Origin of the sequence: Microcoleus sp. PH2017_12_PCY_D_A, from assembly GCF_020738565.1 — a bacterium.
Classification (GTDB): Bacteria; Cyanobacteriota; Cyanobacteriia; order Cyanobacteriales; family Microcoleaceae; genus Microcoleus.
The window spans coordinates 1-41,782 of the sequence record NZ_JAEQCI010000043.1 but is presented as its reverse complement, the minus strand read 5'-3'; the positions used below and the strand labels follow the sequence as shown (position 1 = coordinate 41,782).

Annotated in this window: 39 protein-coding genes; 20 read left to right on the top strand and 19 right to left on the bottom strand. The window is 44.7% G+C overall.

Features of this window, described 5'->3' with window-relative positions; translation table 11 throughout:
* Positions 1 to 222 precede the first annotated feature (222 nt).
* From JGK39_RS13945 to JGK39_RS13935, 3 genes are all read right to left on the bottom strand, one after another.
* Positions 223 to 579: a hypothetical protein gene (locus JGK39_RS13945; RefSeq protein ID WP_293252606.1), complete on the bottom strand. Its 357-nt coding sequence runs from the start codon at positions 577 to 579 to the stop codon at positions 223 to 225.
* Positions 580 to 731: 152 nt separating this feature from the next.
* Positions 732 to 1,208 (bottom strand): hypothetical protein, encoded by a 477-nt coding sequence (locus tag JGK39_RS13940; RefSeq protein ID WP_293252609.1) that lies wholly within the window; start codon positions 1,206 to 1,208, stop codon positions 732 to 734.
* A 106-nt stretch (positions 1,209 to 1,314) separates the two neighbouring features.
* A complete protein-coding gene (locus JGK39_RS13935; protein ID WP_293296639.1) occupies positions 1,315 to 3,417 on the bottom strand; it encodes a hypothetical protein in 2,103 nt (700 codons plus the stop codon).
* A gap of 85 nt (positions 3,418 to 3,502) precedes the next feature.
* Between JGK39_RS13935 and JGK39_RS13930 the strand changes: the two genes are divergently transcribed.
* The 3 genes from JGK39_RS13930 (at position 3,503) to JGK39_RS13920 (ending at position 7,736) form a co-directional block, all read left to right on the top strand.
* Positions 3,503 to 6,106: a dynamin family protein gene (locus JGK39_RS13930; RefSeq protein WP_293296637.1), complete on the top strand. Its 2,604-nt coding sequence runs from the start codon at positions 3,503 to 3,505 to the stop codon at positions 6,104 to 6,106.
* A gap of 342 nt (positions 6,107 to 6,448) precedes the next feature.
* Positions 6,449 to 6,793, top strand: coding sequence for an anthrone oxygenase family protein (locus JGK39_RS13925; RefSeq protein ID WP_366515970.1), 345 nt, complete (start codon positions 6,449 to 6,451; stop codon positions 6,791 to 6,793).
* 34 nt (positions 6,794 to 6,827) lie between these two features.
* Positions 6,828 to 7,736 (top strand): aminoglycoside phosphotransferase family protein, encoded by a 909-nt coding sequence (locus JGK39_RS13920; RefSeq protein WP_293296633.1) that lies wholly within the window; start codon positions 6,828 to 6,830, stop codon positions 7,734 to 7,736.
* 178 nt (positions 7,737 to 7,914) lie between these two features.
* Here JGK39_RS13920 and JGK39_RS13915 read toward each other — a convergent pair whose 3' ends face one another.
* Both JGK39_RS13915 and JGK39_RS13910 read right to left on the bottom strand, forming a co-directional pair.
* Entirely contained in the window at positions 7,915 to 8,652 is a 738-nt protein-coding gene (locus tag JGK39_RS13915; RefSeq protein WP_293252627.1) for a class I SAM-dependent methyltransferase, read from the bottom strand.
* A gap of 22 nt (positions 8,653 to 8,674) precedes the next feature.
* A complete protein-coding gene (locus JGK39_RS13910) occupies positions 8,675 to 8,851 on the bottom strand; it encodes a hypothetical protein (RefSeq protein WP_293252630.1) in 177 nt (58 codons plus the stop codon).
* Positions 8,852 to 9,047: 196 nt separating this feature from the next.
* On the opposite strand from JGK39_RS13910, the gene JGK39_RS13905 reads away from it, so the two are divergent.
* The 5 genes from JGK39_RS13905 (at position 9,048) to JGK39_RS13885 (ending at position 14,261) form a co-directional block, all read left to right on the top strand.
* A complete protein-coding gene (locus JGK39_RS13905) occupies positions 9,048 to 10,619 on the top strand; it encodes an NAD(P)H-quinone oxidoreductase subunit N (protein WP_293252633.1) in 1,572 nt (523 codons plus the stop codon).
* A 184-nt stretch (positions 10,620 to 10,803) separates the two neighbouring features.
* Complete coding sequence (locus tag JGK39_RS13900; protein ID WP_293252636.1) at positions 10,804 to 11,292, top strand: OsmC family protein; 489 nt, start codon at positions 10,804 to 10,806, stop codon at positions 11,290 to 11,292.
* A gap of 27 nt (positions 11,293 to 11,319) precedes the next feature.
* Positions 11,320 to 11,919 (top strand): Uma2 family endonuclease, encoded by a 600-nt coding sequence (locus JGK39_RS13895; protein ID WP_293252639.1) that lies wholly within the window; start codon positions 11,320 to 11,322, stop codon positions 11,917 to 11,919.
* Between the two features lie 295 nt (positions 11,920 to 12,214).
* Positions 12,215 to 13,834 (top strand): cyclic peptide export ABC transporter, encoded by a 1,620-nt coding sequence (locus tag JGK39_RS13890; RefSeq protein WP_293296631.1) that lies wholly within the window; start codon positions 12,215 to 12,217, stop codon positions 13,832 to 13,834.
* Positions 13,815 to 14,261 (top strand): GNAT family N-acetyltransferase, encoded by a 447-nt coding sequence (locus JGK39_RS13885; RefSeq protein ID WP_293252645.1) that lies wholly within the window; start codon positions 13,815 to 13,817, stop codon positions 14,259 to 14,261. The genes JGK39_RS13890 and JGK39_RS13885 overlap by 20 nt, the downstream gene beginning before the upstream one ends.
* Positions 14,262 to 14,372: 111 nt before the next feature.
* Here the strand turns inward: JGK39_RS13885 and JGK39_RS13880 are convergent, their stop codons facing one another.
* On the bottom strand, positions 14,373 to 14,723 hold the full coding sequence (locus JGK39_RS13880; RefSeq protein ID WP_293252648.1) for a Spx/MgsR family RNA polymerase-binding regulatory protein: 351 nt from the start codon (positions 14,721 to 14,723) through the stop codon (positions 14,373 to 14,375).
* 11 nt (positions 14,724 to 14,734) lie between these two features.
* Here JGK39_RS13880 and JGK39_RS13875 point away from each other — a divergent pair, with 11 nt between their 5' ends.
* On the top strand, positions 14,735 to 14,887 hold the full coding sequence (locus JGK39_RS13875) for a hypothetical protein (protein WP_293252651.1): 153 nt from the start codon (positions 14,735 to 14,737) through the stop codon (positions 14,885 to 14,887).
* Between the two features lie 31 nt (positions 14,888 to 14,918).
* On the opposite strand, the gene JGK39_RS13870 is transcribed toward JGK39_RS13875, so the two are convergent.
* A complete protein-coding gene (locus tag JGK39_RS13870) occupies positions 14,919 to 15,362 on the bottom strand; it encodes a DUF4332 domain-containing protein (RefSeq protein ID WP_293252654.1) in 444 nt (147 codons plus the stop codon).
* Between the two features lie 396 nt (positions 15,363 to 15,758).
* Between JGK39_RS13870 and JGK39_RS13865 the strand changes: the two genes are divergently transcribed.
* The 7 genes from JGK39_RS13865 to JGK39_RS13835 all read left to right on the top strand — a co-directional run bounded on the left by JGK39_RS13865 (position 15,759) and on the right by JGK39_RS13835 (position 24,772).
* Entirely contained in the window at positions 15,759 to 17,138 is a 1,380-nt protein-coding gene (locus JGK39_RS13865; RefSeq protein WP_293252657.1) for an aminopeptidase P family protein, read from the top strand.
* 199 nt (positions 17,139 to 17,337) lie between these two features.
* Positions 17,338 to 19,026 (top strand): adenylate/guanylate cyclase domain-containing protein, encoded by a 1,689-nt coding sequence (locus tag JGK39_RS13860; protein WP_293252660.1) that lies wholly within the window; start codon positions 17,338 to 17,340, stop codon positions 19,024 to 19,026.
* A 441-nt stretch (positions 19,027 to 19,467) separates the two neighbouring features.
* Positions 19,468 to 20,451: a GntR family transcriptional regulator gene (locus JGK39_RS13855; protein ID WP_293252663.1), complete on the top strand. Its 984-nt coding sequence runs from the start codon at positions 19,468 to 19,470 to the stop codon at positions 20,449 to 20,451.
* Between the two features lie 134 nt (positions 20,452 to 20,585).
* Complete coding sequence (locus tag JGK39_RS13850; protein WP_293252666.1) at positions 20,586 to 21,260, top strand: nitroreductase family protein; 675 nt, start codon at positions 20,586 to 20,588, stop codon at positions 21,258 to 21,260.
* Between the two features lie 243 nt (positions 21,261 to 21,503).
* Positions 21,504 to 23,393, top strand: a complete 1,890-nt coding sequence (locus JGK39_RS13845; protein ID WP_293252671.1) for a hypothetical protein — start codon at positions 21,504 to 21,506, stop codon at positions 23,391 to 23,393.
* Between the two features lie 245 nt (positions 23,394 to 23,638).
* Positions 23,639 to 24,211, top strand: coding sequence for an ATP-binding protein (locus tag JGK39_RS13840; protein ID WP_293252674.1), 573 nt, complete (start codon positions 23,639 to 23,641; stop codon positions 24,209 to 24,211).
* Entirely contained in the window at positions 24,212 to 24,772 is a 561-nt protein-coding gene (locus JGK39_RS13835; RefSeq protein WP_293252677.1) for an ATP-binding protein, read from the top strand. It begins immediately after the preceding gene.
* 86 nt (positions 24,773 to 24,858) lie between these two features.
* Here JGK39_RS13835 and JGK39_RS13830 read toward each other — a convergent pair whose 3' ends face one another.
* Both JGK39_RS13830 and fetB read right to left on the bottom strand, forming a co-directional pair.
* Complete coding sequence (locus tag JGK39_RS13830; protein WP_293252680.1) at positions 24,859 to 25,479, bottom strand: Uma2 family endonuclease; 621 nt, start codon at positions 25,477 to 25,479, stop codon at positions 24,859 to 24,861.
* Between the two features lie 191 nt (positions 25,480 to 25,670).
* A complete protein-coding gene (fetB, locus tag JGK39_RS13825) occupies positions 25,671 to 26,450 on the bottom strand; it encodes an iron export ABC transporter permease subunit FetB (RefSeq protein WP_293252683.1) in 780 nt (259 codons plus the stop codon).
* Between the two features lie 127 nt (positions 26,451 to 26,577).
* On the opposite strand from fetB, the gene JGK39_RS13820 reads away from it, so the two are divergent.
* The 4 genes from JGK39_RS13820 (at position 26,578) to JGK39_RS13805 (ending at position 30,490) form a co-directional block, all read left to right on the top strand.
* The gene (locus tag JGK39_RS13820) at positions 26,578 to 27,732 is read left to right on the top strand and encodes a DegT/DnrJ/EryC1/StrS family aminotransferase (RefSeq protein WP_293252685.1); all 1,155 of its coding nucleotides are present in this window, start codon (positions 26,578 to 26,580) and stop codon (positions 27,730 to 27,732) included.
* A gap of 210 nt (positions 27,733 to 27,942) precedes the next feature.
* Positions 27,943 to 28,077, top strand: coding sequence for a hypothetical protein (locus tag JGK39_RS13815; protein ID WP_293252687.1), 135 nt, complete (start codon positions 27,943 to 27,945; stop codon positions 28,075 to 28,077).
* Positions 28,078 to 28,192: 115 nt separating this feature from the next.
* A complete protein-coding gene (locus tag JGK39_RS13810) occupies positions 28,193 to 29,869 on the top strand; it encodes an AarF/ABC1/UbiB kinase family protein (RefSeq protein ID WP_293252690.1) in 1,677 nt (558 codons plus the stop codon).
* Positions 29,870 to 30,109: 240 nt separating this feature from the next.
* Complete coding sequence (locus JGK39_RS13805) at positions 30,110 to 30,490, top strand: hypothetical protein (RefSeq protein ID WP_293252693.1); 381 nt, start codon at positions 30,110 to 30,112, stop codon at positions 30,488 to 30,490.
* Between the two features lie 122 nt (positions 30,491 to 30,612).
* Here JGK39_RS13805 and JGK39_RS13800 read toward each other — a convergent pair whose 3' ends face one another.
* The 10 genes from JGK39_RS13800 to JGK39_RS13755 all read right to left on the bottom strand — a co-directional run bounded on the left by JGK39_RS13800 (position 30,613) and on the right by JGK39_RS13755 (position 41,668).
* Positions 30,613 to 31,638, bottom strand: coding sequence for an Npun_R2821/Npun_R2822 family protein (locus JGK39_RS13800; RefSeq protein ID WP_293252696.1), 1,026 nt, complete (start codon positions 31,636 to 31,638; stop codon positions 30,613 to 30,615).
* Positions 31,639 to 31,808: 170 nt separating this feature from the next.
* A complete protein-coding gene (locus JGK39_RS13795; protein WP_293252699.1) occupies positions 31,809 to 32,675 on the bottom strand; it encodes an Npun_R2821/Npun_R2822 family protein in 867 nt (288 codons plus the stop codon).
* Positions 32,672 to 33,646: an Npun_R2821/Npun_R2822 family protein gene (locus tag JGK39_RS13790; protein WP_293252702.1), complete on the bottom strand. Its 975-nt coding sequence runs from the start codon at positions 33,644 to 33,646 to the stop codon at positions 32,672 to 32,674. Before JGK39_RS13790 ends, JGK39_RS13795 begins: the two co-directional genes overlap by 4 nt.
* Before the next feature lie 87 nt (positions 33,647 to 33,733).
* Positions 33,734 to 34,849 carry a formylglycine-generating enzyme family protein gene (locus tag JGK39_RS13785; protein ID WP_366048885.1) on the bottom strand — a complete coding sequence of 372 codons (1,116 nt, stop codon included), beginning with the start codon at positions 34,847 to 34,849 and terminating at the stop codon, positions 33,734 to 33,736.
* An 11-nt stretch (positions 34,850 to 34,860) separates the two neighbouring features.
* Positions 34,861 to 35,811, bottom strand: coding sequence for a glycosyltransferase family 10 (locus JGK39_RS13780; protein WP_293296630.1), 951 nt, complete (start codon positions 35,809 to 35,811; stop codon positions 34,861 to 34,863).
* Positions 35,812 to 36,118: 307 nt separating this feature from the next.
* On the bottom strand, positions 36,119 to 37,318 hold the full coding sequence (locus JGK39_RS13775; protein WP_293252711.1) for a glycosyltransferase family 4 protein: 1,200 nt from the start codon (positions 37,316 to 37,318) through the stop codon (positions 36,119 to 36,121).
* The gene (locus JGK39_RS13770) at positions 37,311 to 37,526 is read right to left on the bottom strand and encodes a hypothetical protein (RefSeq protein ID WP_293252726.1); all 216 of its coding nucleotides are present in this window, start codon (positions 37,524 to 37,526) and stop codon (positions 37,311 to 37,313) included. The genes JGK39_RS13775 and JGK39_RS13770 overlap by 8 nt, the downstream gene beginning before the upstream one ends.
* A complete protein-coding gene (locus JGK39_RS13765) occupies positions 37,495 to 39,498 on the bottom strand; it encodes an ABC transporter ATP-binding protein (RefSeq protein ID WP_293296628.1) in 2,004 nt (667 codons plus the stop codon). Before JGK39_RS13765 ends, JGK39_RS13770 begins: the two co-directional genes overlap by 32 nt.
* 200 nt (positions 39,499 to 39,698) lie before the next feature.
* Positions 39,699 to 40,856: a glycosyltransferase family 4 protein gene (locus tag JGK39_RS13760; RefSeq protein ID WP_293252717.1), complete on the bottom strand. Its 1,158-nt coding sequence runs from the start codon at positions 40,854 to 40,856 to the stop codon at positions 39,699 to 39,701.
* Between the two features lie 14 nt (positions 40,857 to 40,870).
* Entirely contained in the window at positions 40,871 to 41,668 is a 798-nt protein-coding gene (locus tag JGK39_RS13755) for a class I SAM-dependent methyltransferase (protein WP_293252720.1), read from the bottom strand.
* Positions 41,669 to 41,782 lie beyond the last annotated feature (114 nt).

The following is a 41,782-nucleotide window of genomic DNA, read 5'->3' as shown; positions in this document are numbered from 1 at the left end:
CACCACTCCGATTCCATCCCGAACTCGGTTGTTAAACGCTGCGGTGGCGAAGATATTTGGCGGGTCACTGCCTGAGAAAATAGCTCGATGCCTGGGATTCTATTATAAGATAAAGCCTCTTTCTGATCTCAAGAAAGGGGCTTTGTTGTTTGAGAAGATTAAGCAAAAAATAGAGAAAGGATACCGATCGGGGTTGTTGTTATGTTGAGCTCTTTGCTGAGACTAATCTAGATTGTTCACATCTTCATGTTTGTTTGCTTCTCTCAATTTACGACCCAAATATTTAGCTCCTCTACGGCCGACAAACTTAGCTCCTGCTGATAAAATGCTTTGGTCTTGTTCCTGAGAATTGTTTGGGTTTTGGAGTTTTTGTTTGTCTCTCCCAAAACTAGCAATAAATTCAAAAGCTGGTATCAAGCCTACTAGCAATATTAGCACAACCAAAAATATCGGCATCAGCAATAATCCCAGCAATAGTACAGCACCCTTACCCTTCAGACTAACCAAGATGATGGTGATAATGTTCTCCCACCAAGAACAGCCCCAGCGTCCACAAAATTCTGCCAAAATTAGTTGCATGCTTATTTTTACTCCTTAAACTGTATGTCCCTAACTTTTTTGTTGCAACCGCGCTTCGTGCTTTCCTAAATAAAAGTAGCGATCGCACTTTTGTATCTAAATAAAATAAGTGCGATCGCACGTTGGTAGAAATAGCGATCGACCTGGTAAATTTAGCTAATTGTCGATCGCTTTGGCAAAGAAGGTGGTGGGGGTGCAGGCTGAGAAGGTCGGGGCATATAGCTCTGTTTGGGACGACAAGCTTCTATAATTTCATTGCGAAACAGGTTGAGTTTATCATTGTTGTTTCCAAACAGAATCAGATTAATTGTACTCGTGTAAATGACAATATAACGCTGTTTGACAACAAAAGCTAAGACAATGAAGATAATACCAATGAAGAATATGGTGAGGGTTAAAATTCCTAGTCCGAGCAGCCACCAAGTACAGCCTTCGCCAATTTCAACTGCTTGGACATTTTGAATGGGAATGACAATTTCTTTGATTTCTAAGCCAAAAAATGAAGTAAAATTTCCTTGTAAGGTGTCCCCAACTATTTTAATAGTTCCTGTACCACTGGTTCGGAGTGGAACTACACCGACTAATTGACCGGGAAGACCGCTGATTTGCGTAACTGATTTAGACTTCATTTTCTTTGATTATTATTGAGATAAGAAGGACATAACTCGTACAATTCCTGGTAGGGACACGGGCTTTAGCCCGTGTCCTTACACCGATCGCTCTTCTCAGTAGGTATTACATTAAAGCTTGAAGTCTTTCTAGTGCTTTATTCAAATACTCAATGGCTTTTTTGAGATTTTCGATTTTTTTCCGATCTTTTTCTTCTTCACGAAGTAGAGCGTCGCGTTGGTCTTCAAGGGAGCGAATACCTAGCCTTAGTTGTTTTATAATTTCTTGAAACTTGATATTTGTTTGAACTTTGCTAGTATTTTTTTGAAGGTAAATAATCTCTTCGATCACAAATTCCAGTCCGACTGTACCAACTAACCAAGGATTTATGCCGCCGTTAATTCCTCTGATAATTTCTTTGTAGTTCGACTTAAACCGGATAATACAATTTGGATCGAGGTCTAGTTTTGTAGCAAAATACCTGAGCTTTCCGGCGAGTCTTTCTTCATTGTTAATTTTCAAATCTTTGAATGATCGATCGCGACTATCACCCAATGGGTAATAGGGTTGAAACAGTGTTACTTCTAATAAAATTAGATACCGGGTCAATTGATTTCCAGCAGCGATTAGGCTGGATTTTACCGAATTTTGGAGACCTTCAAAATTAGTAATTAATTTCAATGAACTGTTATGTGGAGTGTCAGGTGTAATTTGGCTGTTCAAAAAAAGCGTGGCTGAATTTTCCCACTTGCGTAACCACTCTTGCTTAAGAGATTTTTTACTGTAATCCGATTCTTGGTCAATATCATCTTGCACCAAGTGGTACTGATAGCTGAACATAATTCTAGTTTTTTCTAGAGTCAACCCCAATTCTTTCATAGCTTGCGAGTCCTTTTGGATCGCAGAAGATTCCGTCGCAATGCTATCAGGATCAGTTGTAGTTTCGTCGGAATATAATTCTGATTCCTCTTCCGATTCATCCCGGACTCTGAAGTAGTAAAAAAGATTAGCAACAGCCAAATTAGATGCTTTTTCCAAGTTCGACGCTACTAAACTTTTATGACCCCCTATTTCCCCTTGCTCGATGATATAATCTTCGTAATATTCACGTCGCTCCGGTTCCAGCATCAATTCCAATTGAGTGCGAAGCGCATAAAAATGAGACTTCGGCCTCAAATTCTCATAAACTAACTGTTCCTCTGGTATTGCTAAAGCTGTTGCGGCTGATTTTTTATCCTCAACAACAGTCAAGTTTGATTTGCTGAAATCAGCACTCTGCAACTGCTTTAACTGTGTTGGTGGCAAAGCTTGAGTCCATTCAATCTGATTTAGCCAAATGTCTAATGTGGCTAAATCGTGATTGTGAATTCGCGCGATCTCAGGAAATAGAAAATCAAGCTCTTCGTCAGAGTCACAGCATTGTATGATACTGATGCCATCTTGACGGATTTGTTGTTGAAGTTGAGAAAGCCGATCGCCCGCAGCACCAAATTCATTCTGCACCTGATACGTGCCAATAATACTTTGCTCGATCGCCCAACTGCACTCTAATCGGCGCAACTGTCCCGCCGCACAAGTTTCTGCCAACAACTGCGGATTTTTGTAATCTGCTAAAGCTTCAAACAACATCCCCCGCGCTGCATCAATTTCAGCATTCCGGCGGTTGATATCTTCCACTTGCAAAGCCGATCGCATTCGTTGAATTGCTTGATTAAATAACCCGTAAGCCCGCACTAAAACTAAACGGTGGTTCTCAAATTTTAGATCGGCAACAACTTCGGCAATTAATTGCTTAATTTCCGCGCCTTGGCCTTTCACAAGTTGTTCTAAATTGATGAAACCATTTTCAACTTTAACATCCAGCCTTTCTACTGCTTTTTTTAGTTTCAATGTTTGGTGCAAATTTACCGCCGACAAAGCTACCCCAGCCGCAACTCCCACACCAATGACGGCTGTTGTCGCTTGCAGCACCCCCAAACTCGCTTGCACGGCTTGAAAGCCCATGTGGTTTTGATACATCTGCAAGCCGCCCATAGCAAGCTGCACGGGAGACACTAACGGCGATAGCGGGCTGTTGTTGACAACCGCGCCAACGGCATGGGCAGCAAACTGTCCCGTCGCTGCATCTCTCGCCATGCCGATCGGCACTCCGGCAGATGTAAAAACTTGTACGTACTTGCCAGCCTCGATCGCAGCCTGTACCGCAGGGGGAAATACAAAGTTCACCATCGATTTTTACCCCGTAACATACCCAAAGAATTACTAATCAATTATGATACATTAAATAAAAAAAAGTTATCTAAAGGCGCGGCAAATGGACACTTCGCTAATTAGTTCGCAAACTGTTGAGGTTGTTTTGCGGCTGACAGGGCAAAACCTCCGCAAAGAGGATATTAATCCTCCGATTCTGTTTCTGGCGGCGCTGATAACTGTGTTGCTGGGAGTCATTAATGCCGACGGTACTTTTGGCGCTGAAGAAAAGCAGCAACTGGTGACAACTTTGAGGGAACTTATTCCTGCTAATAACAGCTTGCAAAAATTGGTAATGCCAATGGTTAAAAGCGTGACGCAACATCAAGTTTACAATAAATTTCCGGTGTTGTTGGCGCTGACAGCGTGTTTTTCTGAGGAGGAAAAACTGCTGCTAATTAGTTTTGGCTATCAGATGTCGGTCGCAGATGGATCGATGGACGAGATCGAAAAACAGTATTTGAAGAACGTTGCCGATCGACTCGGAATCGATGGGCGATATTTGACTGTTTTGGAGGCGAGTTTTAGCAGTAGGGCTATCGAAGATACAGCAGCTTTAGAAAAAGTGCGATCGTTACTAGATCCGGCACAATTTCAATCTCTCGATTCTATGTTTGTCCGTGCTGCAAGTCACATTCTCCAGCATTTGCCAGCAAAACCGAAACAGCAAAAAAATCAAAAGCATTCAGTCTCGTCATATCAGGAGTTGAAAAAATTTCAGGAGTACCGGCAACAACTAAATGCTGTCTGTCAGCCGCTGTATTTAACCCTGCAAGATGGGAGCGATCGCAACGTCATATCTCCTAATTTAACAGAAGAAGTAACAAAAATATCTCGTAAATTAGAATCTCAATGTTTCCGCGTTGCTGTTGTCGGTGACTTTAGTAAGGGCAAATCAACCTTACTAAATGCTTTGGTGGGCGAGAAAATCCAACCAGTGAGGGCTACTCCCTGTAGCGGTACGGTGACTATTTTGAAATATGGGTCGAAGCGGCGGGTTATTTGTCACTATAAAAATGGATGTAAGGAAGAGATTTCGCCGGAAGAATATAAAGAGAAAGCTGCTATTTCTAAAAAGGCGGCTTCTGGTTCTATTGCAGATAAAATAGCCAAATCGGAAATTGCAGAAATCGTTTTTGAGCATCCCGAATTAGAGTTGTGCAGCAAGGGCGTAGAAATTATTGATACTCCCGGATTGAACGAACAAGCGGAACGCACATTGGCGACTCAGCAAGTTCTGAAAACGGCTGATGCTGTTATTTTTTTGACTAATGCTAACAATGTTTTACCACAGACAGAAGAAGAACTGCTTTTCTACTTGAAAAAAGAATTGAATTATGGTAAAGAAGATGAAGGTGCAAGAAACATTTTTATTGCAGTGAATTTTTTCGATGGGCTGGAGACTGAAGAGGATCGCCAGGATGTAAAAGAAAGGGTAGAAACAATTGTTAATGGGGCAAAACCAATTATTGCTGGTGAAAACCGGATTCATTTTATTTCTGCTAAATCTGCACTTGAGGCGATTTTGGATGAAACGGAAAATGAGTATGTGAAATCTTTTCAGGATTTTACCAAATCTCTGGAACAGTTTTTGACAGTTGAACGGGGGGCGATCGAACTTCAGCAATCAGCCGCCGGAATTCAGCAAATTATTGACACTGGTTGTCAGGAATTGAATCAATGGCAGAAAATGTCAGAGGGAAAATTGACAGTTTCTGAAGGAGATAAGCAGAAAATATTTGAACAAATGGCGGAAGTGAGCGGTCGCGAGGTTAAAATCAAACTTTTAGCGAATGAATTGATGGAGCAATCTTTAGAAGAAGCTCTTGAATCTTGGCATGAATGGGTGGAAGGATTGGGAGAACGCCTGAGGGCAAAAAGTCATCGCTGGACTTCCGAACACGGACACATCATGAGTCAAGACAAGTTGACTAAAGATTATGCAGATCAATTTGTACGAGACATTACCAAAGAAATTGATGACTGGGGAAATCAAAAAGTACAGTCAATTTTAAAACAAAATATGGGAGTGCTAGACAGCCAAATCGGTGAAGATATTTATGCAATACGGCAAGAATTTCAACAGTTTGACCAGCAACTCAGCACTAGCCTTGTCGCTCAATTCAATAACTTAGGAACAGCAGGTAGCTTAGGCGGAATTAACAGCAGTGGAAGCAGAATAGCTTCATCAATTGGCGAGATTGAGGATGGTGGATTTTTGGGGGGTTTAGGAATTGGTGCAGCAGTTGGTGCTGCGTTGCTATTTTTTACAGGACTTGGTTTTATAGGAGTTGTTTTGGGTGGCTTAGCCGCTGGTGCTGGTGGCGGTTTGGGCTGGAGTTTTTTAGATGGCGATGCTGTTAAAGCTCAGATTAAGGAAAAAGTTTGTGAGTTAGGCTTTGAGAAATTTGGCGAATCGGCAGAGTCTATTTTTGAGAAGGTACAACAAAGAATTATTGCAGTATTTGCCGATCGCGCTGATGCGAATAGCGATGCGATGTCAAAAGCCATCGCGCTGTGGGAAAATTTACTAGAACAGCAGGAAAAGCGCGATCGACAAAATCAAGCAGAATGCGAAGCCGAAAAAGCTTGGCTGGCTGACAAACGCCGGGAATTGGAACAAGTACAAAATCAAATTGAAACAATCCTAAACCGAAGCGATCGCTAATATCATGTCCGGTCGATTACTCGTAATAAAAACGGTTCGTTCGTAGTGCGGACACCAGGACGCTCCCTTTTGCGGACACCAGGACGCACTACCAAAAGCGATCGCGCTGTGGGAGAATTTGTTAGAACAGGAAGAAAGGCGCGATCGCCAATGCTCGCGTCCAAGTCGCTCAACAGGTAGGAAGGTAAGATGATACCGCAACATCTGATTGTGCAACAATACTTCGCATTGAAACTTTTGTCTGCGCTGGGCTGCGGGCTGATAGCCGGAGTCTTCTTTGCCTTCTCAACCTTCGTGATGAACGCCCTTAGCCGACTCCCGCCGGCGCAGGGCATTGCGGCCATGCAGTCGATCAATATTACAGTCATCAATCCGTTGTTTATGACGGTGTTTCTGGGAACGGCTGCGGCTTGCATCTTTCTGATTTTCTCCTCATTAAAGTGGCATCAACCGGGCATCCCCTATTTGCTGATTGGTAGCTTGTTGTATCTAGTTGGCACGGTGGGAGTGACGATCGCACTCAATGTACCGCTAAACGATGCGCTGGCGAAAGTCGAGCCTGGTAGCGCTGAGGGCGCGAAACTATGGGCTAGCTACCTTGTTAACTGGACTTTTTGGAATCATGTGCGGGCGTTAGCAGCGTTTGTGGCAGCGGCATTTCTGACTATCGCCCTCCGTTACCCTTGAAAAGGCGACAGTCAAGATAAGGAGGCAAATATATATGGAGTTGGAGGCAAAACCGAGTTCGATAGGAACGCCGATATCCGAAGTCGAAATAGATGCGGCCCTCGTCTACAGATTGTTAGAAAACCAGCACCCAGATTTGAAACACTTGTCGGTGCATCTCGTTGATTCTGGTTGGGATAATGCAATGTTTCGGCTGGGCGACGAGTTGTCTGTACGACTCCCGCGCCGCAAAATAGCAGCCTCCCTTCTCGAAAACGAGCAAACTTGGCTGCCGCTTTTGGCCGATCGACTTTCTATCCCTGTTCCAACGCCTTGCAGGGTGGGCAAGCCGGCAGGGGGTTATCCTTGGCGGTGGAGTGTATTGCCCTGGCTGCCCGGTGTAACTGCCGATCGACAAGAACCCCATGCCAATCAGGCAAAACGCTTTGCTTCATTCTTGCGATCGCTGCACGTACCTGCGCCATTCAATGCGCCATCAAATGCCTTTCGCGGCGTACCGTTGCCTTCTCGGGCGGCTTCTGTTGAGGAACGGATGCAGCGACTGAAGGCGAAAAATAACCCGATCTATCTCTCGATCGAGAATGCTTGGAATGTGGCTTTAAACGCGCCTGTTGACGTTGAAGCAACATGGCTGCACGGCGACCTTCACCCGCGAAACGTGCTGGTTAAAAACGGTGCGATCGCCGGGATTATTGATTGGGGCGACATGACATCAGGCGATATTGCCACAGATCTTGCTGCTATTTGGATGCTTTTTGGCGATCGAAATGCACGCCAACTGGCGATCGCAGAATATGCAAATATTTCGGAAGCAACACTGCAACGCGCCAAGGGATGGGCGGTACTTTTTGGTGTTGTGTTACTCGATACAGGATTAGTTGATAATCCAAGGAACGTGCTAATTGGGGAGAAAATATTGCGCCGTGTTTCTGAGGATGGATAATATTATGTCCTGTCACCAACCAGCAATCAACACTGTTCGTAGTGAGGACTTTAGTCCGCTCAATTAGAGGACTAAAGTCCTCACTACGAACCTGTTCTACAGTTGATCCTGATGATTTTTCTGTTCCGAACTATGCGGACTTTAGTCCTCACTACGAACCTGCGGACTAAAGTCCTCACTACGAACCTGCAAAATAGTCTTGTTTGCACTGTTTCCATTGTTGGTCAGACCGTGGCACTCCCTGAAGTCCGAATGCGCTGTTTGCGTTGCCATTCCAAGCAGCTTCGGCATCTTGCAAGTAAGATCCAAATTGCTCGTTGGTAATTTCAATATTCTCAAACCCGATCGATCGCAAAATTTGGCAACATTTTTCGTGCGTCCCCAGTAACTCGTTGGGATTCGGGATGGTAATGCCGTATCGCTGCACGACTTCCCGAAACAATATAGATGTGGTTGGAGATGTTTCTGCGAGACAGGAAAAGGCGACAACTCCGCCCGGTTTCAGAGCATTGTACCATTTACGGAGGGCTTGGGGAATATCTGTCAGATAGACGATCGCACTGGAACACAAAATTGCATCAAATTGGCTTTCGGGAAATTCTTGTTCGTCGGCCTCTGCTGCCGCAAACTCGATATTCGTCAGCCCTAAATCTGCAACTTTTTTCCTCGCTTGCTGCAACATTCCCGCAGCAAAATCCGTTCCCAAAACACTGCCCCCGGGCCCAACAACCTGGGCCGCCGCAATCGCCGCTAAACCGGTTCCGGTAGCAATATCTAGAACTTGCTGGTGCGATCGCAATTGGGCCAATTCTACTAACCGAGTTGCCGCCCGTTTGTGAAACTCAGTTTCGTAATCCGGGCGGTTGTTAAAATCATTGAGAATCTGCTGCTTGTAGGCGGTTAGCGAGTCAGTCATTCCGAGTGATTGGTGGGATTTTCTATATTGTGGCAGATTGAGGTTCGATCGTTCGGAATGCGAGTCCGCATCCATAACGGTTGAGTAAAGTCCAAACGATCGAACCCATCTGATTGCCGTAGTTCTCTTGGGGCACGATATTACCTCTAAATTCTTCAGTCTGCGGAGGCAGACATTGTTTGTATAGAAGCGGTTTCAACCGCCGACTCCCCGCCGACTCCCCGCCGCATCCCGCCGACTCCCCGCCGACTCCCCGCCGACTCCCAGGCAACAAACACCGCAAAACTGGGATCGCGAAGCTGTAATCAGCTACAATCCAGTTTGGTAAAGAATTTTTACGAGCTCACAGCCCATTACAGCCTTTTGGGCCTGTATTACCCAACCTGACTGAAAATATGGATTTTGCTACTCTTGCAGCCCAGCTAAATGCTGGAACTATCTTACCCGAGGGAATTGTCATCATCACCCTCTTGGTGGTTCTCGTCGGCGATTTAATCGTAGGGCGCAGTTCTTCTAATTGGACTCCCTACGTTGCCGTTGCGGGTTTGCTGGCCGCCGTCGCTGCTTTGTGTTTGCAGTGGGATAACGCTAACACTATCTCGTTTCTGGGCGGTTTTAACAGCGATGCCTTGAGTTTGGTGTTTCGCGGAATAATCGCTTTGACGGCGGCTGTCACTATTTTGATATCCGTCCGCTACGTACTGCAAACGGGTACTGCTTTAGCGGAATTTATCGGCATTTTGCTCAGCGCTACTTTGGGGGGAATGTTCCTCAGCGGCGCTGATGAATTGGTGATGATTTTTATTTCGTTGGAAACTCTGAGTATCTCGTCTTATTTGCTGACGGGTTATACAAAACGCGATCCGCGTTCCAATGAAGCTGCTTTGAAATATTTGTTAATTGGTGCATCTTCTTCGGCGGTGTTTCTCTACGGTATTTCGCTGCTGTACGGATTGTCTGGCGGCCAAACTACGCTAAGCGCGATCGCAGCTAACCTTTCTACAGTTAATAACGGTGAATCTCTCGGTTTGGTGATTGCATTGGTTTTTGCGATCGCCGGAATCGCCTTCAAAATCTCCGCAGTTCCCTTTCACCAGTGGACTCCAGACGTTTACGAAGGTTCGCCGACACCAGTTGTCGCCTTCCTTTCAGTCGGTTCCAAAGCCGCCGGTTTTGCCCTAGCAATCCGGTTGTTAACAAGTGCATTCCCCGCACTCACAGAACAGTGGCACTTCGTATTTACAGCCTTAGCCATACTCAGCATGGTATTGGGCAATGTAGTGGCCCTCGCCCAGACTAGCATGAAGCGGCTTTTAGCTTATTCGTCGATCGCCCAAGCCGGATTTGTAATGATTGGTTTAGTCGCAGGAACCGAAGCCGGTTACTCCAGCATGATATTTTATATGTTGGTTTACCTGTTGATGAACATGGGCGCATTCGCCTGCATCATCCTCTTCTCCCTGCGGACAGGAACCGATCAAATCAGCGAATACTCCGGTTTGTATCAAAAAGACCCGCTGCTAACATTAGCCTTAAGTATTTGCCTGCTTTCCCTCGGCGGAATTCCGCCATTGGCTGGATTCTTCGGCAAAATTTATCTATTCTGGGCAGGCTGGCAAGCAGGACTTTACGGCTTAGTTATCCTGGGATTAATTACCAGCGTAGTTTCAATTTACTACTACATCCGCGTCGTCAAAATGATGGTAGTAAAAGAACCTCAAGAAATGTCGGACGCAGTGAAAAACTATCCGCCAGTTCGCTGGAACCTTCAGGGAATGCGGCCCTTGCAGGTCAGCGTTGTAGTCACCTTAGTAGCAACAACACTGGCAGGAATTTTATCGAATCCTTTGTTTAACTTAGCAAACGATTCTGTCACCAAAACTCCCATGCTGCAATCGGCATTGACTCAACTTGTACCAGTTGCAACTGCGAAAGTTGAATCAAATCTTGTGTCTCGCAACGATTAATTTCAGCAAATTTTGAAAGATGATATAGCGCCTAACTGTAACAAGTGAGGCGCTTTTTTTCTGTAAAAAATACGTTCGTAGTGAGGACTTCAGTCCTCATAATTTGATGCGGACTAAAGTCCTCACTACGAACCGATCCTGTGATATAATATTAATCATAATTTTTATGAGTAAATTAATATAAATGAGCAAAGAACACACCTACCGCATCCATACAGTTTGGACAGGTGCCAGTCAAGGTTCTACTGCATCTTATGATGCTTATTCTCGCGAGTATACAATAAATATCGAGGGTAAGCCACCATTCCTAGGTTCAGCAGACCCAACTTTTAGAGGCGATGCTGCGCTGTACAATCCTGAAGATTTATTGGTAATGTCGCTGTCAGCTTGCCATATGTTGAGCTATCTTGCTTTGTGTGCTCGTGCGGGGATTCGGGTAATTTCTTACTCGGATGAAGCTACGGGAAAGATGGCACAAAAAGATGGCAAAATTCGGTTTACGGAGGTAATTTTGCATCCGCACGCAACCATCGAAGCTGGTAATGATTTGGAAAAAGCACGCAGTTTGCACGACAATGCACATCATGTTTGTTATATTGCTAATTCAGTGAATTTTCCAGTGCTACATGAGGCAACAGTTATTGAATTCAAGGCTTCTCAAGTCAATAATTAAAAAATAGTCGCAACCGTTGAGGTCACAATGTTAGTAAAAACCAAGCCAAAGTTTTATACTCCCGATGAGTACCGGCAATTAGAAGAAACTGCCGAGTTTAGAAATGAATATCGCGATGGAGAAATTGTACAGATGACAGGTGGCACAATTAATCACAGCCAGATAATAGGTAATATTTATGCCTTTTTGAAAGCTACTTTGCGGGGAAAGAATGCAAGACCATTTATGAGTGATTTGCGGTTGTGGATTCCTCGACACCGACGGGGAACTTACCCGGATGTGATGGTAGTTGAAGGAGAATTAGTTTGCACAGAGGGACGCAAGGATGAGATACTCAATCCGGTACTGATTGTGGAAGTGCTTTCTAAGTCTACGAAGGATTTCGATCGAGAGGATAAGTTTCGGTTTTATCGATCGCTCCCTAAATTCCGCGAGTACGTATTAGTCAGCCAACAAGAATTTTTAGTGCAACAATATATTAAAAATGAATCAAATCAATGGTTGTTTCAGGAATATGAGGGAGAGTCTGCAACTGTTTCTTTCGCTTCGGTGGGAGTGGAAATGTTGATGAGTGATATCTATGAGCTAGTTATATTTGAAACCGAGGAAACAGAAGTGCATCAGTAATTAGGTTCGTAGTGAGGACTTCAGTCCGCATCAAATAGGTTCGTAGTGAGGACTTCAGTCCGCATCAAATAGGTTCGTAGTGAGGACTTCAGTCCGCATCAAATAGGTTCGTAGTGAGGACTTTAGTCCGCATCAAATAAGTTCGTAGTGAGGACTTCAGTCCGCATCAAATAAGTTCGTAGTGAAGACTTCAGTCCGCATCAATTAGGTTCGTAGTGAGGACTTTAGTCCTCTTCAAATAAGAGAGGGCTAAAGCCCTCACTACGAACACTTATTCAACTAAAAATAAAATCGCATGAATGTAATCTGGCTACTCTTAAAAGCTTCTTGGTTGAATGTTTCCATCGCCATACTCACAGGCTTAATTAGCGGCGGTTGCAGCGCGCAGTTAATTGCTTTCATCAACCGCGCCATCAGCGACAATTCCAATCAGAATTTAGTCTGGTATTTTGCTGGATTGGCAGTTTTAGCCCTCGTCACCGGAGTTATTTCCCAATTTTTGTTAATCTACCTTTCTCAAGAAGCTGTTTACAATCTGCGACTGAATTTGAGCCGAGGGATTTTGTCTTCTCCTTTGCGGCACTTGGAAGAATTGGGCGCTAATCGGTTGCTGGCTACTCTCACCGATGATGTGGGAACTCTTTCTAATACTATATTTTTGATTCCTTTTCTCTGCGTTGATATCGCTATTGTTGTAGGATGTTTGACTTATTTAAGCACGCTTTCTGGAGCAGTTTTTGCAGTTGTATTTGCTTTTTTAGCGCTGACTATCGCCACTGTACAGCTCTTGCTAAACAGAATGAGAAAATTCTTCAATTTAGCCAGAGAAGAACAGGATAGATTGTTTAAACATTTTCGCAGCATTACTGAAGGAATTAAGGAAATCAAACTGCATTCGTTGCGCCGCAAAGAGTTTTTTGATGAAGAGTTGCAGGTAAGCGCTGCTGATTCTCGCAATTACAATTTGCAGGCGCTGAATACCGCAGCAGTGGCGACGGGAGTCGGACAATTGCTATTTTTTATGCTGATTGGTTTGCTGCTGTTTGCTTTGCCGAAATTTGTGCCAGTTTCTACGCCTGTTTTGTCAGCGTATATTCTGACAAGTACCTATTTGATGTCTCCGTTTCAGAATATTTTGCAAAGGCTACCGCTGATTTTTCGGGCTAATACTTCTGTGGAGAAGATTGAGAGAATGGGATTGGCTTTGGCGAGTCAATCTGAGATAACTGCTGCGGTTAAATTACCTGAGAATTCTCGGTGGGAGACCTTGGAGTTAAAAGGAGCTACTCACAGCTATCCTGGAGATAAGGAAGATAGCAATTTTGTTTTGGGCGAACTGAATTTGAAGTTTCATTCCGGTCAATTGGTGTTTATAATTGGGGGTAACGGTAGCGGTAAGTCTACTTTGGCTAAGTTGCTCGCTGGTTTGTACATTCCTGAATCGGGAGAGATTCTCCTAGATGGACAGACGATTAATGATGAAAACCGTGAGTGGTACAGGCAGCATTTTTCGGTGATTTTTTCTGATTTCTATTTGTTCGATCGCCTTTTGGGAATGACCGATCGCGATTTGGACAATCAGGCTGCTGAATATCTGCGAGAGTTTCATTTGGATAATAAAGTTAAGGTGAAAGATGGCGTTTTGTCAACCACGGCTTTGTCTCAGGGACAGCGAAAGCGGCTGGCTTTGCTGACGGCTTATTTGGAAGACAGGCCGATTTATTTGTTTGATGAATGGGCTTCGGATCAAGATCCGTTTTTTCGGGATATTTTTTACAAGCAGTTGTTACCGGAGTTGAAGCAGCGGGGGAAAACTGTGTTTGTCATCAGTCACGACGATCGCTATTTCGATTTAGCCGATCGCGCAATTAAACTAGATTACGGTAAAATTGAGTATGACCGACAAAATGGATAAGTACCGAATCGTGGAAACTTTGACTGACAGTCAGGTTTCCGACTTGATGGATTTGTACAAAAACGAGTTTTGGTGCAACAAGCGGACGCGGGAGGATGTGGTGAGAATGCTGGCCGCGACTGATGTTATCATTGGTTTGGTCGATGAGGGCGATGGCGTCCCGCCCCGCAAGCTACGATTAATTGGCTTTAGCCGCGTCATGACTGATTTTGTCTACAGAGGCACGATTTTTGATGTGATTGTCCACCCAACATACAGAAAGATGGGACTGGGTAAGGTGTTGATGGATGCAGTTTTAAATCATCCCCAACTGCAAGCCGTGGAGAATTTGTCTCTTAACTGTTTGCCGAAAATGATACCATTTTACAAACGTTGGGGTTTCACTGATGATATCGGTGAAATGAAGTTTATGCGAAAAATGCGCTGAACTTAGGAGCGTGAATTAAATAATTTACACATATTTGTGGGATGGGCGTCCCGCCCATCCCACAATAACAATAAAAATTGTAAGTTATTTGATTCTCATTCTTTAGTTTGTTCAAATCCCCAATTTTTCGCGAATTACTTCTGCTTTGAAACCGACTAAAACAGCCGTTCCATCTTTGACAAAAAGAGGACGTTTCAGCAGCATTGCATCTTTCGCAAAGGCTTCCACCCACTCTGCATTCGTCCAGTCTTGCTTCTCGTTGCCCAAGGCGCGGTAGGATTGGCCAGATGTATTTCGCATTGGTTTAAAACCCAAAGCAGCTACCCAGTTTTGAATGGTTTCGCGAGTTGGTGGCTGTTCTTTTGTGTTAATGAACTCGTAAGTAATACCACTATCTTTGAGCCACTGGAAAGCTTTTTTGCAGGTTCCGCAGTTGGGAATTCCGTAAACTTCAATTGACATAATATTTGGGAATGGGGAATTGGGAATGGGGAATTGGGAATGGGGGATTGGGAATTGGCCCGCGCTGGGAATTGGGCAAACAGGGAATTTGCCCGCGCTGGGAATTTGCCCGCGCTGGGAATGGGAAATGGGGAATGGGGAATTGGGAATTAACCAATAACTAATAACCAATAACTAATAACCAATAACTAATGACTAATGACTAATGACTAATTTAGCTTGTAGAACCCATTTTTGCACGCGATCGACTGAAGGAGTCAAATCATTGCGCTGCATTGTCGCTACGTGGAGTCTCAGGATTTGTTGGTGCAACCTCTCCACGGGCATTTGAGCCAATTGAGCCGCAGAAGCAACGCCCGCGTGCAGCAACAGCCCGCAATACTGACAGCCGACACTCGGAATTCGAGCCAGCTCGGCCATTGCTACCCATTTATTAACATATTGAATGTTAATCTGTAATTGATGTGCTAGCAACGATTTCGCAGCCGGTGTTTTCGTCATCCGAATTAGTTGTGCGGTGGTGGTGATGCCGCACTCTTCTAGTTGAGATTGGTTTTCGTTGCTCAATCCCGGTAAGTGTTCGATCGGCCAATCGCGTACTTGCACCGAAGTTTTAGAAGCTGTGTGAGAAGTTTTCATATTTTTTTTCAGTGAATTTACTTATACTTTAAATTCTCAAATATACGATCGTCAATAGAGGCTATTACTCATGTCACAAAATCCACAACAACCCGATCGGCTTCTTTGGCACACCGCGGCTGTTATTTTTTGCTGTATTGCTTGTGCAGTAACACTTTCAGCATTTTTATTTTGACCGTCGGCAAAGGTTCCTGGTGAACAAAATTATGGCTGCGATGACGACAAAGACGATCGCAAACATAGCACTAAAGAGTGCAGCAAAAAAGAAAATAAAGATTAGACTTTCCCTCAAAATGGCTGCTAAATTTGTAGTTAGCACAAAAGTGCTGTAATGCCTAGAATCAAAGGACTGAAGTCCTTACTACAAAACGAACTCAAAATTATCAATTTTTACCAATGAAAATTACAAAAGGTTATGATTTGTTAACAAATACTTTACAGGAACGGCGGCAAAAACTGGCCAGTTTAATTGATTTTCCCGTAATTCTGTGGTCGGGGCGCAGCATTCCTCGCAATTATCCGGCACTTGTTTATCCTTTTCGCGCCAGCAGTCACTTTCTATATTTTGCTGGTTTGCCGTTAGAAAATGCTGCGATTCGTTTAGAATCTGGGAAGTTAGAACTGTTCTTAGATGATCCAGATCCTAGCAGCACGCTTTGGCACGGGGAAATGCCGAAAAGAGCGGAAATTGCTGAACTAATTAGGGCTGATGCTGCTTACCCCATGAGTGAGTTGAAAGCGCGAGGGACAAATGCAGCTACGATCGCCCTCCAGGATAGCTTAACTCGGTTGCAACAGTCTCAAATTCTCGATCGCTCCGCTTCACCGTCCAAATCGCCAACCGGCATCGATCTGGAATTAACTCAGGCGATCGTATCTCTGCGCCTGAGCCACGATGCAGCCAGTTTGGTCGAATTGCGTCAAGCTGCGGCTGTCACCGTAGCAGCTCACAAAGCGGGCATGGCGGCAACTCGAACAGCTAAGATTGAAGCGGGCGTGCGGGCTGCAATGGAAAGTGTCATCATCTCGGAAAATATGACTTATGCCTACCCAAGTATTGTCACCGTGCAGGGGGAAGTTTTGCACAGCGAACACTATCACAATCCGCTACAAGCAGGAGATTTGCTGTTAGCAGATGTCGGTGCCGAATCGTCAATGGGATGGGCGGCTGATGTGACTCGCACTTGGCCGGTTTCTGGCAAGTTTTCGCCGACTCAAAGAGCAATTTATGATGTAGTTTTGGCAGCGCACGATGCTTGTATCGAGCAAATTAGTCCGGGCGTGGAATATCAAGATATTCACCTGTTAGCTGCTAGAATTATGGCGTCAGGATTGGTAGATTTGGGCATTTTGCGGGGCCCTGTTGACGATTTGGTAGAAATGGACGCTCACGCGCTGTTTTTTGTGCACGGTATAGGACATTTAATTGGTTTGGATGTTCACGATATGGAAGATTTGGGCGATTTGGCTGGCTATGAAGCGGGGAGAGTGAGAAGCAGTCGGTTTGGGTTGGGTTTTTTGCGGCTGAATCGTGTTTTGCGATCGGGAATGCTGGTATCGATCGAACCTGGTTTTTATCAAGTTCCGGCAATCTTAAATAACCCAGAAACTCGCGCCAAATATAAAGATTTTGTAAAGTGGGACGAGTTGGAAAAATTCGCAGATGTCCGGGGGATACGCATTGAAGATGATATACTTGTCAGCGAAGGAGGTAGAGAAGTATTGACAGGGGAACTGCCAACAAAAGCTCGGGAGATTGAGGAGTTAGTTGTGTAAGTGCATAGGTATCGATCGCCAAAAGTGCGATCGGGAGCCTCTCAATTTTTGCAAAAAGCATTTTTTTTACACTGCAAGCGTTGTCGCTCGCGTGCTATACATAGCAAGAGAACTCTGGAAGTCCACTACAAATGCAAAACTGAGATGTTCCCAGTGCGATCGCCCGCAGTTCTATCATGTGTGAGCAACATAAAGAAATATGAATAAAGCTTGGCAAATAGGTCTTTTTGTGTTCGTTGAAAAACTAGCGGTGCAAGTCCAAAAATTCGCAGCACGGAGACTGGCGCGTATTTTTCGGACAAAAAGTGTAGTCGCACCGCCGCCAATGCAAGCTGCACCTTTGCCTAGCAATGAAGCAGACAGGCTAAAAGCACTTAACCGCTACAACATTCTCGATACAGATGCCGACGAAGCTTTTGATGACCTAACAGCTTTAGCATCCTATATTTGCGGCACTCCTATTGCTTTAGTCAGCTTAGTAGATGCTAACCGACAGTGGTTTAAATCAAAAGTCGGTCTGGAGGCGCCAGAAACTCCCAGAGAGATAGCTTTTTGCTCTCACGCTATTTTAAATCCCAACGAATTGCTAGTTATACCCAATGCTTTAGAAGACGAGCGCTTTGCCGGAAATCCGCTAGTAACTTCCAATCCTAATATTAGGTTTTATGCTGGAGCACCGCTAGTAACTCCTGAGGGTTTCCCCATTGGCACTTTGTGCGCGATAGATACAGTTCCTCGCCATCTCACCCCAGAACAACTAGAAGCCCTGCGGACTTTAGGAAGGCAAGTTATTAGCCAAATGGAGTTGCGAATTAATTATGCTAAATTAAAGCGCGCGCAGATCAGACAGAAACAAGTAGAAGCAAAACTCCGTTCTACTGACGAGCAAATTGTCAATTTTCTAGAAGGAATGAGCGATGCTTTTTTTGCTCTCGACCCCCAGTGGCGATTTACTTACGTCAATTACAAAGCAGCGCAATTTTTGCAGCGCGAGCCGGAAGAACTTTTTGGTAAAATTTTTTGGGAAGAGTTTCCAGATTTAGTAAATTCGGTATTCTATAAAGAGTCTCATGAAGCTGTTTCTAAACAAGTCGGAGTAACTTTTGACAAATATTATCGTCCCTTAAGAGTGTGGTTGGAAGTCCGGGCTTTTCCTTCTCACGACGGCATTTCTGTGTTTTTTCACGACATCACCAAGCGCAAGCAGATGGAATCTGCACTCAGGAAAGAACAGAGAAAAACTGATGGTTTGCTGCTAAATATTTTGCCCGAAGCTATTGCAGATAGGTTGAAGCACGAACCGGGGGTAATTGCGGACAAGTTTGAAAAAGCCACAATTCTTTTTGCTGATTTGGTGAATTTCACTCAAATTTCTACCACGATGTCCGCGACGAAACTGGTATACTTGCTGAATGAAATTTTCTCGACTTTCGACCAACTAACTGACAAGCACGGATTAGAGAAAATTAAGACGATCGGGGACGCTTACATGGTAGCGGGCGGTATTCCCATTGAACGCCCAGACCACGCAGAGGCGATCGCCGAAATGGCACTGGATATGCTAGCAGCTATTCAGGAATTAAATGTGAAGCTAGACTCGAATTTTAACATCCGCATCGGGATTAATAGTGGCCCAGTGGTAGCGGGGGTAATCGGCACTAAAAAATTCATTTATGATTTGTGGGGAAATGCAGTAAATACAGCCAGCCGCATGGAATCTCACGGCATCCCCGGTCGCATTCAAGTTAGTATCTATACTTACGAGTTGCTGTGGGATAAATATGAATTTGAAGAACGGGGTTTGATTGAGATTAAGGGTAAAGGGGAAATGCGGACTTATTTTCTGAAAGGTAGAAAGACAGAAGGCGAGATGGAAATCGGAGATTGAAATCAAATTAAGTGCAGTATGGTGCCTAGGAAGAATAGATGAGATTGCCAAAGTGTTTTTAATCAAATTTGGGACGGGCTCTCCGGCCCATCCCACAAGAAAAAAATTGTGGGATGGGCCGGAGAGCCCGTCCTAGATATTTTTGGAAGAGGTAAAATAAGATTTTATGGAAAAACTGACAATCTCAAAACTGAGGCACTCCTCGAATGAATGGTGCGTCAGAATGAGATTTTTGGTAATGATTGAGAATTGTCAAACTGACGCACCCTACGGCTAAGACTCGAAAGTACCTGAACAATCAGCCCCGATCGCAAACCAAGCAAAACCGCCGCCGCAGATGAGCCAAATCAGATTATGCTATACACAGAGATATCCGAGCCATCCTAGGCACGGTACTCAACGTTATAAAAATATTAAATTGAAGTCGTCGGAGCCTTTAATATGGTTCAGTTTCATATTCAAACAGATAGCGAGATCCCCGCATCTACGCAATTATTCAATCAAATCAGGTTTGCGATCGCCTCGCGCCAGTTTCCGCCCGGGCACCGCTTGCCCAGTACCCGACAGCTAGCGATGCAGACAGGTTTGCACCGCAACACCATCAGCAAAGTATACCGACAACTCGAAAATACCGGACTCGTAGAAGCCCAAGCCGGATCGGGTATATACGTCCGCGCCCAAGGCCACGAAGGCGGTAGCAAACTCAAATCCCCGATCCTCGAAGAATATCCCCTTGCTAACAAAATAGTGCAAGAAAGTATGGATCAACTGCTGGGAGAGGGCTGTACGCTCAACCAAGCGAGGGAATTATTTTTGGCCGAAATAGACTGGCGGCTCCGGTGCAGTGCCCGAGTGGTCGTCACAGCCCCCACAGAAGACATCGGCGTGGGCGAGTTGATGGCGAAAGAACTGGAACAAGCTTTGCGGATTCCCATCCAGTTGGTGGCGATGGAAGATTTAGGTACTTTTTTGGATAATATCTCTGCGGGAACTGTAATCACGAGTCGTTATTTTATCGGACAAGCGGAATCGATTTCGGCGCCACGTTCGGTGCGAGTGATTCCCGTAGACATCTATGATTATGTTCAGGAAATTCAGTTAGTGGGGAGTTTGCCGAAGGATAGTTATTTGGGTATCGTGAGCCTGAGTTCGGGAATGTTGCGATCGACTGAAGTGATTATTCACAGTCTCCGGGGCGAGGATTTGCTGGTGATGACGGCTTTGCTGTCGGATGCCTACAAGATTAACTCGATCGTGCGATCGGCTAGAACAATTTTCTGCGACCAACCGAGTTTTGCTACAGTCAAAGCTGCCATTAACGCCGCCAGAGAGGATATTATTCGTCCCCCGCAACTGGTTTGCTCGGAAAATTATATCGGCTCTAAGTCGATTAATTTACTCAAACGCGAGTTGGGTTTGGGGTAACAGTTGACAGTTGACAGTTGACAGTTGACAGTTGACAGTTAGCAGTTAACAGTTAGCAGTTAACAATTCCAGATTACCAATTCCCAATTCCCAATTCCCGATTCCCAATTCCCGATTACCAATTACCATTATCCATGACCATTGAAATTCAACCTTCAATTAATGTTAAAACCGCGATCGAAAGCCGCCGGGCCGCGCGCAGTTTTAGGCCCGATCCGATTCCTCCAGCAATATTGGCAGAGATTTTTCGCTTGGGAGTGCGATCGCCCTCTGGTTATAACTTGCAGCCTTGGCGGTTTATTGTACTTAAAGATCCAGCCAGCAAAGAAAAATTAAAAGCCTGTGCCTTCGACCAGCGGCAAGTGGTAGAAGCCCCGATCGTGTTAATCTGTTGTGGCGATCGGCGCGCCGCCCAACCCGAAAACACCGAAGCCGTAATCGAATTGGGCAAAGCCGCAGGCGGAATGAACGAGAATTTAGCTGGTTATATGCGACAAGCAATCCCGCAATTGTTCGAGAACCATCCTTGCTTCGAGTTCCTAGAAACTTGGACAAACAGACATACAATGCTCGCAGTAGCTCATTTAATAATTGCAGCTAAAAGCTTTGGAGTAGACAGTTGTCCGATGGAAGGTTTTGTCGCAGCTAAGGTGAAAGAAGCCTTTCAAATTCCTGCTGAAGTAGATGTTTGCTGTTTGCTGCCGCTCGGTTATGCAGCAGAACCTTTCAAACAATACGGCGGGCGTTTTGACGTGACTCAAGTTTATTATGGCGAAAGTTATGGAGAGGCCTTGCAAGTTGAGATTTGAGAGTTAAGATTTGAAAATAGAGATTTGAGAGTTAAGATTTGGCTGAGTTGGTGCATAGCAGAAGGAAGAAGGAAGAAGGAAGAAGGAAGAAGGAAGAAGGAAGAAGGAAGAAAAGCAATGGTTTCAGCAATTAAGAACTTCCTAATCGTCTTGACGATTTCTATAAGTTCAAACAAAGCTGAAATCCCGATAATTTCTTCAAACTAAAATCTCAAGTGGTGATAGTAGATAGAGGAGCAAAATATGACAGTAGCAGCGCGACAAAGCAAGGCACAAATTCTAGAAGTAGAGTTGCAAAAACACTTGCAAGCAGCCGGATTTAAAAATTTACCGCTTTATATTAGTTGCGATTTTCGAGATGACTCTTTAACTGTTGTCGGAGAACACCCGCGCAGTTTAGTTCTTAAAGCTAAACCGACTTTTGCGGTGCTGGAAGCTGCTATTCTCGAAATACAACCAGAAGCTATTCAACAGATTGGACTTTGCCTGAAAATTACCGGGCAAAAACAGCCTTATGCTTTCCATTCTTTTACCATGAACAACCCTGTTTTGTCAAGACCCAAAACAGTGGAAGTGCGAAAAAAACCCGAGGAGAAACCCGCAGCAGAAACTGGGATAGTATTAGCAGAAGATGCTGGTGAGACGGCGGATGCAGCGGAGGAAATGCCGTTAGAAACGGATGTTGAAAAAGCGGGTGGGGATGAATATTTCCCTAATTTTTCTGAGAGTTCCAGCGATGCCGATCCGATCGCCTTTAAGGTAGCTGCAATCGGGCCAGATATTGCAGACAATCCCTTCGATGCGCTGGATATGGAAGCGGTAACAGTCGCCGAAACGCCCAAGACTTCACCGTTTACGATGTTGGTGGCCGCCGGAATGGTGAGTCTGGTGGCGGTGATTTTGGCGGGCGGTTATTACCTGCTGAGTCGGCCCTGCGTCATCGGAGAATGTACTGCATTAGCCAATGCCAAACAGTTGAGCGACAATTCGGCGAAGACTCTGAAAACGTCAAAAGTTGCTAGCAGCCCGGAAGAGGCGCAGGAACAGTTAAAACAGGCGATCGCACTTTTGGAACCGATTCCCGCTTGGTCAATTCATCGCGGTGAGGCTCAAACTGCGATCGAAAAATATCAGGAGCAAAGTCAAAATATCACGTCTGCGATCGATGCAGCGCGCCTCGCACAGTCTGCCGCCGGGAAAACCCAAAATCCGCCTGTTTCCGAACAGAACTTGCAGCAAGCCGAAACATTGTGGCAAAGTGCGATCGCCCAACTCGGAGAAATCCCCACAAGCAGCCCAGTTTATCCCTACGCTCAGACAAAGGCGAAGGAATACCGGAAGAATTTAGCCACGGGAAATCGGCAATTAGGCACAGAAAAACAAGCCGAAAAATTGTTGCTCGCCGCCAAAAGTGCAGCCCAAATAGCCGAAGCTCGGGAAGCAGTAGCTCAGACATCCCAGACATGGGGACAAGTAGAAGCCGGTTGGGAAAAAGCCCTAGGAATTATATCAGAAATTCCCAGCAACACGCAATCTTATCAACTAGGTAGATTGCTAGTTCCCAAATACGAAACCAAGCTTTCACAAGCTCGCGAGCGCCGAAATGTCGAAGGAATTTCGGAAAATGCCTACACTCAAGCTGTGACTTTAGCAGCGGAAGCTCGAATTTTAGAAGGCAAAAACGGCTGGTTTAAAGCATCGGAAAACTGGCGGAGAGCTTTGAGTTATGCCGAGCAAGTTCCGGCGGCTACTTCTTATTCCCAGAAAGCTAAACCGCTGATCGAATCCTACACAACATCTTTGCAGCAAGCGGAAGTTAAGTTGCGGGAAGAAAGAAACTTGCAAAAAGCGCGGACGGATTTGGATAAAACTTGCCAAGGCAAGCCGAAGATTTGCGATTATACTGTTAGCAATGGTTTGATTGCGGTGCAGATGAATCCTGATTACGTGGAGAAATTGCAACAAACTTTCATTCAAGCGAATAACAATAATGCTGTGAAGAGTCGCCAAGCTGTGGAAAAGCACGTTGCTACTTTGCAAAAGGCCTTGGAGGCGATCGCCGAAAACGCGAAAATTCCGATGCAAGTGTACGATGGCGAAGGCAAGCGGATTGCCAGTCACGAACCGAAGTAGAACATCCGCTGAGAAATCTCGCTTTGATGCGAGGCCAGATCCCTCTAAATCCCCCTTAAGAAGACCCACTTTGAGCGCTTCCTGTGGCTCCCCTTAAGACGGAGAAATGTCGATCGCTTCCTGTCCCCCCCTTCTTAAGGGGGGCTAGGGGGGATCGGCTTTATATGAAACCTATCGAGTTATACTTCGTTAACACAAACTACAATATCGGCGATCAAAAAGTATAAAATCAGGTTAGCAATCAAATGCTAGAAAAGGTAAAACTTCATAACTTCAAAAGTCATCAAGATACAGAAATTAATTTTGATAATTCAGGCTTACACGCCCTCCTAGGACAAAACAGTTCTGGTAAAACATCAGTTTTGCAAGCATTGCATTATCTCAGTCGGCTTACTAATTCATCATTTGCCAATATTTTTCAGAATGAAAGAGCGCCTCAATTTATTACAACAATTGGGCAAAATAATATGTCTGTTACTGTAAGTGGTTTTTGGGGATACAAATCTCGGACTGATTGGGAAGCTTCCTATAACTGGACACAAAGCGTTAACCCTCCTTGGTTTCCGAGAGCATCATGGAAAGTCGATGGAGAACCGGGAAATGTACAAGGATGGTCAAGTTCGCTGAGCGATGCTAAATATCCAATTCCTGAATCTTTGAGATACGCAGTTCATCTTAAGCTAGTAGCTACTAATCTTGCAAAAGCAGCTTACAGCAATGCAATTACCCCGCGAGTTGAGTTCGATGGTTCAGGCTTAGCACCTACCTTAGACTATCTTCGTGACGAAGCTCCAGATAAGTTTCAATCTTTACAATAAATGCTGAAACGGATTGTACCAGGTGTACGCAAAGTAGGCGTAAAACGAGCCAAGGTTATGGTAAATCGACAACGCTTAATCGAAGTCGATGGCAAATCTATCTCCTACGAAGAAAGTCAGGAAATTACAGGGCAAGAAGTTGTCCTAGACATGAATACTGGTAAGCGCATTCGAGCCCATGCGATTAGCGAAGGAACAATGCTCGCCCTCGGATTACTGACTGTTTTGATAAATCCAACTCAACCTAATTTAGTGTTACTGGATGATGTCGAACAGGGACTCCACCCAAAAGCGCAACGAGAATTAATCGCTGTTTTTAAGGAAATTATTCAAGAAAACAGCAACCTGCAAATTATTTTTTCAACCCATTCTCCGTACCTTGTCGATGAACTTACTCCGTCTCAAGTCCATGTATTAAGCAACAATAACTCCGGTGTGACTCGTTGCAAAAGATTAGATGAACATCCTGATGTAGAATGGGCAAAACAAACTTTGACTACCGGAGAATTCTGGGATGCGGAGGGAGAAGATTGGGTGATTGCAAGAGAAATCAATGATTGAGTTTGTGGTGATTGTCGAAAGTAGCGCCGACGCACGAACCGCTACTAAAGCCGTGTCCTTACCCAATATCGGTATTTCCAGCAATTTTATCCTTCAGTCAATCCCGCTTGAAAAATCTGTTGTGCCGTCAACTTCAACTCTGGAAAAGTTGGCGACTCAATCCTATCATCTCCCCGAAATTGACTAACTTCATACTCACCATCAACCAACCGATAAATCGAAAGAGTCGGTTGCTTGGGATTCCCAATAAACCTGCGACCACCCAAACCGAGATAATCCACAATCCAATATTCGGGAATCCCAATTAGTTCGTATTCACCTACCTTTTTTATGTAGTCATCTTGCCAATTCGTGCTAACTACTTCGACAACGAGCGGAATTGATGCCCCTTGAGTCACAGTTGAGAACTTTTTCCACAAAAGTTCTGATGCTAAACTTGGGCGATTTAATATCAGAATATCTGGAGAATAAGCACAGTCATTTTCAATGTTTTTGACTAATGCTTGTTTGGGAAAAACATACGGAAGTTTTAGCCTTCTGGACTCAGCATTTAACTCTGAACCTAAAAAACTGATAACTTCCTCATGCTCTCCTAATGGCTGTGACATTTCAACAATTACTCCGTTGTGCAGTTCATAACGTCCGTTTTCTGGTTTCGATTCCGCAAATTCTTCAAAAGTTAGCGTTTTAGTTGCAGTTTGAATCATGCCGAAGCCTCCAATAAAATTGGTTCGTAGTGAGGACTTTAGTCCGCATCAAATGAGAGAGGACTAAAGTCCTCACTACAAACCTTATTACCATTATATCGAAAATGAGTGAGTTCGTGACGCAATAACATTGGTTCGTAGTGAGGACTTCAGTCTGCATTCATGAAGGACTAAAGTCCTCACTACGAACCTTACCATTTGATTAATTGTGCATCTTGATTGAAAAACCTCCGACACAATCCCTCAGTCAATAATAGAGTGGCGATTAATGTTGCCAGCACCAACACAAACATAATCAAAATTTGGTAAGATGCAGCATCTAGTGGACTGACACCGCTCAACATTTGACCCGTCATTATTCCCGGCAATGTCACAATTCCCACGACAGTCATTGTGTTTAATGTGGGGATTAATCCAGCTTTAATCGCATCTTTGCGGTACTGTTTTACTGCTTGCTGCGGTGTCGAACCTAAACTTAAATGGGTTTCTATTTCTAACTGGCTGCTGTTAACTGTACTGACAAGTCTTTCGCCCGCGATCGCCCCTGAGTTCATCGCATTGCCCAAAATCATCCCCGCTAGGGGAATCAAATACTGCGGTTCGTACCAGGGGTCAGGTTGCAAAATTAGCAAGTTTGTATAGGCGAGAGTAAACGCCGTACCGATCGATATCGAACCCAAAACTAACGGCAGCAAATTCTTGATTTTTTTACTAATCCGGCTGCTGGCCACCATGCTAGCCGTTGTCAGCATGATGGCTAACACTGCTAACACCAGCCACGGATTTTTCCCCTCCGGCGCAAACACCACGGCGAGCACGTAGCCGACTCCGATTAGCTGGATCAGGGTGCGCCCCGCCGCGATCGCGATCGACCCCTCCAGCCCCAATCCCTGCCACGCCGAAAGCCCGATCGCGATCGCCACCATCCCCAAAGCCCAACCCAAATCAGTAAAATCTAGCAGAATTAACATCCGCGCTCCCTTTCGATAAAGTGATTGTTTGCCCGTCCAACTATAAGATATTTGAATAAAGGTTTCTGAGAAACAGTTTTGCTGTAAGAATTTGCTTTGATAATGGTTGCAATTTGTGGTGTCAAGAGTGAATAACGTTCCCCCCCTCGACTTAACCCAGCAGTACGCCCAGATTGGCGACGAGATCGGCGCTGCGGTACAAAAAGTGCTCGCCTCTGGCGGCTACATCGGCGGCCCCGCCGTCAAGAGTTTTGAGCAAGAATTTGCCAGCTACACGGGCGTTTCCGACTGCGTGGGCTGCAACTCCGGCACCGATGCGCTAATTTTGGCCTTGCGAGCTCTCAAAATTGGCCCGGGCGATGAAGTGATTACCACTCCTTTTACCTTCTTCGCTTCCGCTGAAACCATCAGCGCCGTCGGTGCAACTCCCGTATTTGTCGATATTGACAGCGGCACTTTTAATCTCGATATCGAACTCCTCGAAGCGGCAATTACCGAAAAAACCAAGGCAATTATGCCCGTTCACATCTTCGGACAACCCACAGACATGACTCGGTTGATGGAAATTGCCACCAAGCACAACCTAGCCGTCATCGAAGATTGCGCCCAGTCTGTCGGCGCTGAGTGGGAGTCTAGAAAAGTCGGCAGCATCGGCCATGTCGGCTGCTTCAGCTTTTATCCCACCAAAAACCTAGGCGCTTGCGGTGACGGCGGGGCGGTGACAACAAACGATCGCGCCCTGGCAGCTTCCATGCGTATGCTTAAGGAACACGGACAGTCTTCTAGGTATTTTTACGAGGAAATAGGCTACAACAGCCGTTTAGACGCCCTACAAGCCGTGATTCTGAGCATTAAACTGCGGTATCTCGACAGTTGGAACTCCCAGCGTCGCGAGAAAGCAGCCGTTTATAGCGAATTTCTCTCCCGCGTGCCCGGAGTTGCTGTCCCCAAAGAATTGCCCGCAGCCAAGCCTGTTTGGAACCAATACACAATTCGACTGACAAGTCAAGAATGCGCGCCAAATTCCTCTGGCGATTTCCGGGACTCGGTGCGGACTAAATTGCAGGAATCCGGCATCGGTTCGATGGTTTACTATCCGTTACCTTTGCACCTGCAACCTGTTTACAAATCTTTGGGCTATCAAGCCGGTCAGTTGCCTGTAGCTGAGCAAGTTTGTCGCGAAGTCTTGTCTTTGCCGATGTTCCCGGAACTTTCGAGGGATCAACAGGAGCGGGCGATTTATGGGCTGAAAGATTGTTTGGCCAAGGGCGATCGCGTTTAGGAGCTTTGGCGCAACGGCCGGAATCGAGGCAAACGCAGCAGGAGAAAGGAATTGCAGGGTTGCAGTGCGGTGAGAAAGTGCAGATCTCAGGGATCTCGGTTAAGTATTTTGACTGAGCACTTGTACTTTTATGTACTATATTTAATGAAAAGAAACAAATTTAGGCTGGCAATCCGCCTTCAACGGGTGCATTTTCCGCTCGCCTAAAATTTGCGATCGGTCAATGATGAAGAAAGAAGTTCGGCAACGGATTCTGTAACGGATGTAACGGATGTAACGGATGTAACGGATGTAAGGAAGAGGGAAGACAAGTCTTCGAGCGTAGCCGAAGGAAGAAAGTTTTAACTTTCGACTTCCGATGCCCTCTTTGGCCGATGCCCTCTTTGGCCGATGCCCAATTCCCCATGCCCAATTCTCAATTTAAGCTGCAATTTTCATAAAATAAGAGGAAAATAAACGAGTGCCTCAGTATCAATTCACTCAGGCTAGACGCTACGATCCACAAGCGATCGCCCAATATTACCGCAACCGTCCTTGGAAAGCAATTTGGCGAGCAATTACCGTTATTTGGTCATTTGCAGGCTTCGTGCTCGGGATGTTGTGGGACAGTTGGCAGCACGAAGTCGCCGCCCACCAGCCGGAACGCGCCGCCCACCTGCGACAAATACTCACCCGCTTGGGGCCCACTTTCATTAAAGTCGGCCAAGCCCTTTCTACCAGACCGGATTTAATTCGCAAAGACTTTCTGCAAGAATTGATCAAACTTCAGGATCAATTGCCACCCTTTGACTCAGTGCGGGCTTTCGAGATTATAGAAGCAGAACTCGATCGCCTCATCAGCGAAACCTACAGAGAAATCTCACCCGAACCAGTCGCCGCCGCCAGTCTCGGTCAAGTGTATAAAGCTCGTCTAATGACCGGAGAACAAGTAGCAGTTAAAGTTCAACGACCGAATTTACTGCCAATCTTGAGTCTTGACCTTTACTTAATGCGCTGGGCGGCTGGATGGTTGGGCCCGTTGTTGCCACTAAATCTCGGTCACGACCTCTGTTTAATAGTCGATGAATTCGGTATTAAACTATTCGAGGAAATTGACTATATCAATGAAGGCCGCAACGCCGAGAAATTTGCCACAAATTTTGCCGATGACCCAACAGTAAAAGTTCCGAGTATTTACTGGCGCTATACTGCAAAATGTGTTCTCACTCTCGAATGGATTGACGGTATCAAACTGACAGATATCGAAGCTGTTAAAGCCGCAGGTTTGGATACCGATACTTTAATTGAAGTCGCAGTCCGCAGCGGTTTGCGGCAGTTGCTAGAACACGGATTTTTTCACGCTGACCCCCATCCGGGAAATCTGTTTGCTTTAGCGGACGGCCGCATGGCTTACATCGATTTTGGGATGATGGATCAGATGGAAGAAACAACTAAAGAAACTGTGGTTGATTCTGTCGTTCATTTGATCAACAAAGATTATTTAGAGTTAGCCCAGGATTTTGTCAAACTTGGATTTTTGACACCAGATACAGATATTATGCCGATCGTACCGGCGCTGGAATCTGTCCTCGGCGATATCGTCGGCGAAAAGGTGGGAGATTTTAACTTCAAGACGGTTACAGACCAGTTTTCCGAGTTGATGTACGATTATCCCTTCCGAGTGCCCGCGAAATTTGCCCTAATTATTCGCTCTCTGGTAACAGAAGAAGGTTTAGCCCTGACACTGAATCCCGACTTCAAAATAGTCGAGGTAGCCTATCCCTACGTAGCGCGCAGATTGTTGAACGGGGAATCTCCGGCACTGCGGCGCCGCCTGATTGAGGTATTATTTAAAGACGGCAAATTCCAGTGGAGTAGATTAGAGGACATGATCGCGATCGCCAGATCCGATCGCAGTTTCGACCTGCTACCCACAGCCCAACTCGGCTTGCAATTTTTGCTGTCAGAAGAAGGGTCGTTTTTGAGACGCCAGCTAATGTTAGCGTTGATTGAGGACGATCGCATTCACACCCAAGAAGTTGGCAGCCTCTGGAACTTAGTCAAAGAAGACCTGCAACCAAGTCGCTTGTTCAACGTTGCTCTAGGCGCTTTGACAGAGCTTTCCACAGCAGGAACAGCCGCCCTGACTCGATTTTAATTAGAAGGAAAAAGGAAGAGGGAAGAAGGAAGAAGGAAGAAGGAAGAAGGAAGAAGGAAGAAGGAAGAAGGAAGAGGGAAAAAGGAAGAAGGAAGAAAATAATTCTACTTTTGCCAATTCCCAATTCCCCATTCCCAATTCCCCATTCCCAATTCCCCATTCCCCATTCCCAATTCCCAATTCCCCATTCCCCATTCCCCATTCCCATTCCCCATTCCCATTACCCCAAAAGAATTATTCGTGTATTACTTTCCAGAACCTCCGTATTTTTTAATGACCGCCGGATTACTAGCAGGTATGGCTTCCGGCTTAGCCTTTGAAGCAACACTCAAACAAGCCGTAGAACTGTGGTCTAAAAATCGTTCTAGCCGTACTTTGTCCAACCTAAAAGGTCTGCAATTGCAGTTACCCTTTTTGGGAATGGCCGGCGGAATTTGCATATTTTTAGCTTCAGGAATGGAGATATTCGGCTTCCCAAAATTACTTTCCTATGTTCTAGCCCTGCCGCTGACACTACTAACCGCGTGGCTGGTTTGGACTCAACTAGGCAAAGTTTTAATAGAACTACAACGCGGAGGTTCCCAAGCCTTAGACTTGGATTCTTTTTTTGAAGAACCATAGTTAAACATCAACCCTCTTTTCTAACAACGGAGAGGGTTGGTTCGTAGTAAGGACTTTAGTCCTTCAATTAAACATCAACCCTCTTTTATAACAACGAATAAGGTTGGTTCGTAGTAAGGACTTTAGTCCTTCTTTATGAAAATACGCAACTTAAATAGAACATTATTAACCCTTTGAATACCCCAACTTTTGAAATTCCTCTGCAAGCGAACCAACAAATTAAGAGATACTAATTTGGGCCGTGTTTCCGGCGAATGCAAATAGCGGTAGTGCAGAAATACATCTCGGTAAGGAATCTCAACATCTTCGCCCGCACACAATCGAGTAAATTGTGCAGCCGAAATACTCATGTAATGCAAATAAGTCAGCCGCCGTCCTTTATCGTATAAAACATAATCTATCACATCAAATTGAGAAGACCAATGATTGCCCGTTACCTGTTCTGCTTGATGGTAAGCAAAGTTATAAAAAGAGATGCCACTGCGGGGGACTAAATAGTTAAATAAAGGTTGGTCAGTTCCCCGCAATGACAAAATTTCAGATTCCCCTGAAGTCAATTTATTTAATAGTTCGGCTAAGTTATTTCGATTTAACACATTTTTTCGGGAAGCAAACCAACCCGCACAAAAAATCTGAGATTCCAGTCTTTCTATCTCAAAAACTTCTGCGAGTTTTTTCGATGATAAATCAAAGACATAATTGAGGTCAGATTTGTATTGAAAATCGTTAGTTACCCAATCAAATTCATCAATTTTTTGATAGATGTAATCCAGAGAACCCATTAACAGAGTGTCAGCATCAAAATAGATAAATTTGTCAAAAGGGCCGTCAAAACAGCAAAATTTTCGGTGCATTCCCAAACAGTGCACTGGCGCCCAACCTTTAGCTTGCCAATTTTTTTGAGCTTTTTGGTGAGATGTCCAAACTACAGTCGCGAAGTCTTCCCAAAATAGGATGGAATCGGTATTTTCAAATAGAGTAACATTAGTTCGCGAGGCAATTTCAACTCGCACTTTTTGCAAGTTATCATTGTATGGAATGATGCAAACAGGAATATTCTTCGCCCCATTGACTTCGAGACTGTTCAATAAAGCGACTAAGTGGTCAAAAACCACATCGTTTCCCAGAATATAAATGCCATCAGTCATAGTTGTTAATTAAAAAATTAATCCCGTAGGGTGCGTTGGGCGCTTCCGAATTATCTCGGTCTGATAGAATATCAATATAGCGCCCAACGCACCCAATCATCGCGTGAGGTGCGTTGGGCGCTACATTCATCTCGCATTATATCAAATATCAAAACAGCGCCCAACACACCCTACAAATATCGGAATAATCTTTGCACTAAAGTGGGTTTTCCCTCATCCAAATAACGATAATGTTGCCAAAGTTTCCAATAAGGACTGCCCGATTTAATTGGTATCCCAGCCCAGTGAATATATTTTAATCTTTTGCCTTTGTCATAAAGCACATAATCTCTTTCTTGAAAATGTGTAGAACCAGCCCAGCTTCCAGGTTCTGCCGCTGAATCTTTAACAAGATTCCAGCGTTTGACAATTAACTTAAGGATCATATAATTGAGTATAGGTTGGTCGGTGACATTTTGAGTAAAGTCAAAATATTCTCGATGCTGCGCGCATTCTCGCAAAGTTTCGTACATTTGTGCTTCTGTAATCGTGCCTTTTCTGGAAGCCCAAAAACCGCTGTTGAATACATCTTGAAGCTGTGAGTCGGTAAAGATATTTTGTTCTTTTACGACAGGTGAAAAGACGTTTCGCAGTTTTTCGCTGAGGTGGTGGTAGTCGCAGCAAAAAAAGTCTACTTCTGAGAGTTTGTTGAGGTTGGCTGCGATGTCTTCAAAGACGATGATGTCGGTATCGATGTAGAGAAATTCGTCGAGGGGGCCAAACCAGGCGCAGAGTTTCCGCATTTTGTTGGGAAGGGCGAGAAAGTTGCGATCGAATATTTGGCCGATTTCCCTGGTAAACTGTTCCACAAAGCCCAGATTTGGGTACAATTGCACCCCGTAGAGGCTGCTGAGGGCGGCGGCGACTTGCAGATAATTGTCGTCAAACGGGATCAAAAAAACTGGTACTTGACTATTGTACAGGCCTATGCTGGCTAAAAGGGCGATCGCGCTTTCCATCACCCTATCATTAGCAACAATATAAATACCGCGACTCATAAATTTATCCTCAACCTTCTCAACACTCTTTCTAGCAAATTCGGCGCAAAAATATCAGCATAAGACATTAGCGGTTCCCTAAAAATCGGCCGCTTTTCGGGTTCGCGGAGATAGCGATAGTGCAGAAACAAATCGCGATAGGGAAACTCAATATTTTCGCCAGCACAAACCCTGCGAATCAAATCCGGCTGCACCCCAATATAATGAATGTAAGTCAGCCGATTTCCCTTGTCATACAAAACATTATCTTGCTCTTCAAAATGTTGAGAAGTAACGCTGCACCCAGTTTGTTCCCTGTCAGGGAGACTGCGAGCAAAGTTATAGCTATTTATGCCAGTTTTCATCACCATATAGTTGAGCAAAGGCTGCTCTCCAGCACCAGAATAAAGGATTTCTGCATCTCCCGATTTGAGTTCAGCTACCAGCCAGTCCCTAGTATTTTGGTCAAACAATCCTTGCTTGCTACCGTAAAATCCAGAACAGAATATTTCCGAGTCGATCCGATTTTGCTCAAAAACTTGGAGAAGTTTTGGCGACTGAATGTTATATACTTTAGTTGGGTCGCGAAATTGAAAATCATAGACCACAAAATCAGATAGCTCTAACTTCTGAAAAATCGCATCAAGGGAATTCATCACCAAAGTATCGGCATCCATATAGATAAACTTTTCAAACGGGCCGTCGAAAGCACAAAAGCGGCGGTGTGCGCCGTAAAGCCGAAACTTTTTGCGGTTCAAACGCTCTGGTGCGGCTGCTTGCATGAATTTGTCCCATCGCTGAATTGAGGCGCTATCTTCATAAATAAACACGTTGGGACGGTTAACAATTTCAGCTTTGATTTGCTGTATATGGTCGTCGAAAGGATAAATGCAGACGGGAATATTTAAGCCTAAAATAACTTCAATACTGTTGAGCAAGGCAATTAGTTGGTCGCAAACTGTATCGTTAGCTAGCGTGCAAATTCCGTTCATATTTGCGGACTTTGTTGGTGTAGTTGCGGTTTCAACCGCCGAATTATCTAAAGGGTAAAATGGTAAAAAAGAGTCCTCGCGGGAAAACTAGGACGAGGGAGAAACCGACGCAACCGCTACGCGCAAACCCCAGGACCACCAACTCATGCCCGGCGAACGCGAGAAGCGAAAGGCACAACGGCAATTGACCGCAAGGTCGTACCAAGAACCGCCACGTCGCACTCGGTTATTATCTGTGCCAGTTTCCCAGGAACTTCCGTCAGTTGGTGCGTCGTTATAGTTTCTATGCCACCTATCGCTGCACCACTCCCAAACATTGCCGTGCATATCATACAGTCCAAAGGCATTGGGGAGAAAACTCCCTACATCATTTTTTTGTTTGCGGTAAAGTCCTGTGGAGGCGTTTGCGTAGGGGCTGTTTCCGTCATAGTTGACTAATTCCGGGGTAATGGTTTTCCCAAAATGAAATGGGGTTGTAGTTCGGGCACGACAGGCGTATTCCCATTCTGCTTCTGTCAGCAGGCGATATTTTTTACCAGTTTTTTGCGAGAGTTTGCCACAAAATTCGACTGCCATATTCCACGATACAGATTCAACAGGAAGTTTTTCACCTTTGAAATCCGAGGGGTTGTTGCCCATCAATGCTTGCCACTGTGTTTGGGTGATGGGATATTTCCCTGCAAAAAAAGCGGGTACTGTTACTTGATGCTGCGGACTTTCACAACAGTCTCTACCTTCCTCTGTTGCTGGCGAGCCCATCATAAAAGTGCCGCCGGGAATATAAACCATTTCCAGTACAATTCCGTTCCCTAAGTCTTCGGGAAAAAAGCGAGCATAATGACGGCTGCGACTATTTTCTTTTCCTTCCGCATCAACTGTGATGACATCAAAGTCAAATGTAGGGAGATAGTCTTGAGGGAAATGGAGTTTAAGCTTTAAGTCATCCCTATCTTTGAGCAGCGAATAGGCAGCAAATTTCACCGCCATTGATTCATCTCGCAATGCCCCAATTATCAAATCTAAACCTGCATCTCCATATTTCAGCGCTTCTGACAGTGCAGTAATTTTTACCTCGACAATCGGTGAAGCCAAACGACTCTTAACACCGGGAATCCCGCCTAAGACTGCCGCACCTAATGGCACTTGAGATTGACCGCCGAGTACAGCATCGTATTCTCTAGGTTGATTTGGATTTTCTGTCATTGCGCTATTTCCTAAGATACAAAATTGGACAACCAATTCAGCAGGTTCAATTCGTGGAGAATGATTTGTCGGGCTTCGGCAATTTTCTCCCTAGCTTCATGCCAACAATCCGGCGTAGCAATCACCTCTTTAATAAATTCTACTCCCTTCTCATCCAAACTGGGCAGCCGCAGAAAACTTCCCGCCGGCAACAACTTATCCGCCGCCGAACCGCCGTAATAAATCGGCAAATTCCAAGCTAACAAAGCATCCCAAAGTTTTTCGCTGACATACCAATCATTTTCTGCATAATTCTCCACAGCCAAATTGTAATAGTAAGGCGCGACAGCGTGCCATTTATTGTTAACCGTGCCGTTTCCCTGCGCCCAACTTGGCAAGTTTCGCCCGTAAAGGTCAAAGTCTAATTCTTGTTCTTGCAGCAATTTGAGAAAATCTAATCTACGTCGGTGGTTGGCTGTGCGACTAACGCCTGAAGTTATCCAAGAACAGCATTTAGTTTTAGTTGGTGGTGGCATTTCGTTTAATTCTCGAAATGAGTTTGAGTGATACCAAATCGCGGGCATATAATTGGGATTGGGTGCGAAATCGTCCGGCCCGGAAATGTAACCGCAATAAAGTTTTGCTTGTTCGTAGTTGGCTTTGGTAATCTCAATTACTTCTGCCAAAGGTGGTTCTCTGATTAGGTAAATAATGCGTTCTTGGGGAACGTTGCGGAATTTTTCTCGAAAGTCATTTTCTGGTTTGGGATGCCTGTAGCTGCGTATTTTATCGAGCCATGACTGCTGTTTTGGCGATCGGGGAAAGTCGAATTGATACATGAGTAAAAAATCTGGTTCCGGGTGGTTGGCGAGCATTTGAATGTTGCCCCATTTGCCGAAGTTGTGAGGGGTTTGTTGCCACAGCCAATCGCTTTGATTCATGCCTGGATAGGTGGTGATTGCGCTGATAATTTTGGGGGTCATAAATTGATGTTTTGTGCGTTCTATTCTTTAGTCTAGCAGTCCAACAGTCCGTCAGTTCGTTAGTCCCAGAGTCCGTCAGGGGTTTAAACCCCTGCCTCAAAGCTAAAGTCCTCTAAAGAGGACTGAGGAATAATTTTAATTGTGAACTTTTTTGAGTTAATAAGTAATAAGTTTAGTCCTCTTTAGAGGACTTTAGCTATTAGCCAGGGGTTTAAACCCCTGGCGGGCTGCGGGACTAACAAACGGCCGCAATGCGGGACTAACAAACGGCCGCAATGCGAGACTAACAAACGGCCGCAATGCGGGACTAATAAATAATTTGCGATCGCACATCCGCATCCACACACCCCAAAATTTTCTCAATTCTATTTTCCCACGAAAACTGCTTGACAAAACCCAATGTTTCTGCATAACCTTCGATTTTCCTCGGATATTTGGTCAAACTATCTCGAATGCTTTCGGCGAACTTGTGCGGGTTATCCGGTTCGCACCAAATTGCAGCTATATTTCCCGATTTGAATTCCATTAAAGATGCAATCTCTGTGGCTACAATTGGAGTTCCCGATGCCATATAATCAAAGAACTTCAAAGGAGACGTGAATGTCGCAGCCTCTGTCAAACAGTGAGGGTGAGTCAAAACATCCGCCGCTTGTAGCAAGCTGGCTAGTTGATTTTGAGGGAGGTAGCCGAGAAAATTGATGTTCTTGACCTGCTTGTCTGTGGCTAACTGCTGGTATGCTGTTACTTGAGATGAGTCACCACCGGCGATCGCAAATTGAACTTCCGGCAACTCCCGCGCCACATCCACCAGCATATCCACACCTTTAAACGGGTAAAGTCCGCCCGCATACACCGCTAAATATTGCCTTCCACCTGCTAATAATCGCTGCCGCCAATTCTCGGCTGATTCTGTTTGTCTCGCGAGAAACAACTGATTAAAACCATTGTGCAGCACAATCACTTTTTCGGGTGGCATTCCATTCTGAATCATGCTGTCTCGGACACTACCGGCAACAGTTACAGCAATTTGAAATAAAGGATTTTTAACAACCTCCGGCTCAAACTTCTTATCTTCGTGGTGGTGTTGTTCGTAGATAGCGGGAATGCCGTTTTTAATGGCAGCTTTGACAAAGTTCCAGTCGCGGGTGTGGACGATTTTAGTGAATTTCAGCAGGTGAATCGGTAAATAGTATTTGCAAACTATTGTACTCGCACTCGTCCACTTGCTGTCCCAAAAGTCGATCGGCCACGGCACGGGTAAATCTGCTAGTTTTAACTTATCCTGAATATTATAAATTTTGGTAAGTTGGTCATCCGGTTTTCTCGGTCGAAAAGGAAACATCAAATCAAGCGGATTCAAACTACTCCAGCCTTTGCGGAGGTATACCAAAACTGCTGGATAACCGAGATTTGCGGCAGCATTAGCAGAGTGTGCAACTTGAACCAAGCTGGCTACATTGGCTTGTGGTAAAGTATTTCTCGTAAAAAACACATAATATTTAGACATGGGCATGGGGCATGGGGCATGGGGCATGGGGCATGGGGCATGGGGCATGGGGCATGGGGCATTGGTAACAGTTAACAACAAATAACCAATAACCAATAACCAATAACCAATAACCAATAACCAATAACCAATAACTAATAACTAATAACCAATAACTAATAACTAATAACAACAGACTACTTTTTAGCTGCCTGACGTTTAATAGTATTTTCTATAAATTCCAAAGTTTTGAAAATATTAGCAGCAGAGTGATATGATTCTCTGATTAACTCATCTCTTTCTTCGGGAGAATCTACCATTTCATCTACTAGCAATTTCAGGTAAGCTATCATGGGAGTCAGGCGAGTGCGAATTTCGTAAGAACCCCTAATTAATGCTTCATCGCGGGCGGTTTCTTCGGCAAATTGCATTGAATACAAGCGAGTGTAGTAACCTCCTTTGGCTAGCAATTCTTCGTGGGAACCGATTTCTACTACTTGTCCGCGATCGATCACGGCGATTTTGTGGGCTTTTTGGACTGTGGAGAGGCGGTGGGCGATGACTAAGGTTGTGCGATCGCAACACAATTTCTCGATCGCCGATTGCACGTACCTTTCCGAAACCGTATCCAGCGAACTCGTAGCCTCGTCTAAAATCAAGATTTCCGGGTTTTGCAGCAAAGCTCTAGCAATCGAAATCCTCTGACGCTGCCCTCCCGATAATATCACACCGCGATCGCCAATTTGAGTATCCAACCCCTCCGACAACAGTTCGATAAACTCATAAGCATTCGCCCCCTGCGCCGCTTCCACAATTTCAGCCTCCGTCGCATCGGGCCTAGCGTAAGCAATATTTTCGCGCACCGAAGCATTAAACAAAAACGTATCTTGGCTGACAATACCCATCGCTTTTCTGAGACTTTTCAGATCAAATTCGCGCAAATCCCTACCATCGAGCGAGATATTACCTTCTGTAGGATCGTAAAATCTCGGCAGTAAATCTGCCAAAGTTGACTTCCCAGAACCCGAAGTTCCTACCAAAGCCAAAGTAGTGCCGTAAGGTAGAAATAAATCAATTCCTTGAAGAACTAAATTTTTGTGATTCGGATAACTAAAAGATATTTTATTAAAACGAATTCCCGATCGCAAATGAGTGTACGGCACAGAACCGTTCAGCATAAACGGCTTGTCATCGCAGCTCAAAAAATTATTAACCACCTCTACGCTAGCCGAAGTATTAGCAAATTGACTGCGCCCGCTATTCAACTGAGAAATCAAAGGAATTAACCTAAAAAGTACCAACAAATAGGTCAACAAAACCGTTGAAATAGATTCAATTTCATTGGCAAATATTGTGCGACCGATAAATACAATCAAAATAATCACGATCAAATTAACAACTTCGTTAATTGGGGCGATCGCCGCATAATTTACCTGAGCCTGAAAATCCGCGTGTTCTCGCCTTTGAATTAAATGCTTGATCCGCTCGTACTCCCTTTCCTCGTTCCCCGTTGACTTAACCAGCCGAATCCCAGTCATGGTTTCGAGCACCCTCACCGAATAATCTTTCGACATTTCAGAAAGCAGGTGGCCAAAATGCTTAGAACGGTTAATAATGTACTGATTTGTCCAAGAAACTAACGCCAGCAAAAATGTAGCTGTCACCGTCAATTTCCAGGAAATAGAAAGCAGCAAACCCACAAACACCAAAACGGTGATTGAGGTAGTAAACATTCCGATCGCCGTGCCAACTGCACTCGCAGTCCGGCCAATCTCCCCGCCCAATCTATTAATTAAATCTCCTACTTTAGTTTTCGAGTAAAAATCTAAATCAACTTCTAACAACAGCCGCAAACCCGCTTCTCGCAAATCAAAAGTCAGAGAGCGCGTCAGAGAAGTAGCCACCAAAGTATTGATATAGCTCGCAATATTTTTTAAAGTAATTGCCAGAACAATCGCCGCTGTCATCAACATTAAACGCTGATTTTCCGGCAGTCCCTCAAAGGGATACATCAAAGTTTTAATTAGAGGTGGAGCGCCCCGCAGCTCGATAGCTTCCTCTAAAAAACTTAAAAGCACTGGTACAATCAGAGTAGTGCTGATACCGTTGAATAAAGCCCCAGAAAAGCCCAGCAGCACAGTTAAAAAAATCCTGCCCGGATATCGTCTGGCAAATTTTAGGAGTAGCTTATTGGCAGACATGAAGCATTCCCAGCTAAACAGTACGGCATCTCAAAATATTCTTTATAGAACTTACGCACGAAATGGCTCAAATGCCGATCCCCCCTTGAAAAGGGGGGAACCTGAAAGCCCCCCTTTTTAAGGGGGGTTGGGGGGATCGATGCGTAATTCCTGCTTTAGTTACAGCCAGTTTTTCTTCCTCCATTCCGTCGCTCGCTGCGTCACCTAAACATACCTGCAATTATATCTGAAAGTATTGGTGACATTGCTTGAATGCTATATTGTTTCACGCATCTTTCCCGAGCTTTCATTCCTTGCAAATTCGCGGCTGTCAAATTTTGAAATATCCATTTAATTTTTTGGGAAATTTGAGCGGGAGAACTGGGTTCGACTAAATAACCAGTTCCGCCTAAAATTGTAGGAATATCTCCCACGCGCGTAGATAAAACAGGCTTAGCCATTGCCATGCCATCTGTCAGCTTGAGCGGAAACTGAGCCACCGCTGTCAGAGTCTCTCGCTGAGGAACAACGACAACGTGAGCCGCCGCTACAACTTCAGGCATTGTCTCGACAGGAAACTTTGGCAGTTTAACAATCCAACGCCCCCATTGTTTCACAAGTTTATCATCATAATCATCATAAGGACTTCCGCCGACGATCGCTAATTTTAAATCCGGCTCATTTAAATGTTCGAGGGCCATCAAAACATCCTCAACACCTTTGTGAGGCCGCGGCGCCCCGGGAAACATCAGAACTCTATAGCCGGACAAGCCGTAACGCTGTCTGCTCAATTCAGGATTGTATTTAGCAGGGTCGAACATTTCAGTATCCTTACCATTAGGCAAATATACACCACCAAAACGCTGTTTTAAAAACTCTGTATCAACGGTGACAGCATCAGCACGGGAAACTAAACCTTCCATCCACTTGACATATACCGGATGATCGGGTTCTCGCAATTGACCGTTTTGTTTGAAAATATCTCGATAAAGTTGTTTGAAAGAAGGGCGATATTTCCATTCGTCGCCGCCGCACCAGCTAAGTTCCCAGTCATCTATATCTAAAATGACAGGGCGGCGATTATCTAGTTTTTTTAGCAGCGATAAACCAAAGCTTGTGGGTTTAGGTTTGACTGCATAAATAATATCCCCATCTATTTTTTTCAAAACTTTTTGAGCATCCGTCAAAAATCCCGGATATTTTTTCCCCGGTATCGCACATACCGGGATGCCTCTGGGAGGAATAGCATACAATTCCTTGCCAAACTGAAATCCGACGACTTCTACATCGCATTTAAGCTCGATCAGGACTTGAGCTAGGAGAAAAGCACGAATTGCACCTCCTCCAGACAAATCGCTCACCACTAATGAAACTTTCACTTGGTAATTTTTTATTAAAAAAGTTGCTTTATTTTCCTACTTAACCGAGATTTTGTCAAGGGTAGCAAAGCTAAAAATAGTTTTTTGAGGGAAATCCTCGGATCTTTTAAGGCTAAAGCATCTTTGATTTCTTGTCTTAATTTGGTGGCTTCTGATGCAGTTCGCAAATACAGTTGCGGGTGAATTAAGGAAAGCTGTAAAATGTTAGTTCTAGAGGCCTCTTTTTGCAAGATTGGATTTGTTGTTAAATATTCGGCGTTGGCAAATATAAGTATATTCTGGGCGTAGTACCATTTAACTCGCTCGTTTTGCCATATTTTATTTCTCACGCAGTCAATCGCTACATATCCTTGCTCTTGAAATAGTTTCGCCCAATAGTCGGGCCACTGTTCGTTAAGGTGATTTGTTCCTCCTTGAAATGGTACTGCGGCCGAGAATAAAATCACTGGGCCAAGCTTCACTAAAGAATTTACAAATACCCGGGCGCACTCGGAGGGCAAGTGTTCTGCTACTTCTAAGGAAACAACTAAATCAAATTGTTGTTCTACTGATAAAGGTTGGCTTAAATCTAATACTAAAAAGTTGGTCTCTGGGATTTCTAGCATTTTTCGGTCTACCCAATCACCGTCTATTCCCAAAATATCTTTAACGCCGAATTCTTTGAAGGCTGACAGCCAAGTTCCCGTGCCGCAACCGACATCTATTACTCGTTTTGGCTGCACGAATTCCCAAAGAATAGGGATAATTTCTTGGGCTGATTCTTGGGCTGTTTTTTGGAAGTATTGATATAATTCTTTGGTATAATGTTGCACGGTATCTAGAGCGATCCTATTTAGGGCTTGCCGAAAAAGCCTAAAACCTTTACAGAGAAAGACTTTGACTGGTTTGAACGCTCCGCGTGTGCAAGCTTATGAGCTAAAATCTGT

What these genes read in the sequence shown, in the direction of transcription:
- JGK39_RS13945 (WP_293252606.1), bottom strand. Translation starts at nt 579, where the DNA reads ATGCAACTAATTTTGGCAGAATTTTGTGGACGCTGGGGCTGTTCTTGG.
- JGK39_RS13940 (WP_293252609.1), bottom strand. Translation starts at nt 1,208, where the DNA reads ATGAAGTCTAAATCAGTTACGCAAATCAGCGGTCTTCCCGGTCAATTA.
- JGK39_RS13935 (WP_293296639.1), bottom strand. Translation starts at nt 3,417, where the DNA reads ATGGTGAACTTTGTATTTCCCCCTGCGGTACAGGCTGCGATCGAGGCT.
- JGK39_RS13930 (WP_293296637.1), top strand. Translation starts at nt 3,503, where the DNA reads ATGGACACTTCGCTAATTAGTTCGCAAACTGTTGAGGTTGTTTTGCGG.
- JGK39_RS13925 (WP_366515970.1), top strand. Translation starts at nt 6,449, where the DNA reads ATGCAGTCGATCAATATTACAGTCATCAATCCGTTGTTTATGACGGTG.
- JGK39_RS13920 (WP_293296633.1), top strand. Translation starts at nt 6,828, where the DNA reads ATGGAGTTGGAGGCAAAACCGAGTTCGATAGGAACGCCGATATCCGAA.
- JGK39_RS13915 (WP_293252627.1), bottom strand. Translation starts at nt 8,652, where the DNA reads ATGACTGACTCGCTAACCGCCTACAAGCAGCAGATTCTCAATGATTTT.
- JGK39_RS13905 (WP_293252633.1), top strand. Translation starts at nt 9,048, where the DNA reads ATGGATTTTGCTACTCTTGCAGCCCAGCTAAATGCTGGAACTATCTTA.
- JGK39_RS13900 (WP_293252636.1), top strand. Translation starts at nt 10,804, where the DNA reads ATGAGCAAAGAACACACCTACCGCATCCATACAGTTTGGACAGGTGCC.
- JGK39_RS13895 (WP_293252639.1), top strand. Translation starts at nt 11,320, where the DNA reads ATGTTAGTAAAAACCAAGCCAAAGTTTTATACTCCCGATGAGTACCGG.
- JGK39_RS13890 (WP_293296631.1), top strand. Translation starts at nt 12,215, where the DNA reads ATGAATGTAATCTGGCTACTCTTAAAAGCTTCTTGGTTGAATGTTTCC.
- JGK39_RS13885 (WP_293252645.1), top strand. Translation starts at nt 13,815, where the DNA reads ATGACCGACAAAATGGATAAGTACCGAATCGTGGAAACTTTGACTGAC.
- JGK39_RS13880 (WP_293252648.1), bottom strand. Translation starts at nt 14,723, where the DNA reads ATGTCAATTGAAGTTTACGGAATTCCCAACTGCGGAACCTGCAAAAAA.
- JGK39_RS13875 (WP_293252651.1), top strand. Translation starts at nt 14,735, where the DNA reads ATGGGGAATTGGGAATGGGGAATTGGGAATGGGGGATTGGGAATTGGC.
- JGK39_RS13870 (WP_293252654.1), bottom strand. Translation starts at nt 15,362, where the DNA reads ATGAAAACTTCTCACACAGCTTCTAAAACTTCGGTGCAAGTACGCGAT.
- JGK39_RS13865 (WP_293252657.1), top strand. Translation starts at nt 15,759, where the DNA reads ATGAAAATTACAAAAGGTTATGATTTGTTAACAAATACTTTACAGGAA.
- JGK39_RS13860 (WP_293252660.1), top strand. Translation starts at nt 17,338, where the DNA reads ATGAATAAAGCTTGGCAAATAGGTCTTTTTGTGTTCGTTGAAAAACTA.
- JGK39_RS13855 (WP_293252663.1), top strand. Translation starts at nt 19,468, where the DNA reads ATGGTTCAGTTTCATATTCAAACAGATAGCGAGATCCCCGCATCTACG.
- JGK39_RS13850 (WP_293252666.1), top strand. Translation starts at nt 20,586, where the DNA reads ATGACCATTGAAATTCAACCTTCAATTAATGTTAAAACCGCGATCGAA.
- JGK39_RS13845 (WP_293252671.1), top strand. Translation starts at nt 21,504, where the DNA reads ATGACAGTAGCAGCGCGACAAAGCAAGGCACAAATTCTAGAAGTAGAG.
- JGK39_RS13840 (WP_293252674.1), top strand. Translation starts at nt 23,639, where the DNA reads ATGCTAGAAAAGGTAAAACTTCATAACTTCAAAAGTCATCAAGATACA.
- JGK39_RS13835 (WP_293252677.1), top strand. Translation starts at nt 24,212, where the DNA reads ATGCTGAAACGGATTGTACCAGGTGTACGCAAAGTAGGCGTAAAACGA.
- JGK39_RS13830 (WP_293252680.1), bottom strand. Translation starts at nt 25,479, where the DNA reads ATGATTCAAACTGCAACTAAAACGCTAACTTTTGAAGAATTTGCGGAA.
- fetB (WP_293252683.1), bottom strand. Translation starts at nt 26,450, where the DNA reads ATGTTAATTCTGCTAGATTTTACTGATTTGGGTTGGGCTTTGGGGATG.
- JGK39_RS13800 (WP_293252696.1), bottom strand. Translation starts at nt 31,638, where the DNA reads ATGACTGATGGCATTTATATTCTGGGAAACGATGTGGTTTTTGACCAC.
- JGK39_RS13795 (WP_293252699.1), bottom strand. Translation starts at nt 32,675, where the DNA reads ATGAGTCGCGGTATTTATATTGTTGCTAATGATAGGGTGATGGAAAGC.
- JGK39_RS13790 (WP_293252702.1), bottom strand. Translation starts at nt 33,646, where the DNA reads ATGAACGGAATTTGCACGCTAGCTAACGATACAGTTTGCGACCAACTA.
- JGK39_RS13785 (WP_366048885.1), bottom strand. Translation starts at nt 34,849, where the DNA reads ATGACAGAAAATCCAAATCAACCTAGAGAATACGATGCTGTACTCGGC.
- JGK39_RS13780 (WP_293296630.1), bottom strand. Translation starts at nt 35,811, where the DNA reads ATGACCCCCAAAATTATCAGCGCAATCACCACCTATCCAGGCATGAAT.
- JGK39_RS13775 (WP_293252711.1), bottom strand. Translation starts at nt 37,318, where the DNA reads ATGTCTAAATATTATGTGTTTTTTACGAGAAATACTTTACCACAAGCC.
- JGK39_RS13765 (WP_293296628.1), bottom strand. Translation starts at nt 39,498, where the DNA reads ATGTCTGCCAATAAGCTACTCCTAAAATTTGCCAGACGATATCCGGGC.